Source organism: Streptomyces sp. Edi2, assembly GCF_040253635.1.
Classification (GTDB): Bacteria; Actinomycetota; Actinomycetes; order Streptomycetales; family Streptomycetaceae; genus Streptomyces.
Window position 1 is genome coordinate 8706515 of record NZ_JBEJGX010000003.1, and the last position, 56754, is coordinate 8763268.

The following is a 56754-nucleotide window of genomic DNA, read 5'->3' on the forward strand; positions in this document are numbered from 1 at the left end:
GCCCCACCCGCCTCCAAGGTGCCGCAGGGATCGGCGGACCCGTCCGGCTCCGGCGACGCCTCCGCATCCGCGGCCCCGCCGGCCTCGGACGATCCGCCGGCCGCCGACGGCGATGTGGTCTGCGCCGGCTCGACGGTGACCCTCTCCGGCGAGGGCGGCGCCCCGGCCGCATCCAGCGACCAGTTCCCCGTCGGCACCAAGCTGAAGGTGACCAACCTGGACAACAAGAAGTCGACGACGGTCTCCGTGACCTCGGCCTCGGGCAGCTGTGCCCTGCTCAACAACGCGGCCTTCGAGCAGGTGCGTGAGGAGGGGAAGTTCCTGATCCGCAACGCCCGGATCGAGCGTGTGGGGTAATCCCGGTCCGGGTGGCCGGCAGCGGAGCCGCCTCCTCCGCTGCCGGCCACCCTTGTCTCCGGGGAGGCAATCGAAGGTCCGTACGGGCGACCTCGCGGCGTGGCCGCTTGCCCGCCGGGGCCCGGCGAGGTGGCCTGGGGCCGCCGGGCGCCACGCGTCGCCGTCAGGCTCCCGCAGGCGACACCACCGAGCTTCCCAGGAGACATCGATGCCCGTGAGCCCTCGACGCCGGTCCATCCGGACCACCGTGACCGTGAGCGTGTCCGCGCTCGCCGCCCTGTCCGCCGCCCTGCTCGGCACGCTCTCCGCCGACCCGGCGCACGCCGACGAACCGCCGGCCGCCGACCAGGGCCTGCTGCTGACGGTGTCCGGGGCCGGCAACACGTGGAGCCGGGGCGTCCGGCTCACCTGCCCGGACATCCACGGCAGACACCCGCACGCGGCCGCCGCCTGCGACGCGCTGACCTGGGCGCGCGGGAACCTGGACGCACTGCCCGGCCACCCGCAGGCCTGCACCAGGGAGTACGACCCGATGACCGCCTCCGCGATCGGCACCTGGCACGGCGTCCCGGTGAACTGGCACAAGGCCTTTCCCAACGCCTGCACCATGGACGCCGCGACCGGGCCGCTGTTCCGCTTCTGACGCGCCCGGGAGGCGGTGCGTGATGCGCCTCCCAGGCGGTGCGCCCGCTCTTCCCGCCGCACCGACCGGCTCGGACCGGCCGCGCCGCCGGCACGCCGATCGGGCCGGCCATGCGCCACTACGCGATCAGACCGGCCGCGCCGCGCGGATCAGACCGGCCGCGACGCCACCATGCCGACCGTCACCAGAGCCAGCACCACCCAGGAGAACCAGAGCCAGCCATTGGCGCCCATCGCCACGGTGTAGGCGGTCGCCACCACCAGTCCGCCCACCGTGCACACGGCCATCGTCCTAGCAGATCCGGGCATACCCGCAACCTCCTCTTGCGGCCCGGTACGTCATGCCACGGGCCGCGGCCATGGGACCATCGTCCCCGGCCGCGGCCCGTACCGCCAGAGCGGTGCGCTCGCTATCGGCTCCGTGCGTGGAGCGAGGCGAGGTAGGCGTTGTAGTCGGCCAGATCCTTGTCGCCGTTGCGGTCGGCGGCCCGGTCCGCGCGCTGCGCCTGACGCTCCTCGGACTTGCGCCACTGGAAGACCAGGGCGATCAGCACCACGACGGACGGGATCTCGCTGAAGGCCCAGGCGATACCGCCGGCCGCCGCCTGGTCGGACAGCGCCTCGATCCCCAGCGAGGACGGCGGGTGCAGGAAGGTGTCCACCATCGGCTCGCTGGCCATCATCAGGGCGATACCGAAGAAGGCGTGGAACGGCATGCCCGCGAACAGCTCCAGGATCCGCATCACATGGCCCGGCCGGTGCGGTCCCGGGTCGACGCCCATGATCGGCCAGAAGAACACCAGGCCGACCGCGAGGAAGTGCACCATCATCCCGATGTGCCCGGCCCGGGACTCCATCAGGAAGTCGAACAGCGGTGTGAAGTACAGCGCGTAGAGACTCGCGATGAACAGCGGGATGGTGAACGCGGGGTGCGTGATGATCCGCAGGTAGCGGCTCTGCAGCAGCGCCACCAGCAGCTCGCGCGGCCCCTTGCGGCCGCGTCCGGCGGTCGGCAGCGCGCGCAGTGCCAGCGTCACCGGCGCCCCGAGCAGCAGCAGGATCGGCGAGAGCATGCTGATGACCATGTGCTGGACCATGTGCACGCTGAACATCGCCATGCCGTAGTCGTTGAGCTTGGTGCACATCACCAGGGCCACCGTCACCACGCCCAGCGCCCAGGCGACGGTCCGGCCCACCGGCCAGGCGTCCCCCCGCCGCCGCAGCCGGATCACCGCCCAGCCGTAGAGGCCCAGTCCCAGCAGACAGCCGACGAGGAAGAACGGATCACCGCCGAACTCCAGGCCCCGCGACAGCGTGAACGGCGGCAGATCCATGTTCATGCCGTCCATGCCGTGCCCGCTGTGATCCATCCGCTCGCTCCTGATTCGTACCAATGCTCCGCGACAAGACTAGAACCGCCCCCGGCCGGGCCACGCGGCAGGGCCGCACAGCGGTGCAGTGGCCGGGGACGGTTCGTGTCACACGAAACTATCGCGCCGAGGTCAGCGGGGTCACAGCACGCACTCGGCCTCGTCGTAGCGCTCCGAGGGCACCGTCTTGAGCGTTTCCACGGCCTCGGCCAGCGGCACCAGCGTGATGTCGGTGCCGCGCAGCGCCGTCATCATCCCGAAGTCGCCGCGGTGCGCGGCCTCGACGGCGTGCCAGCCGAAGCGGGTGGCGAGCACCCGGTCGTACGCGGTCGGGGTGCCGCCGCGCTGGACGTGCCCGAGGATCACCGGACGGGCCTCCTTGCCGAGGCGGTCCTCCAGCTCCACGGAGAGCTGCCGGGCGACACCGGCGAACCGCTCATGGCCGTACATGTCCTTGCCGCCGATGTCGAAGGACATGGTGCCCTCACGCGGCTTGGCGCCCTCGGCGACGACCACGATCGCGAACTTCTTGCCGGCCTCGAACCGCTCGGCGACGCGCGCGGTGAGCTCGTCGATGTCGAAGGGCCGCTCCGGCACCACGATCGCGTGGGCACCGGCCGCCATGCCCGAGTGCAGCGCGATCCAGCCGGTGTGCCGCCCCATCACCTCGACGATCATCACCCGCTGGTGCGACTCGGCGGTGGTCTTGAGCCGGTCCAGCGCCTCGGTGGCGACGCCCACCGCGGTGTCGAAGCCGAAGGTGACATCCGTGACGGCGATGTCGTTGTCGATGGTCTTCGGGACGCCGACGATCGGCAGCCCGGCGTCGGACAGCAGCCGCGCCGCCTTCAGCGTGCCCTCGCCGCCGATCGGGATGATCGCGTCCAGGCCCAGCTCGGCCACATGGCCGCGGGCCCGCTCCACACCGTCGCGCAGATGGGCGGGCTGCACCCGCGAGGACCCCAGGATGGTGCCGCCGCGCGCCAGGATGCCGCCGACGGCGTCGAGGTCGAGCTTGCGGTAATCGCCTTCCAGCAGGCCCTTCCAGCCGTCACGGAAACCGATCACCTCATCGCCGTGATCGGCGGTGGCACGGTGGACGACGGAGCGGATGACGGCGTTCAGACCGGGGCAGTCGCCGCCGGAGGTGAGTACACCAATACGCATTGCTCGAAAAACCCTCTGCAACTCAACCGGGGGCCCGGACCCCGTCGTCCGGTTGGATTCCGCTCACCCTACAAGCGCGGGGCCGCCGGGCACACGTACGCCCGCAGTGCGGACTGCGGGCGTACGGAAAGGGGTCGAATTCCGGCGGATGTCACATATCGACGAACGCCCGAACCGGGAGAGACTGAGATCAGGCAGGCTGGGTCGCCGCGGCGATCCGCTCCTGGCGCAACGCCTCGTACCAGCGGTCCTCGACCGGCGGCAGCGCATTGACATCCAGCGCCAGCTTGATCAGCAGATCCGCGATATGCGGATTGCGCGCCATCACCGGCCCGTGCATGTAGGTACCGAAGACGGTGTCGTTCCACGCGCCCTCGTAGCCGTCGCCGACGCCGTTGCCCTTGCCGAACCGCACCTTGGCGAACGGCCGGGCGGTCTTGCCCAGGTGCGTGACGCCCTGGTGGTTCTCGAAGCCGGTCAGCGGCGGCAGCCCCAACTGCGGGTCGATGTCGGCGAGTACGTCACCGACACAGCGCTCGGCCTCGCCGCGGGTGCTGACCACGTCCAGCAGCCCCAGGCCCTCCTGCCGCTCCCCGAGGTCGTTGATGAACTCATGACCCAGGATCTGGTACCCGGCGCAGACCGAGAAGACGATCGCGCCGTTGGAGACCGCGCGGCTCAGCCCGCCGTCGCGGATCAGCCGCTCGGACGCCAGGCGCTGCGGCCGGTCCTCACCGCCGCCGATCAGGTAGATGTCGCCGGAGGTGGGAATCTGCTGGTCGGACCGGACGTCCAGGCGCTGGACGTCCAGGCCGCGCTGGCGCGCCCGCCGCTCCACCACCAGGGCGTTGCCCTGGTCGCCGTACGTGCTCAGCAGGTCCGGGTAGATCCACACCAGGCGCAGGCTGTTGTCACTCATGCTCGCTCGTCCTTGTCCCTCACGTCGGTGCACCGCATTCAGTTGCCCACGCGCCGGCGCAGGTCCTGGAAGGCCGTGTAGTTGGCGATGACCTCGATCCGTCCGGGCGGCGCCATCCCCACCGCCTCGTCAAGGCTCTCGCACACATGGAAGTCCAGCCCCGCGACCTCCAGGCGCACCGCCAGGTCCAGCTTGCGGTCGCCGAGTACGAAGATCGGGTGCCCGGCGAGCCGGGTGTAGTCGACGTCCCACAGCCAGGAGGTGTCCGTGCCATCCGCGCCGCGGGCGTTCACCGACATGATCACCGGGGTCGGCGGCGGGTCGATCAGCGAGAACGTCTCCAGCCAGCCGGCCGGGTTCTTCGCCAGCAGCAGCCGCAGTTCCCGCTCCATGAACGTGACCACGTCATAGCGGCCTGCCACCGCCTGCACCGAGAACATCCGCTCCAGGGCCACCTGCGGCGGCACCCCGAAGGCGGCGGCGACCGCGGCGGACGTGGTGGCGTTCGCCTTGTTGGCACGCCCCGGCAGCTGCAGCTTGATCGGCCAGGCGCTGCCGTGCGGATCGAGCACATGGTCGCCGGACAGCGCCCAGCTGGGCGTGGGCCGGCGGAAGCCGCACTCGGCGCAGAACCAGTCCTCGCCCGGGCGCTGCATCACACCACCGCAGGAGGGGCACGACCAGGCGTCGTCCTTCCACTCCTGCCCGGCCGCGACCCACACCACATTCGCGGACGACGAGGCCGCCCAGACGATCAGCGGGTCGTCCGCGTTGGCGATGATCAGGGCCTTGGAACCGGACAGCCCCTCGCGCCAGTGCTCGGCCAGCATCCGGGTCTCCGCGGCGCGGTCGAGCTGGTCGCGCGAGAGGTTCAGCAGCGCTATGGCCTTCGGCGTCACATCGCGTGCCACGCCGGCGAGGTACTTCTCGTCCACCTCGATGACGCCGTACTTGGCGTCCGATCCACCGGCCAGCGCGGAGGTGATACCCGCCGGCATGTTGGCGCCGAGCGCGTTGGAGACCACCGGCCCACTGGCCCGCAGAGCCTCCGCGATCAGTCGCGTCGTGGTCGTCTTGCCGTTGGTCGCCGACACCAGGATGACGTCCAAGTGCCGTGCCAGCCGCGCCAGCAGGTCGGGGTCGAGCTTCAGCGCCACCCGGCCACCGATCACCGATCCGCTGCCGCGGCCCGCCGCGCGCGACACCGCCGCCGCGGCCTTGCCCGCCGTCACGGCCAGCTTGGCCCGCGGCGACAGCGGCTCCGTGTTGCCTGCCATCGTCCTTGATCCTCCTTGCATCCGGCGCCCGCCTGCCCTGAGGCTGCCGGTGGAACGCTTCCTCCGCAGCCGATGACCGGCCGAGGCTTCGGTCGGGGATCAGCCTATCGAGATCCGGCCCCGGGCCCGAACCCCGCCACCCGTCCGGCGACATCCCGGGCGCGCCGGACCGTACTCTTACCCCCATGCCCGACCGCACCATCCCCGGCTCTTCCGGCCGGGTCCGCCCGCTGCGCCTGCTCGGCGACCCCGCCCTGACCGAGCCCTGCCGGGAGGTCACCGCCTTCGACGGCGAGCTGGCCCGGCTGGTCGAGGACATGTACGCGACGATGTACGCCGCGCACGGTGTGGGCCTCGCCGCCAATCAGATCGGCGTCCCGCTGCGGGTCTTCGTCTACGACTGCCCCGACGACGAGGACCGCCGCCATCTCGGGCATCTCGTCAACCCCCGGCTCGTCGAGACCGACGGCCCGGTCATCCGCGGGCCCGAGGGCTGTCTGTCGCTTCCCGGTATCGAGGCGGGCACTCCGCGCCACGACCACACCGTCGTGACCGGGTTCAGTGTCACCGGTGAGCCCAGGACCGTGACCGGCACCGGCTTCTTCGCCCGCTGCCTGCAGCACGAGTGCGACCATCTCGACGGCGGGCTGTACGTCGACCATCTCACCGGGCTGCGCCGCCGCCGGGCGCTGCGCGCGGCGGCCAGGGCCCCGTGGGCCGCGACGGCGGCGCCCGGCCGCTGAACGGCCGGGCGCCACCGTCGTCTCACCCTCCGGCGCTCAAAAGCCGGGACGGAGGCTGCCAGGGCTCGAAGGCCACGGCTCAGAACCCGGGGCCGCCCTCACGGTCCTTTACCGCGGCCAGCTGGCCCCAGAGCAGATCGGCCAGCTGGGTGACCAACTGCTCGCGTGAACAAGGGCGTTCGCGCAGCCACCAGTCGCCTGCCCCGTGCATCATGCCGACGATGCCGTGGCCCCATACGCGTGCCGTCAGCTCGCCGCCCGGCCCCAGGTCGAGCCGGTCGGTGATCACCTTGGCCAGCTCCTCGCCGAGCCGGCGCAGCAGCGGTGCGGAGTGCCGCCCGACGTCGAAGCCGGACTCCGAGGCGTTGTCCCCGTCCGACGGGTGCATCAGGAAGCGGTACACCTGCGGCCGCGCCTCGATCGCGAGCAGGTAGGCGTCGAGGGTGGCCTCGACCCGGTCCCGGCGCAGGACGGGCGCGTCCAGCGCGGTCGCCAGATTGGCCAGCAAGGCATCGGTGTGCCGTACGGCGAGGGCGCGGTACAGGCCGCCCTTGTCGCCGAAGTGCCGGTAGAGGATCGGCTTGGTGATGCCGGCCTCGGCGGCGATGGCGTTCATCGATGCGTCCGGGCCGTCGCGCAGCACAATGCGCTCGGCGGCCTCCAGCAACTCCCGCCGTCTGCGCTCGGTCGCCGTCTGCTGGCGGCCGCTGTGCTTGGTGCTTTCCATGGTCGTGCTCCCCACCCTTGTGAATCCGTGGCGCTCGCGCAACGTAACACCCGATCTCCACGGCGAATTCGTTCTCAGGGGAGTTGACATCTCCTACTGACGAGTAACACACTGCGGGTTACCGCTAGTAACAACAGTAATGCCAGGCAGCAGTGGAGGGGACATGGCCGAGTTCACCATGGAGCTCAACGACGAGCAGAAGGAAGTCCGTGACTGGGTTCACGGCTTCGCCGCGGACGTCATGCGCCCCGCCGCCGCCGAATGGGACGAGCGCGAGGAGACCCCCTGGCCGGTCATCCAGGAAGCCGCCAAGATCGGTCTGTACTCGCTGGACTTCTACGCCCAGCAATTCTTCGACCCCACCGGCCTCGGTATCCCCATGTCCATGGAGGAGCTGTTCTGGGGGGATGCCGGCATCGGCCTGTCGATCGTGGGCACCGGACTCGCTGCCGTCGGCGTGCTCGCGAACGGCACCGAGGAGCAGATCGGCACCTGGATCCCGCAGATGTACGGCGATGTCGACGATGTGAAGGTCGCGGCCTTCTGCTCGTCGGAACCGGACGCCGGCTCGGACGTCGCCGCGATGCGCACCCGTGCGGTCTACGACGGGGCCAAGGACGAGTGGGTGCTCAACGGCACCAAGACCTGGGCCACGAACGGCGGGATAGCGGGCGTGCACGTCGTCGTCGCGGCCGTCGACCCGGAACTCGGCTCCAAGGGCCATGCGTCCTTCATCGTCCCCCCGAACACCCCCGGTCTCTCCCAGGGGCAGAAGTTCAAGAAGCACGGCATCCGCGCCTCGCACACCGCCGAGGTCGTCCTGGAGGACGTCCGGGTTCCCGGTCACTGCCTGCTCGGCGGCAAGGAGAAGCTGGACGAACGGCTCGCCCGCGCCCGTGAGAAGGCCAAGAGCGGTGGCGAGCGCCTGAAGAACGCCGCCATGGCCACCTTCGAGGCCTCCCGCCCGGCCGTCGGCGCGATGGCGGTCGGCACCGCCCGCGCCGCCTACGAAGAGGCGCTGGAGTACGCCAAGACCCGCTCCCAGTTCGGCCGCCCGATCATCGACAATCAGGGCGTGGCCTTCCAGCTCGCCGATATGCGCACCCAGATCGACGCCGCCCGCTTGCTGGTCTGGCGCGCTTCTTGGATGGCGGTGGCCGGCAAGCCGTTCACCTCCGCCGAGGGCTCCATGTCCAAGCTCTTCGCCAGCGAGGTCGCCAAAAAGGTCACCGCCCAGGCCGTACAGATCCTCGGCGGCAACGGTTTCACCCGCGAATACCCGGTCGAGCGGATGCATCGGGACGCGGCTATCTACACCATTTTCGAGGGCACCAGCGAAATCCAGCGACTGGTGATTGCCCGGACGGTTTCGGGAATGCCGATCCGCTGAGGTGTACGTGCCGCAAGGCGCGTGGAGTTGTGTTTTGCGTGAGCCCCGCCCGGTCGTCGGGCGGGGCTTTTGTGTGCTGTTTCTGGCGGGCTCCGGAATGCTATTCGGGGCGATTCCGGGGGATCGAATCGGGATTCGGGGAGGGGCTGGGGCGGGTCGGGGATGGGTCGGGGTTCCCGGTGCGCCCGGGCGGTGTGCGGTGTGTGCGGCGGGGTCGGGGCCTGCGGAGGGCGTGGCCGAGAAGTACCGAAAAGCACTCATCCAAGGTTCAACCAGTGGTTGCTGTCTGGCTTGTCGTCGCCGGTGCGTCTGCTGACGTGGATGCCGGTGAGGGTGCCGGTGAGGTCGTTGGTGTGACTGCCGACGGGGGTGACTGTCGCGTCTTGAGTTGGTGAAACCTATAGCGTCGCCGCAGCTCTCGGGGTGCGACGGTGCATTGCTACCCGGTGTAACCGTCGCCGCCCTTGCGGAATGACGGCACGCGAGAACTCGAAGAATGGGCTGGTTGCCGTAAGGGGTAATCACTGCCTCCGGTAAGGGAGCCCCGCCGTAAGGGAGTTGCGGTGGGGCTCCGTCTCGTCGCGCCGTGCGGCGGCTGGTCGTATGGCTGCCTGCTGCCTGCTGCCTGCTGTCCGCGTCTCTGTGGTCCGTCACCGCGCGCCCGCCCCCGTGCCTGCCCCCGCCCGCTCCGCATCGCCGTCCTTCCGTGCCGGGTGCCCGGTCTCCCCTTGACGGGTGGGGCGCCGCGCTCTACGTTCCTTCCGTAAAGCAAAACATTCTTTCCGTGATGTGGAAGTTTGCCCCTCCGGCCCTCCGCTGGAGCTTGCCCGTGACAGGTCGACGCAGGAGTAACTCGATGCCTCGAATGACAGCCGCTCGTGCCGCGGTGGAGATCCTCAAGCGGGAGGGTGTGACCCACGCCTTCGGAGTGCCGGGTGCCGCGATCAATCCCTTCTACGCAGCGCTCAAGGGCGTCGGCGGGATCGACCACACGCTGGCCCGCCATGTCGAGGGCGCCTCGCACATGGCCGAGGGGTACACCCGGACCCACCCGGGCAACATCGGCGTCTGCATCGGCACCTCCGGCCCGGCCGGCACGGACATGATCACCGGCCTCTACTCCGCGATCGGTGACTCGATCCCGATCCTGTGCATCACCGGCCAGGCGCCGACCGCCGTGATCCAGAAGGAGGACTTCCAGGCCGTTGACATCGCCGCGATCGCCACGCCGGTCACCAAGGCCGCCACCACGGTCATGGAGGCCGCGCAGGTCCCCGGTGTTCTCCAGCAGGCCTTCCACCTGATGCGCTCGGGGCGGCCAGGTCCGGTCCTGATCGACCTGCCGATCGATGTCCAGCTGACGGAGATCGAGTTCGACCCCGAGACGTACGAGCCGCTGCCGGCCTTCAAGCCGACCGCGACCCGCGCCCAGGTCGAGAAGGCACTCGGGCTCCTCAACGAGTCGGAGCGCCCGCTGATCGTCGCCGGCGGCGGCATCATCAACGCCGACGCCTCCGAGCTGCTGGTCGAGTTCGCCGAGCTGACCGGGATCCCGGTCGTCCCCACCCTGATGGGCTGGGGAATCCTCGCCGACGACCACGAACTCAACGCCGGAATGGTCGGCCTGCAGACCTCGCACCGCTACGGCAACGCGAACTTCCTGGAGTCCGACTTCGTCCTGGGTATCGGCAACCGCTGGGCCAACCGCCACACCGGCAAGCTCGACGTCTACACCCAAGGCCGGAAGTTCGTCCATGTCGACATCGAGCCGACCCAGATCGGCAAGATCTTCGCCCCGGACTACGGCATCGCCTCGGACGCCAAGGCCGCGCTGCAGCTGTTCGTCGAGGTGGCCAGGGAGCACAAGGCCGCCGGGCGGCTCCCCGACCGTACCGACTGGGCCGCGTCCACCCAGGTGCGCAAGGCCCGGCTCCAGCGCCGTACGCACTTCGATGACATCCCGATGAAGCCGCAGCGTGTCTACGAGGAGATGAACAAGGCCTTCGGGCCGGAGACCCGCTATGTGAGCACCATCGGCCTCTCCCAGATCGCCGGCGCCCAGATGCTGCACGTCTACAAGCCGCGCCACTGGATCAACTGCGGCCAGGCCGGCCCGCTCGGCTGGACCATCCCGGCCGCGCTGGGGGTGGCCACCGCCGACCCGGAGACGCCGGTCGTCGCCCTCTCCGGCGACTACGACTTCCAGTTCATGCTCGAAGAGCTGGCCGTCGGCGCCCAGCACAAGATCCCGTATGTGCATGTCCTGGTGAACAACGCATACCTGGGGCTGATCCGTCAGGCGCAGCGCAACCTCGACCTCAACTTCCAGGTCAACCTGGAGTTCGAGAACATCAACGCCCCGGAGCTGGGCGTCTACGGCGTGGACCACGTCAAGGTCGCCGAGGGTCTGGGCTGCAAGGCCCTCCGCGTCACCGATCCGAGCGAGTTGGGCGCCGCCTTCGAGGAGGCCAAGAAGCTGGCTGCCGAGCACCGCGTCCCGGTCGTCGTCGAGGCGATCCTCGAGCGGATCACCAACATCTCGATGAGCGGGAGCGATATCGCCAGTGTCCAGGAGTGGGAGGACATCGCCACCGAGCCGGACCATGCGCCCACCGCGATCAAGCCGCTCAAGGTCTGACGCAGGCCGTTCAAGGTCTGACGTGGGTTGTTCAAGGCCTGACGCAAGCCGCTCAAGGCCGGGCACCGGCCCGGCCGGTCACGGGCCGAGGACCACCGGGAGGCGGGCCGGCCCGTGCATCAGGCGGCTGTGACGCCACTCCAGCGCGTCCCAGCTGTCCGTCGCAGGCCGGATGCCCGGGAAACGCGTCAGCAGTACCTCGAAGGCGATGCGGGCCTCGAGGCGGGCCAGCGGCGCTCCGAGACAGTGGTGCGGGCCGTGCCCGAACGAGAGATGACCGCCCGGCCGGTCGGGGCCCGGGCTTTCCTCCGGCCGGGGGCAGCGGGGGCGGTCCGGAGGGCCGGAAGCGTCCCATGGCTCCGTATGGCAGTGGCGGTCCAGCCGTACCTCGTCCGGCGTGACGAACCGCGCCGGATCGCGGTTGGCGCCTCCGGGAGACACCAGAACCACATCTCCCTCGCCGATCCCGACACCACCGAGTTCGAACGGCTCGGTGGCAAAGCGGAAGGTCGCGAGCGTGATCGGGGAGTCGTAGCGCAGGAATTCCTCGACCGCGGCGGGGAGCAGACCGGGGTCGGCCCGGAGGCGGGAGCGGAGCGCGTCGTCCTGGAGCAGGGCCACCATGCCGTTGCCGATGAGATGGGTGGTGGTCTCGTGACCTGCGACCACCAACAGCACGGCCAGGGAGACGAGTTCGGCTTCGGACAGCCGGTCGGCCTCGTCCCGGGCGGCGATCAGGCCGCTGAGGACGTCGTCCCCGAGGGCTTCGCGCCGGGCCGCGATCAGCCGCGTCATGTAGTCGCTGAGGGCGTGCGACGCACGGTCCACGGTGTCCGGGGCCGCCGCGGCGAACAGGTCATGGGACCAGCTCCGGACCGCCGCACGGTCCGGGGCCGGCACCCCCAGCAGCTCGCTGATCACCGTGATCGGCAGTGGCACGGCGAACTCCTCGACGAGGTCCGCCGACCCGCGCGCGGCCAGTGCGCCGGCCAGTTCCTGTGCGATCGCGCGGATGCGGGGCTCCAGACGTGCCACGGCCGCCGGAGTGAACGCCTTCATCGCCAGCTTCCGCAGCCGGCCGTGGTGCGGAGGGTCGGTGGCGAGCATGGTGCGGCTGACGGCGGGCGCCAGCCGGCGGTTGCCGGGCCGGTCGGCGAAGTAGCGGGCGGTGTCCTTCGACAGCCGGGCATCCGCCAGCGCCGCCCTCGCCTCCGCCCAGCCGGTGACGACCCAGGTCGTACGGCCGTTGTCCGTACGTACCCGATGTACCGGGCCGCGCGCCCGCAGGGCGGCGAGGAGCGGATACGGGTCCCGGGAGAACTCGGCGGAGTCCAAGGGGCTGTTCACGGTCGGCCTCATGATCCCGTTGATCCCGTCGCGGAGGTCGGTCCCGGTGCGCTGTGGAGCGGTCTCCTTGCGGCCCCGGCCACCGGCCAGCCTAAGGGCTGTCCCTTGGTGAATCCTTGCAGGGGCAAGGATTGCCGCTCATGGCGGCCGCCGACGTGCGTGAGCAGAAAGCCCGGCGCACGCTGGATGCATGTCCGAGCATCCGCCTGTCATCGTGCACCCGCCGACCCCCTCCGGTGGCCGACGGGTGACCGTACGTGGGCAGATCGTGGGCCTGGCCCACGGCCGCGGTGATGTCGCCGAATTCCTCCGCCGCGCGGGCGTCGCCGGCCCGGCCGAGGACATCGCGCTGGACGACCCCGGGCTCGTCGAATGGCGGGGCGGCTCGCTGGACGACTGGCCGATGCCGCCGGCCTGAGCCGCTGCCGACTGCGTGCCCCGCCGCTCTCCGCCCCCTGAGCGCGGTACGACGGGCGATCGAGCCGCCGTGGCCGAAGGACGTAGGCTGGCGAACGGCGGCCTCCGGGCTGCCGGTTCGTAAAGGTGCGGCAGCAACGGGAGCAGGGCGTGAGCGACGACGGGGACAGCGGCCACGACGACGGCGGTGCGCACAGCGGAAGCTCCGTGCTGCACGGCCGGTCGGCGCATTCCACGGATCTGAGTGTCCTGCGAAGGGCCATGCGCTGGGAGACATTCGTGATCCTCCTGATCCTGGTGGTCGTGGCCGCGGCGGCGTCCTAGGGGGTTCTCCGCATCTTTGCCCGGCCGGCCCTCGTGGTCCGGTCTCCCGGTCCGGTCTCCCGGTCCGGCCTCGGACCGGTCTGCCCGGCCCCCGAACGCGCCGTCCGATTTCCGCCAGCGCCCTCGCCCGGCCTGCTGCACAGTGGACCCTGTGATGCACGAGGACAGCAGGTACGAGGCGGTGCGCAGCAGGGACGCCAGATTCGACGGCGCCTTCTTCTTCGCGGTCTCCACGACCGGGATCTACTGCCGGCCGAGCTGCCCCGCCACCACCCCCCGGCGCCGGAATGTCGCCTTCTTCCCGACCGCCGCGGCCGCCCAGGGCTCCGGCTTCCGCGCCTGCCGTCGCTGCCGTCCCGATGCGGTGCCCGGCTCGGCCGAGTGGAATGCCCGCGCCGATGTCGTCGGGCGGGCGATGCGGCTGATCGGCGACGGTGTGGTGGACCGGGAGGGGGTCGCCGGGCTGGCGGCGCGGCTCGGCTACAGCGCCCGGCAGGTGCAGCGACAGCTGAACGCCGAGCTCGGCGCCGGCCCCGTGGCACTGGCGCGGGCACAACGCGCCCACACCGCACGGGTCCTGCTGCAGACCACCGGCCTACGGGCCGCCGAGATCGCGTTTGCCGCCGGTTTCGCCAGCGTGCGCCAGTTCAACGACACCATCAAGGAGATCTACGCGCTCACGCCGGGCGAGCTGCGGGCCGGCCGTCCCGGGAAAGCGGCCCGAGGCGCCCCATTGGCCTCGCGCGCCACCCCCGGGGTGCTGCCGCTGCGGCTGGCCTTCCGCGGCCCGTATGCGGCCGGGCAGCTCTTCGATCACCTCCAGCGGCGCGCGATCACCGGTATCGAGGAGGTCGGCGGCGAGCCCGGCGCCCGCACCTACCGGCGCACTCTGCGGCTGCCGCACGGTACCGGTATCGCCGAGGTCGACGAGGCGACCGGGGGCGGCTGGCTGAACTGCCGGCTGCACCTCACCGAACTGCGCGATCTCACCACCGCCGGGCAGCGGGTGCGCCGCCTCTTCGATCTGGACGCGGACCCGTACGCGGTCGCCGAGCGGCTTGGCGAGGATCCCGTCCTGGCACGGCTGGTCGGCCGGCATCCCGGCCTGCGCTCCCCGGGCGCCGCCGCCCCGGACGAGCTCGCGGTCCGTGCCGTGCTCGGCCAGCAGGTGTCGGTCGCGGCCGGCCGTACTCTCGGCGGCGCGCTGGTCGCTGCGTACGGCGAACCGCTGCCGGAGCCGTCCGGTGCGCTCACCCACCTCTTCCCCCGCGCCGACGCCCTCGCGGATGCCTCGCTCGCCGAACTCGGGATGCCCGAATCGCGGCGGACGACCCTACGCACCCTCGGTGCCGCGCTCGCCGACGGCACGGTCACCCTGGACGCCGGAGCCGACCGGGACGAAGCCGAACGCGCGCTGCTCGGCCTGCGTGGCATCGGCCCGTGGACGGCCGGCTACATCCGGATGCGCGCCCTCGGGGATCCTGATGTGCTGCTGACCGGCGATGTGGCCGTCCTGGCGGGCATGCGCCGGGCCGGAGCCCCGACGGCGGACCTGACCGCACGGGCGGACGCCTGGCGCCCCTGGCGCTCGTACGCCATGCACCACTTCTGGAACGTGCCGGTCAGCGAACCGGCACGCCCTCGCCCCTCCACCACGGAAAGCACAGGACCATGACGCTCTACACCACCCTCGACAGCCCCCTGGGCGAACTCCTGCTGGTGGGCGAGGAATCGGCCACCGCACCGGGCGGCACATCGCTCGCCTCGCTGAGCGTGCCCGGCCAGAAGGGCGGCGCGACCGTCCAGGACGGCTGGACGTACGCCCCGGATGCCTTCACCGAGATCGCCCGCCAGCTCCGCGCCTATTTCGACGGGAGGCTGACCCGCTTCGGCATCGCCTACGCGGACACCCGGGGCACGGAATTCCAACGGCGCGTATGGCAGGCCCTGGAGGACGTTCCGTACGGCACCACGACCACCTATGGGGCCATCGCGGCCGGGATCGGTGCCGCGCGGGGTGCGGTGCGCGCCGTCGGCACGGCGATCGGCGCGAACCCGCTGCTCGTCGTCCGGCCCTGCCATCGAGTGATCGCCGCGGACGGATCCCTGTCGGGATACGCGGGCGGGCCCGTACTCAAGCGGCAGTTGCTCGGCATCGAGAGGGACGCGCCGGACGCCCGCTGAGCGCGCCCTGCCGCAGCCGGGCCGGGCCGGGCCGGGCCCGCACCGCCCGGCCCGCGTCAGCCGCCCCGTCCGAAGACTCCATGGAGCACGCCATGACCACCACGACCACTACGAGCACCACGGCCGCCCAGCGCCGGACCCGTCCCACTGTGCTCGCCGAGCGGGTGGCGGCCGCCGACTGGACGGCGCTGGCCGAGGAAATCGACACCCTGGGCTGCGCGTTGACCCCACGGCTGCTCGGCCCGGCCGACTGCCGCGCCCTGATCGCGCTCTACGACGACCCCTCCCGCTTCCGCTCGACCGTCGACATGGCCCGGCACCGCTTCGGCTCGGGACAGTACCGCTACTTCGCCGACCCGCTGCCCGAACCGTTGCGGGCCCTCCGTGAGGCGTTCTACCCGCACCTGCTACGGACGGCCCGTGACTGGGCGGACAAGCTCGGCAGACCGGCGCCCTGGCCGGACACCCTGGGGGAGTGGCTCACTCTGTGCCACAACGCCGGGCAGACCAAGTCCTCACAGATCCTGCTGCGTTACGGGGCGGGCGACTGGAACGCGCTGCACCGGGACATCTTCGGGGAGATGGTCTTCCCCCTCCAGGTCGTCATCGGCCTGGACGAGCAGGGCACCGACTACACCGGCGGCGAGTTCCTGCTCGTCGAGCAGCGGCCGCGGGCACAGTCCCGCGGCACCACCACCGTCCTGCGGCAGGGCCACGCCCTGGTGTTCACCACCCGCGACCGCCCCGTACGATCCGCCCGCGGCTGGTCGGCGGGCCCCGTACGCCATGGCGTGAGCACCGTCCGCTCGGGCCACCGGCACTCCCTGGGCCTGGTCTTCCACGACGCCTGATGGCACCGCGCGGCGCACCCCCGGCCCGGCCCAGGTCCGCACCGACGGGGTCAGAGCATCGAGCCGCCCGTGACGTCGAAGCGCTGGCCGGTGATCCAACGGGATGCGTCCGAGGCCAGGAACGAGGCGACGTCCGCGATGTCGGAGGGGCGGCCGATCCGGTTGAACACCGAATAGGCCGCCAGTGCGGCCCGCCCTTCCGGCGTCGCCCTCCGCGCCGCCGTCACATCGGTCTCGACCCAGCCGGGGGCGATGGTGTTGACCGTGATCCCGCGCGCGCCGACGTCCTTGGCGAGGGTGTGGGTGAGCGTTTCCAGCGCGCCCTTGGACATGCTGTAGGCGATCTGCGACGGGTGCGCCGTACTCGTCACCGCCGACGAGATGTTGATGATGCGTCCGCCGTCACGCATCCGTCGCAGACCGTGTTGGATGAGGAAGAACGGGGCCCTGAGGTTGACCGCGAGGGTGCGGTCGAACTCCTCGTAGGTGACCGCGTCCATGCGCCCGGGGAAGTTCTGCGCTGCGTTGTTGACGAGAATGTCGAGGCCGGGCGCCGCGCCGGAGGCGGCGAGTTCGGCGTCGAAGATGGTGAAGAGGGCTTCGGCGTCACCGGGAACTCCCAGTTCCGCGCCGACCATGAAGGCCCGGCCGCCCGCGCGCGTGATGCTTTCGACCGTTTCCTTGGCCGCGATGTCATTGCTGCCGTAGTGGACGGCGATCAGCGCACCGTCCTCCGCGAGGCGCTGGGCGATGCCCCGGCCGATGCCGCGGCTGGATCCCGTCACCAGTGCGGTCTTCCCCTCGAGGTCACCCATGATCGTTCTTGGCCTTCCGTTCAACTGTGGTGGCGTGCTGCCGCCGGTTACCGAGGTGTGATGGCCCGCCCGTGAGGGGGCGCTCAATGCTGCGCGTCCAGTGCGGTCAGGGTGGAGACGAACACCGGCTTGCCCTCCTGGGAGCCGGTGACCTGGACCGTCGTGGTGGAAGGGAGCGCGGACGGGATGTGCCGGGCCACGAGGGTGCAGGGGATGCCGTGCTCGGCGTAGCGGTGGAATTCGGTGCCGAAGGCGTAGGGCACGAAGATCTGGGGCGCGGTCAGCGCCCGGGCGGCCTGCTGTGTGGCGTCGAGCAGCAGCATTCCCGGAATATGGTCATTCGCCGGATTCACCATCGCGCCATGGCCGGGCGCGATGCGCAGTTCCCAGCGGCCGGACCTGTCGGTGGGGGAGAGCAGGACATCGCTGTCCGTGGCGCTGCCGGTCAGTTGGTGCGGGACGGGTGCGGGCGGTGGGCCCAGGGCGCGGCGTGCGGCCAGCCGTTCGCCACGGATCCGGCGGTAGACGGCAGGGGAGGTGACGGCGACGTCGGAGTACCCCGTTGCGACGATCCGGCCCGCCTTGCGGATGGTCATGCTGAAGTGGCCGCTGGAGAGCGTGCCGCCCCGCAGGCGCATCCGGCTACAGGTGACATCGATCGTCAGCCGGGTGGGCCCGCTGCCAACGGCCAGGTGTTCGGGGTGGGTTGTGTACACCAGGTTGCCGAGGATGAAGTGGTGGCCGACCGGTACGCCGAGTTCGGTGTGGCACAGGAGCAGCCCCGCCTGGCGGATGGTCTCGCCGGTGAGGATGAGATGGTGGCGGCCATGCGCCGGAGTGAAGTACCGGTGGTCGTGCGGCCATTGGGCGGTCAGCGTGAAGCGGGAGTCGTCCAGCCGGCGCCATGAGGTGACCAGAATGTCGTCGGCGACGGGCCGGTGGACGAACTCCTGGGGGACGCGGGGGCCGTGGTGATGCCCGGCGGCAGCATGGTGGTTCCCCTTCGAGCGCGTCTGATGTGGAGCCCTGGGTTGAACCGTGCCGCTGACGTGCATCGTGTTGCTCATGAGTGCCCCCAGGCGTCTCTACGGGAAGAGGTGCATCGCTGTTAAGATACGTACCATCCGGTTTTATTTTCAATGCCGGGCGTCGAATTGCAGCAAGTGGCTGGCCCAGGGGTGAATTGAGCGGTAGCTAACTGATGCGAACATGGAAAACACGAGAGACAGGAGGCGTCCTGTGGCACAACAGGACCGCGCGATCCGGACCCGGCGACTGATTTTGGAGGCGGCCGCCGCGGTCTTTGACGACCTCGGCTACGACCGCGCGACCATCGCCGGAGTCCTCGACCGCGCAGGCGTCACCAAGGGCGCCTTGTACTTCCACTTCGCCTCCAAGGAGCAACTCGCGCTGGCGGTGCTCGATGAGCACGTACTGGACATCGCCGTCGAGCCGCAGAAGATCAAGTTGCAGGAGTTCGTCGACGCCGGCCAGGTGCTGGCGTACCGGCTGCGCAGTGACCCGATCCAGCGCGGGGCGGCGCGGCTGGCGGTCGAACAGGGCTCCAACCACCTCGATCGCAAGCAGTCGATGCTCTCGTGGAGCGTGTTCGTGGAGGAACTGCTGACCGAGGCCAAGGACCGCGGTGAAGTGATGGAGAGCATCGTCGTGCGCGAGACCGCGGAGCTGTTCGTCGGCGCCTTCGCCGGGCTGCAGATGATGTCCCAGGCCTTTACCAACCGGGCCGATCTCAGTCGCCGGCTGACCGTCTTCTTCGAGCACACCCTCCCTTGTATTGCGGTTCCGGCGATCCTCGCCAAACTCAACCTGGATTCTGAGCGCGGTGAACAACTCGACGCCGCCCTGCAAGGAAAGGCGTCGGCGAACGCCGGGATCGGTGCCGCCGCGAGCTGATCCGGCGCCTCGGGCCGGGGGGCGCGGCGGCCGGAAGGCGTGGGGTACCGGCAGGGGGCGGGAGGCAAAAACAAACCGCGCACGCGGTGTTGGTTGCCGAGCTGTGAAAGTGCTGTGTGTGAACGGTGCAGGTCAGAGGCGTCGTGGGGCTCCCGCGGCGCCTCTCGGCGTGGGCGGGTCGGGGGCGCGGGGAGCGGTGGGCGAGCTTCCCGGCGGCTGCCGCCCGGAAGCGTTCGGCGTCTCTGCCGGACGGAATTGTCAGTGGTGTGCTGTTCACTGGGACTCGGCGGGTTCAGCGGAGTCCGCGCGTCGCAGACGAGGCCGGGGGAGGCCCGATGAACGGGGCAAGGGGGAGTCAGGACCGGGGCGGAGTGAGGCAGATCACGGCCGCCGGGGAGAGAAGGCGGCCGGTGCCGCGGAATAGACCGCCGCGATAGAACGTTCGGCATGCACGTATCCATGGCCTGATCGTGCCGGTACCCGGGGAGACGCCCCACACCTCTCACGCCGCTTCCCCTGCTCCGCCGCCCTCACGACGACCACCACCCCCCGCTCCCACCGACGCTCACCTCTGCCGCCCTGGAGGCCGCACGTATGACCCAGATGACGACGGACCAGCGCCCCGGAAGGGCGGCGGGCACCGCTGCCGCGCCCCTCGTACCCGACGAGGCCGTGGGCGGCGGGCACCGCAGAAGCCGCGGCGGCATCGTCCCGGTCCTCGCCTTCTCCGGCATTGTCGTCGCGGTCATGCAGACGCTGCTGGTGCCGGTCATCAAGGACCTGCCGGTGCTGCTCAACACGGCGCCCAGCAACGCCACGTGGGTGATGACGGCCACCCTCCTCGCGGGTGCCGTCTCGACGCCCATCATGGGGCGTCTGGGCGACCTCTACGGCAAGCGGCGGATGCTGCTCACCAGCCTGGCGGTCATGGTCGTCGGCTCGCTGGTCTGCGGCTTCACCAGCGACCTGCTCACCATGATCGTGGGCCGGGCGCTGCAGGGCTTCGCGATGGGAGCCATTCCGCTCGGCATCGGCATCATGCGCGACGAGCTGCCGCGCGAACGGCTCGGTTCGGCCATGGGCCTCATGAGCTCGTCGATCGGGGTGGGCGGCGGACTCGCGCTGCCGGCCGCGGCCCTGGTCGCCCAACACGCCAACTGGCACGCCCTGTTCTTCGGCGCCGCCGGACTCGGCGTGCTGTCGATGCTGCTCACCTTCCTGGTCGTCCCGGAGAGCGCGGTGCGTGCCCGGGGACGCTTCGACGTGGCGGGTGCCCTCGGGCTGTCGGCGGGTCTGGTCGCCCTGCTGCTGCCCATCACGAAGGGCAGCGACTGGGGCTGGGGCTCGCCCACCACCCTCGGTCTCTTCGGCCTCGCGGCGCTGATCCTGGTGCTGTGGGGCGTGATGGAACTGCGCATCGCCGACCCTCTGGTCGATCTGCGGACCACTGCCCGCCGCGAGGTGCTGCTGACCAACCTCGCCTCGATCACGGTCGGTGTGGCCTTCTACGCGATCTCGCTGGTGCTGCCGCAGCTGCTGCAGCTGCCCGAGTCGACCGGCTACGGCCTCGGCCGGTCCATGGTGGTGGCCGGCCTGTGCGTGGCGCCGCTGGGCCTGACGATGATGTTCGTCGCCCCGTTGTACGCGCGGATCGCCGCCCGCCGCGGACCCAAGGTCTCGCTGCTGCTCGGCATGCTGGTCATAGCGATCGGCTACGGCGCGGGCATCGGCCTGATGGACGCCCCCTGGCAGACCGTCATTATCGCGGTGGTCATCGGCGCCGGCATCGGCCTGGCGTACTCCTCGCTGCCCGCGCTGATCATCGGTGCCGTCGACCCGTCCGAGACCGGGGCGGCCAACGGTCTGAACACCCTGATGCGTTCGATCGGCACCTCGGTGTCCAGCGCCGTGATCGGTATGGTGCTGGCCCATATGTCCCAGCGCGTGGGACCGGCGACGGTGCCCACACTGGCCGGATTCCGGGTCTCCTTCCTGATCGCCACGGCCGCCGTCCTCGTCGGTGTCGTCCTGGCGTCCTTCCTGCCCTCGCCGGGTAAGGCATCCCGTCCGACCCTGGTGGGCCAGAGCTCGGACAGCGGTGTCAGCGATGACGGCGTTGACAGCGGCGTCATCAGTGGCAGCGGTGCCGGGGGCGTGGTCGCCGCTGACGCCGAGGCCGCCGCCGCGGCCGTGCCGACCACGCCGGACGTGCCGACCGCGACCGGACCGGCCGAGGTGACCACGACCGGGCCGGCCGGGACCGGGCCCGGCTTCGCAGGCCGGGTCCTGGACACCTCCGGTACCCCGATACCGGGCGCGAGCATCACCCTGATCGACCGCCAGGGGCGCCAGTCCGGCGTCACCACGGCCGACGCCGACGGGTGCTATGCGCTCGCTGCCCCCGTGGCGGACACCTACGTCCTCACGGGCGCCGCGCCCGGCCATACCCCCTATGCCGCCTCGGCCATGTACCAGGGCGAGGACGCTTCCACCCGGATCGATCTGACACTCGCGGGCACCGGCCGGCTGAGCGGTGTGCTGCTCGGGGGCCCTGAAGGCGCCCCGCTGGCCGGTGGGAGCATCGTCCTCACCGACGCCGGTGGTGAAGTGGTGAGCCGTACGGCCTCCGGCACCGACGGGAGCTGGGACCTCGCCACGGTGCCGCCGGGCCCGTACACCCTGGTGCTGAGCGCCCCCGGCCATCAGCCGCAGGCCCGTGCCGTCGAACTGTCCGGCGGCGAGCCGGATCGGCAGGACGTCCGACTGCAGCCGACCGCGACCGTCCGTGGCACGGTGCGGGGCCCGAATGGCCGGCCGCTCGGCGATGCCGCCGTGACCCTCGTCGAGGACGGCACCGTCGCGGGGCACACCGTCACCGGGCAGGACGGCGTCTTTGCCTTCGCCGACCTGAGCGGCACTCACTACACCCTCACGGCAGCCGGTTTCCCGCCGCACGCCGTCCCGATATCCCTCGCCGGCGGCGCCCACGAGATCCTTGACCTGGACCTCGCCCAGCCGTCGGCGGCCACCCGCTGACCGATGCATGCGGTGCGCGCACCTTGCTGCGTGCCGCACCCGGCTCCTTCTCCGTCCCCTCCTCGGTCCCCGTCCCCGCCCCTACTCCGGAGAGATGGCGGGGGAGGGCGGCGGCGTTCGACGACGCCGCGTGCGCACGAACGCCGACCGAGGAGCGCAGAGGCCCCGGTCCGGTTTCTGGGCTGCGCCCGGGCCCCGTGCCCCGCTCAGGCCTGGTATTCCGTGAGATCAATGCTGTGCACCGTCAGCGCATGGCCGTACTCCGGATGCGTCGCCTCCCGCTCGAAGGCCATGCCGAGCTTGCGCAGGACGTTGTCCGAGGCCTCGTGGCCGAGCCGGTTGACGGCGATGACACGGTCCAGGCCGCGGTCCTGAAGGGCGAATTCCAGCACGGCCTGGGCGGCTTCGGAGGCGTAGCCCTGGCCCCAGTACTGCCGTCCGAAGCGCCAGCTGATCGCCACCTCGTGCGCCGCCTCCGGAAGGAATCCCGGTACGGACAGACCGGCGCATCCGGCCAGTTCGCCCGAGGCGAGCAATTCGACGGCGAAGATGCCGAAGCCCTCGTCGTCCCACTCCTCCTCCCACCGTTCGATCTCCTCGGCGGTCTGCTCCAGGCTCAGGGCGGAGCCGTCGCCGATCCAGCGCATGACCGCCGGGTCCGTGTTGATGTCCGCCATGGGGGCGAGGTCGTCGTCGGTCCAGCGGCGGAGGATGAGGCGGGGGGTGCGGATCTCGGTCATGCCGCCCATCCTGTCCAATGCCAGGGCCTCGGTGGTAATCGGCAGGTGCCGTTCGCGGGCCGTGCGGCGCAGGTCAGTGGCCCAGCAGCTGCGCCAGGGTCTCGTCGAGTTCGGTCTGCAGGATGCGGCTCGCCGCCTCGCCGTCCCCCTCGGCGACCGCTTCGACCAGCGCCGCATGGCGGGCACTACTCGTACAGGTGCATCGAACCGCATGACGGCGCCTACGACGGCGCGGGCGTGCAGCAGTGGGCGTGCAACGGCGGCTTCACTCAGCAGTGGCGCACGGTCCCCATCGGTGACGGCATCGTGGTACTCCGGCACCTCATGAGCGGCAAGTGCCTTCAGGACATGGGCCGGCCCGACGGTGAACGCCGCGAGGTCGGCCTCATGCCGTGCACCGGAGCAGACAACCAGGCTTGGCGCGCCGAGGGGCGGGATCGGTAGAGCCGGAGCACTTGCACGCTCTCGCCTGCGGGCCGGGCAGCCGGATCGTGGCAACGCGACCCGGCTGCCCGGCTGCCTGACTGAAAGGGACAGCGGCCGCGGCGCCGCTCCGCGTCTGTCGCACCTACCGGCGCGGGAATGAGCCTCTTCGAGCGCCCGCCGGGCAAACCGGGGCCGCCGGGCAAACCGGGCGCGCCGGGCCTGCCGGGGCCCGTGGGACCGGTGATCCCGGTGATCCCGGTCGACGGAACGGCCGAACCTGGCGGTGGCGTACCCGCAACTCGGGAATTCTCTGCGATTCTGGGCGACACGCCCCGCATACCGGCTGGTCACGTCGATTTCCGGGGTGACCGGCGTGCCGAGCGCTCCGGCTCGTTAGTGGTGTGTTAGTGCCTCGTTAGCGGACCGGCAGTGCCCGAGGCCACGCTGGAAGGAGCATGGGCCGGACCGTACGCACCTACGACGAGAGCTCGCACCTACCAGACGAGGGGGACACTTATGTCGCTCACCTTCAAGACTCTCGGCCGCGGCCGGCGTGTCGCCGCGGGATCGCTGATCGCCGTCGCGGCGCTGGGGCTCACCGCCTGCCAGGGTGGGCCCGACGCCACCTCGCACCCCTCGTCGGCCGCCGCACCCGCCAAGCAGAGCGGTGACGGCTCGCAGTCGGCCGGCGGCAGCAGCAAGTCGACCGGGGCGCAACCGCAGTCCTCCGCACACGGTCAGCAGTCCTCGGACTCCTCGGCGAAGACGGCCTCCCCCGGCAGCAAGCCGACGGGCAAGGCTCCGAGCGCCGCACAGTCCCAGGCCTCCGCCATGGCGGCGTCGGACCGTTGCACCGCTGACCAGATGTCGCTGCGCCTGGGCGCCTCCGACATCGGTGCGGGCAACATCCGCTATCCCCTCGTCTTCACGAACAAGGGCAAGAAGGCCTGCTCACTGCGCGGCTATCCCGGGGTCTCGCTGATCAAGCGGGACGGCTCGGCGGTCGGCAAGCCCGCCACCCGCGGAGGCGGCTCCGGTGGTGCCGTCCGGCTCCAGCCGGGGCAGAGCGCACACGCCGTGCTGCACACCCTCAACGAAGGCGTCTCGGACACCCCGTGCTGGGACCGCTCGCAGCTCGTCTTCGTCTACCCGCCCGGATCCAAGGAGCCGATGACCACGGGCAGCGCCGGTCTGCGGGTGTGCGGCGGACGGTTCGACGTGACCGCGGTGGAGGCCGGGGGACTGGGCTGACACCGTTGTACGGCGACACGGGAGCCGGGCGGCCGCGAGGGTGGTCACCCGGCTCCCGTGCGTTCTCCGGCGGGGCGGCGTCCCGCGGCGGGCCGGGCGCCGGGACGGTTCACCACAACGGCCCCTTGTGACCGCCCCGCCACTCCGGATCGGTGTTACCAAGGTGGATGGAAGCCTTGAATGAGTGCTTTCGTTGCATATCTGCCGAGGAGCCATCCCCATGTCTGCAGCTTCGAGCGTGGCCGCCCAGGCCGCTGCGAACGGAAAGCCGTCCGCCGAGGACGAGTCCCCGATCCACATTCTCTGGATCAACGCCGGCCTGAGTTGCGACGGCGACTCCGTGTCGCTGACCGCAGCGACCCAGCCGAGCATTGAGGAGATCGCGCTCAGTGTGCTGCCGGGGCTGCCCAAGGTTGCCGTCCACTGGCCACTGATCGACTTCGAATGCGGCCCGGTCCAGGGCGCGGACAATTTCATCGAGTGGTTCTTCAAGGGCGAGCGCGGCGAGATCGACCCGTTCGTGCTGGTCATCGAGGGATCCATCCCCAACGAATCCATCAAGCCCGAGGGCTACTGGTGCGGTTTCGGTGACGACCCCGAGACCGGCCAGCCGATCACGACCAGTGAGTGGATCGACCGGCTCGCCCCCAAGGCGCTCGCCGTGGTCGCCATCGGCACCTGCGCCACGTACGGCGGTATCCATGCGATGGCGGGCAACCCGACCGGAGCCATGGGCGTGCCCGACTACCTGGGCTGGGACTGGACCTCCAAGGCCGGGATCCCGATCGTCTGTGTGCCCGGCTGCCCGATCCAGCCGGACAACTTCTCCGAGACGCTGGTCTACCTGCTCTACCAGGCGGTGGGCTCGGCCCCGATGATCCCGCTGGACGACCAGCTGCGCCCCACCTGGCTCTTCGGCGCGACCGTGCACGAGGGCTGCGACCGCGCCGGCTACTACGAACAGGGCCAGTTCGCCACCACCTACGACTCGCCCAAGTGTCTGGTGAAGCTCGGCTGCTGGGGTCCCGTGGTCAAATGCAACGTGCCCAAGCGGGGCTGGATGGACGGCATCGGCGGCTGCCCGAACGTCGGCGGAATCTGTATCGCCTGCACCATGCCCGGCTTCCCCGACAAGTTCATGCCGTTCATGGACGAGCCGCCCGGCGGCAAGCTCTCCAGTACCGCCAGCGCCGCGTACGGCAGTGTCATCCGCCGGCTGCGGGACATCACGGCCAAGACCGTCGATCACGAGCCCAAGTGGCGCCACCGCGGCGACCAACTGACCACCGGCTACCGGAAACCGTGGTGAGCGCACCCCGCCCGTAGCCGTCCGGCTCCTTCCGGACCTCCGTCCGACCTCACTTCCGCGCGCAACAGAAGGGCACGGCACTCACGATGGCACCGAAGACGAAGGCGGCCGGTGACGGCAGCGGTCTGACGGAGATGTCCTGGGATCCGATCACCCGGATCGTGGGCAGCCTCGGCATCCACACGAAGATCGACTTCAAGCAGAAGCGGGTGGCGGAGTGCTACAGCACCTCCTCCGTCTTCCGTGGCTACAGCGTCTTCATGCGGGGCAAGGACCCGCGTGACGCGCACTTCATCACCAGCCGGATCTGCGGTATCTGCGGTGACAACCACGCCACGTGCTCCGTCTACACGCAGAACATGGCCTACGGCGTGAAGCCCCCGCACCTGGGGGAGTGGATCATCAACCTCGGCGAGTCCGCCGAGTACATGTTCGACCACAACATCTTCCAGGAGAACCTGGTCGGGGTCGACTACTGCGAAAAGATGGTGCGCGAGACCAACCCCGGCGTGTGGGAACTCGCCCAGCGCACCGAGGCCCCGCACGCGGCTGAGCACGGCTACCGCACCATCGCCGACATCATGAGCTCCCTCAACCCCCTGGAGGGCGAGTTCTACCGGGAGGCGCTGCAGGTCAGCCGCTACACCCGGGAGATGTTCTGCCTCATGGAGGGCCGCCATGTGCACCCCTCCACGCTCTACCCGGGCGGCGTCGGCACCATCGCCAGCGTCCAGCTCTTCACCGACTACCTCAGCCGGCTGATGCGCTACGTGGAGTTCATGAAGCGCGTCGTCCCGCTCCACGACGACCTGTTCGACTTCTTCTACGAGGCGCTGCCCGGATACGAGGAGGTCGGCCGGCGGCGGGTGCTGCTGGGCTGCTGGGGGGCGCTCAACGACCCCGACCACTGCGACTTCACCTATCGCAACATGACGGACTGGGGACGGAAGATGTTCGTCACCCCCGGCGTCATCGTCGACGGCAAGCTGGTGACCAACGACCTCACCGAGATCAACCTCGGCATCCGGATCCTGCTGGGCAGCTCCTACTACCAGGACTGGGAGGGCCAGGAGCTGTTCGTCACCCACGACCCGCTCGGCAACCCCGTCGACCCGCGGCACCCGTGGAACCAGCACACCATCCCCGCGCCGCAGAAGCGGGACTTCAACGACAAGTACAGCTGGGTGATGTCCCCGCGCTGGTTCGACGGCAACGAGCATCTGGCGCTGGACACCGGCGGCGGCCCGATCGCCCGCCTGTGGTCCACCGCGCTGTCCGGGCTCGTCGACACCCCGTACGTCAAGGCCACCGGCCACAGCGTCACCATCGACCTGCCGCGCAGCATGACCAAGCCCGAGGCCCGCTTCGAATGGAAGATCCCCAAGTGGAGCAACGCGCTGGAGCGTAACCGCGCCCGCACCTACTTCCAGGCGTACACGGCGGCCATGGCACTGCACTTCGCCGAGCAGGGGCTCGAAGAGGTCCGGGCCGGACGCACCCAGACCTGGGAGAAGTTCGAGGTGCCCGACGAGTCCATCGGCTGCGGCTTCACCGAGGCGGTACGCGGTGTGCTCTCGCACCACATGGTCATCCGGGACGGGAAGATCGCCAACTACCACCCGTACCCGCCCACCCCGTGGAACGCCAGCACCCGCGACACCTACGGCACCCCGGGCCCGTACGAGGACGCCGTGCAGAACACCCCGATCTTCGAGGAGAACTCCCCGGAGAACTTCAAGGGCATCGACATCATGCGCACCGTGCGCAGCTTCGACCCGTGTCTGCCCTGCGGCGTCCACATGTACGTCGGAGACGGCAAGTCCGTACAGAAGATGCATGTGCCCACCGGCCTGAGCGGGTTGTCGGGATGAGCGCCCGGACCACCGCGGCGCAGGCCGCCGCACCCGGAGCCGGCGCCCCCCGGGGCGCCGCGTCCCCGGGCACCGTGCCGAACGCCGAGACGACCGGACGACGCGTCGAAGAGGTACTGGACCACCTCGCCGGGCGCGACCGCGAGGCGGGCGCCGCCGCCGAGGAACTGGTCCGGGTCCTGATGGACTTCTACGGCGCGGGACTCGCCCGGATCATGCACCTCGTGGACAGCGCCACGGAGGACGGCGGCCCCCGGCCGGCGCTGCTCCGCGATGAGCTGGTGACCAGCCTGCTCGTGCTGCACGACCTGCACCCCGAGGACACCGCGGCACGCATCGGCCGCGCCCTCGACAGCGTCCGCCGTCAACACCCCGCCGACATCGCGGAGTTCGACGCGGAGAGCGGGGCGCTGCGACTGCGCGCCGGCGACGGCGGAGGCTGCGGCTGCCCGAGCACCAACCAGCAGGCCCAGCAGGCCGTCGAGGCCGCCGTGTCCTGCTTCGCGCCCGAGGTGACCTCGGTGCGGTGGGAGACGGCGGGGGACCGGACCGAACCGGCGCTGCTGCAGATCTCCCGTCGTCCGCCGACCGCCGCCACCGCCCCGTGAGCGGCCGGCAGGCGGCGCCCCCGCGGCTCGGACCGGCGGCCGCCCACCGCGGTCTGCGCCGCTTCCGCGCGCCGGTACCGCCCACCCCCGAACGCTGCGAACTGTGCGGTGTGGTGCTGGCCGAGCACAACCACCGTCACCTGGTGAACCTCGAACGCCGCGCACTGGCCTGCGCCTGCACCCCCTGCGCACTGCTCTTCGACCGGCCCGGTGCCGGCGGCGGGCAGTTCCACACCGTCCCCGACCGCTATCTCGTCGACCCTGGCCACACCCTCGACGACGCGGCCTGGAACCTCCTCCAGATCCCCGTCGGCGTCGTCTTCTTCCTGCGCCAGGCCGACCCCGACCGGCTGGTCGCGCTCTACCCGAGTCCGGCCGGCGCCACCGAGAGCGAACTCGACCCCTCGACCTGGCAGAGCGTGCTGGCCGCCAGCCGGCTGGCCGGCCTCCTGCGGCCCGATGTGGAGGCGCTGCTGCTGCGCCGCTCCGAGGGCCGGATCGACTGCTATCTGGTGCCGGTCGACATCTGCTACGAACTCGTCGGCCGGATGCGCCTGTTGTGGCAGGGCTTCGACGGCGGGGCCGAAGCGCGCACCGCGCTCTGCGACTTCTTCGCCAAGGTCGCACGCAGGGCCCGTGAGCCGAAGGAGGACGACCGGCCGTGACCGATCTGTCCTTCGACTGCACCGGTGTCCGCGCCGACCGCTACGCCGCCGCCCCCACCCTGCTCTTCCGGCTGCGGATCACCGCCGCCGAAGGGGCCAGGGTGCACGCCCTCGCGCTGCGCTGCCAGCTCCGCATCGAACCGGCCCGGCGCGGCTACCGCCCCGACGAGGCCGAGGCGCTCAGCGATCTCTTCGGCGAGCGGTCCCGCTGGGGCAGCACCCTGCAGCCCCTGCAGTTCGCCCAGGTCTCCCTGGTCGTCCCGGGTTTCACCGGAGAAACCGAGGTGGACCTCCCGGTCCCGTGCGGCTACGACCTGGAGGTTGCGGCCGGCCGCTACTTCCATGCGCTGCGCGACGGCGAGGTCCCGCTGCTGCTGCTGTTCTCCGGCACGGTGTTCGCGGGCAGCGGAGGCTTCCACGTCGAGCCGGTGCCCTGGAGCAAGGAAGCGTCCGTACGGATGCCGGTGGCCGTCTGGCAGGAGATGACCGAGACGCACTTCCCCGGCTGCGGCTGGCTGCGGCTGCCCCGCGAAACCCTCGACGCGCTGCTCGCCTACCGCTCGCGGCGCGCCCTGCCCTCCTGGCAGGCGACCGTCGAGTCACTGCTGGCCACCGCGGAGGGCACCGAACCGCCCGCACCGCGCGCCCGGCGCTTCCCCGGCGCCACCGCGCGCTCCGCCGCCGCCGGCCCCGCCGCCGTTCATCCCGTCACCGAAAGGACCGCGCCGTGACGACCAGCGTCTCGCCCGACGAGACGGCGGACCGCTTCGCCACCGCCCGCCACGTGGCGGACGCCGTGCTGTTCGAGGGCTATGTGCTTTACCCGTACCGCGCCTCCGCCGCCAAGAACAAACTCCGCTGGCAGTTCGGCGTCCTCGTCCCGCCGCACTGGGGCGCCCGGAGCGCGGAGCACTCCTTCCAGCGCACCGAATGCCTCATGGAGCCCAGGTCGGGGGCCCGGCTCTCGGCCGAGCTCCGGTTTCTGCACGCACAGCGGCGCACCGTCCAACGCCTCTGCCCGGACGGCGAGTTCGAGACCGTCGCGGAGTTCGAACTGCCCGACCGGGTACTGGTCCCCTGGGACGAGGGCGTCGAGGAGCGTGTCCCGCTCGCGGCCGAGATCTCCCGGCTGACCGGCGAGGGCGTCACTGTCCCCTTCACCCGGCCCGCGGGGGAGGAGACCGAGCCGGTGCACGACGCGGACGGGCGCCTCGTCGGCAGGCTGGTGCGCCGCCGCGCGGAGCTCCGGGGACGCGTGCGGCTGACCGCGAGCGAAATCGACGGCCCCTACGCGGCGCTGCGGCTGACCGCGACCGTCGAGAACACCAGCGGCTGGCAACCCGAGGACACCGCCGCCGACCGTGACGCGGCGCTGCCGCATTCGCTGGTCGGTGCCCATCTCTTCCTCGGCCTGAGCGCGGGCTCGTTCGTGTCCATGACCGACCCGCCGGAGTGGGCCACGGGCGCCGTCGCGGCCTGCCGCAACGAGCACGTCTGGCCCGTGCTGGCCGGAGCCTCGGGCCGCGCCGATGTGGTCCTGTCCTCCCCGATCATCCTGGAGGACCACCCGGCCATCGCGCCCGAGAGCCCCGGCGCGCTCTACGACGCCCTGGAGATCGACGAAATCCTCGCCCTGCGCACCGCGGCCCTCACCGACCAGGAGAAGCGCGAGGCCCGCGGCACCGACGCCCGGGCCGCGGAGGTCATCGAGCTCGCCGACACCATGCCGCCCGAGGTGCTGGAACGCCTGCACGGCGCCGTCCGGGCCCTGCGCGAGGTCACCGGCCCGGGCCCGGCCGCACCCGACGACCTGACCCCCGACGTGCCGGGCCTGCGCCCGGACACCCCCTGGTGGGACCCGGAGAGCGACCGCAGCGTCGACCCCGTACGCGACCGGATCACCGTCGACGGGCACCCGGTCGGCGCCGGCAGCCGGGTGCTGCTGCGGCCCGGACTCCGTCGCACCGACGCCCAGGACCTCTTTCTCCAGGGCCGCACCGCCCACGTCGAGGCCGTGTTGCACGACGTCGACGGCGGGGTGCACCTCGCGGTGACCGTCGAGGGCGACCCGGGCGTCGACATCCGGCGCGAGCAGGGCCGGTTCCTGTACTTCCAACCCGACGAAATCGCCCCCCTGGAGGACGCGTGAACGCCGAAGCGCCGGTCACCGGACCACCGGTCGCCGGACCACCCGCCAAGACCCTGATCGCCGGCGTCGGCAATATCTTCCTCGGCGACGACGGATTCGGTGTCGAGGTCGTACGACGGCTGGGCGAACACCGGCTGCGGGACGGGGTCGAGGTCGTCGACATCGGCGTACGCGGAGTGCATCTGGCCTACCAGATGCTGGACGGCTACCACACGGTGCTGCTGGTGGACGCCTCCGCGCGCGGCGCCGAACCCGGCACCGTCCACCTCCTCGACGCCACCGCTCCGGCCGGCGCCCGCCCCCACGACACCGCGCTCGACGGTCACCACATGACTCCCGACACCGTGCTCGCGCTGCTCGACACCCTCAGCGCGGGGACCGACGGCCGGCGCCCGGAGCGCGTCTTGGTCGTCGGCTGTGAACCCGCCGATGTCGCCGAGGGCATCGGGCTCAGCGAACGGGTCGACGCCGCGGTCGACGAGGCCGTGGGGCTGATCCTGCGGCTGGTCGGCACGGCGGAGCCGGCACCGGCCGCCGCCGCACCGCACACCAGTGATGAGAGGAACACGACACCATGCTGAAGCTCGCCCTGGGCGGAGCGCTCGCCGCCACGCTCGCCGTTGCCCTCAAGGCCGTACTGCCCGACGTCAAGCGCTATTTGCGCATCCGGTCCATGTGACGGGTGGCGCTGCACCGAACGGTGTACGCACCGCGCCACCCCGGCGAGGCACCGCAGCCGCCCTCCGGGCCCGCCGTCTAATGAAGCCGGGCGGCACCCGGTCGTGCCCGCACCAGAGAGGGACCGATGCACGAGATGTCCATCGCGCTTGCGGTCGTGGAGCAGGTCGAGAACGCCGCCCGGCCCACCGGGGCCATCACCGTCAACAGCGTCCGGCTGCAGGTCGGCGAACTGGCCGGGGTGGTCCCTGACGCGCTGGCCTTCTCCTTCGAACTCGCCTGCGCCGGAACGGTGCTGGAGGGTGCCGAGCTGATCACCGACCCCGTCCCGGCCCGCGCCCGCTGCGGCCCCTGTGCGGACACCTGGCCGGTGGGCATGCCACCGCAGCTCAGCTGTCCCGGGTGCGGCGGGGCGACGACCGAGCTGCTGTCCGGCCGGGAACTGCAGATCATCCGTGTGTGCTGGAACGACGCCCCGGCGCACGCCCCGATTCCTGAGGAGCGCTGAACCATGTGCCGTGTCGTCGACCTGCAACAGGCGGTCCTTGCCAAGAACGACGCCTGCGCCCACACCCTGCGCGAGGACCTGGCCGCCCGTGGCACCGCCGTCGTCAACCTGCTCTCCAGCCCCGGCAGCGGCAAGACCGCCCTTCTGGAGCGGGAACTCACCCTCGCCCGCAGCCGGGGCATCCCGGTCGCGGCGCTCACCGCCGACCTCGCCACCGAGAACGACGCCGTACGGCTGGCCCGCTCCGGCGTGCCCGTCAAACAGGTGCTGACCGACGGGCTGTGCCACCTCGAGGCCGAGATGCTGGGCGGGCACCTCCACGGGTGGCTGCCCGCCGACACCCGGCTGCTGTTCATCGAGAACGTCGGCAACCTGGTCTGCCCGGCCTCCTACGACCTGGGGGAGACGCTGCGCATCGTACTGGCGTCGGTGACCGAGGGCGAGGACAAGCCGCTGAAGTACCCCACCGCCTTCGGACTCGCCCACCTGGTCGTGGTCACCAAGACCGATATCGCCGAGGCGGTCTCCTTCGACGAGGCGGAGTTCCGCGCCAACGTCGAACGCATCAACCCCGGTGTCGAGGTCGTCCTCACCTCGGCGCGCCGGGGCGAAGGGGACGGCGTCCTGGTGGACCGGGCGCTGGCCGCGCGCGACGGAGCGCCGGTGCACATCCCGGTCATGACCCGCAAGTCCCATCACGTCCATGACGCGGAGGAAGGCCAGCCGCACGACGAGGGCCACGTCCACGGCGAGGGCCACAGCCACGCGAAGGACCACAGCCACCACGGGGACCACAGCCACGGCACGGACCACAGCCACCGCCGCGAGCACGCCCACGCGCCGCGGGCCCAGGACAGCGGCCGCCCGCACACCACCGACCCCGACCCCGACACCGTGGCGTCGAGCCGCTCATGACGACCGGGCAGGCCGATGCGGGCACCGCTACGCCCCCCGCGACAGCCGCCGGACGCCGCCGGATCACCGTGCGCGGTGTCGTCCAGGGCGTCGGCTTCCGCCCGTTCGTCCACACCCTCGCCACGGAACTGGGCCTGACGGGCCATGTGACCAACACCGGCGAGGGCGTCGTCACCGAGGTCGAGGGGGCCGCCGCCGCGCTCGCCCTGTTCGGCCGGCGGATCAGCAGCGATGCGCCACCGCTGGCCGTGGTCGAGACCGTCCACGCCGAGGACGTCGCGGTGACCGGCGACGCCGGATTCCACATCCTCCCCTCCCGCGCCGACGGCCCCTCCCGCACCCTGGTCTCCCCGGACGCCGCCACCTGCGAGGCCTGCCTCGCCGAGCTGGCCGACCCGGCCGACCGCCGCCACCGCCACCCCTTCCTCACCTGCACCCACTGCGGGCCACGCTTCACCATCGTCACCGGGGTCCCCTACGACCGTGCGCTGACCACCATGGACCGCTTCCCGATGTGCCCCCGCTGCGCACGGGAGTACGCGGACCCCGCCGACCGGCGCTTCCACGCCCAGCCCATCTCCTGCCACGACTGCGGCCCCCGGCTGCGCCTGCTGACCGCGGACCCGGCCGACCGCACCCGCCCGCCGCGCCCTTCGCCCGGTCCCGACCCGGTCGCCGACGCCCGCCGGCTGCTCGCCGGCGGCGCGATCGTGGCGGTCAAGGGCCTGGGCGGCTACCACCTCGTCTGCGACGCCTCCGACGACACCGCCGTCAGCCTGCTGCGCGCCCGGAAGAACCGCGGCGACAAGCCCTTCGCCCTGATGGCCCGGCAACTCGCGGACATCGAGCACCTGGTACGTGTACGCGCCGAGGAACGCGCCCTGCTCACCGGGCCCGTACGCCCCATCGTCCTGCTGCGCCGCCACCAGGACCCCGCCCCGGCCCCGGCCCCGGCCCCGGACGCGCCGGTGCTGTCCGGCGCCGTCGCCCCCGGCAGCCCCGACCTGGGCGTCATGCTGCCGTACACCCCGCTGCACCACCTGCTGCTCGGTCTGCCCGGCGACCCGCCCCCACTCTCGGCTTCGTCCGGGCGGGGAGACTCCCGCGGGCCCCGGCTGCTCGTCATGACCAGCGGCAATGTCGCCGGCGAACCGATCGTCACCGACGACGGCGAAGCCGTACGGCGCCTGGCGCACCTGGCCGACGCCTGGCTCACCCACGACCGGCCGATCCGCATCCCCTGCGACGACTCCGTGGTCCGCCTCAGCGACGGGGAGCCGCTGTTCATCCGCCGCTCGCGCGGGTATGCCCCGTTGCCCGTCCCGCTCCCGGTACCGGTCCGGCCCGCGCTCGCGACCGGCGGCGACCTCAAGAACGTGCTCTGCCTCGCGGAGGGAGACCGCGCCTGGCTGTCCGCGCACATCGGCGACATGGGCGACCTGGCGACCCAGCTCGCGTTCGAGGAGGCCGCGGCGCATCTGGAGACGGTCACCGGGGTGCGCCCGCAGGTGCTCGCCGCCGACCGGCACCCCGGCTACCGCTCCGGGCAGTGGGCCCAGCGCCACACCGACGGGCGGCCGCTGGTCCGCGTCCAGCACCACCACGCCCATGTCGCCGCGGCCATGGCCGAACACGGCCTCCCCGACGGCCACCCCGTGATCGGCGTCGCCTTCGACGGCACCGGCTACGGCGACGACCACGCCATCTGGGGCGGCGAGATCCTGCTCGCCGACTACGACGGATACCGGCGCTTCGGCCAGCTCGCCTACGTCCCGCTGCCCGGCGGCGACACCACCGTACGGCGCCCCTACCGGATGGCCCTGGCCCATCTGCGCGCCGCCGGCCTCGACTGGGCCGAGGACCTGCCGCCGGTGGCCGCCTGCCCTCCGCAGGAACGGCAGTTGCTGGCCCGGCAGCTCGAACGTCACCTCAACTGTGTGCCCACCTCCAGCATGGGCCGTCTCTTCGACGCCGTCTCCTCGCTGGCCGGGATCTGCCACCTCGCCGGTTACGAGGCCCAGGCCGCCGTTGCCCTCGAAGCCGCGGCCCTGACCGCGGGCGAGGACCACGGGCCCGGCTATGTGTTCGCGCTGCGCGCCGCACCGATGGGCACGACGGGCGCCGACACCGTCGCCGACCCGGCGCCGGTGCTCGCCGCCGTCGTCGCGGACCTGCGCGCGGGTACCGCCCCGGCGCTGATCGCGGCCCGCTTCCACACCGCGGTCGCCGACCTCGTCCGCCGGGGTTGCGCGTTGGCCCGGGAGCGCGCGGGCCTGACGACCGTGGCACTGACCGGCGGCGTCTTCGCCAACACCCTGCTGGCCGAGGCCGCCGCCCGCCTCCTGCGGCAGGACGGCTTCACCGTCCTGCGCCACCGCCGCGTCCCGCCCAACGACGGCGGGCTGGCGCTCGGCCAGATCGTCGTGGCGGCGCGCACCGCAGGAGCCGCCGCGCGCTGAGCGGCGCCACGGCGCGGCAGACGCAACGTACCCACGACGAGGAGAGGCTCATGTGCCTGGCGGTACCCGGCAAGGTATTGGACATCGAGGAACGGGACGGCACCCGGATGGCCACCGTCGACTTCGGCGGTGTGGTCAAGGAGGTGTGTCTGGAGTACGTCCCCGACCTGCGGGTCGGCGAGTACGCCATCGTCCACGTCGGCTTCGCGCTGCAGCGGCTGGACGAGGAGTCCGCCCGCAAGACCCTGGCCCTGTTCGAGGAACTGGGCCTGCTGCAGGAGGAGTTCGGCGACCCCTGGGAGGCGGCGGCCACGCCACCTGAATGGGAGGGGACGGGCGCAGGGACCGCCACCGGGGCGGGCGCCGGTGTGGGTGCCGCACCCGCGGCCGCGGTGGGCGACGGAGCGCAGGAGGCGGGCCGGTGAAGTACCTCGACGAGTTCCAGAACCCCGAGCTCGCCCGCCGGCTGCTCGACGACATCCGGTCCACGGTGACCCGGCCCTGGGCCCTGATGGAGGTCTGCGGCGGGCAGACCCACACCATCATCCGCCACGGCATCGACCAACTGCTGCCCGATCAGGTCGAGTTGATCCACGGCCCCGGCTGTCCGGTCTGTGTGACACCGCTGGAGGTCATCGACAAGGCCCTGGAGATCGCCGCCCGCCCCGAGGTGATCTTCTGTTCCTTCGGTGACATGCTCCGCGTCCCCGGCAGCGACCGGGACCTGTTCCAGGTGCGCAGCAGGGGCGGCGACGTACGGGTCGTCTACTCCCCGCTCGACGCGCTGAAGATCGCCCAGCAGCACCCGGACCGCGAGGTGGTGTTCTTCGGCATCGGCTTCGAGACCACCGCACCGCCCAACGCCATGACGGTGTATCAGGCCCGTAAGCTCGGCATCCCCAACTTCAGCCTGCTGGTCTCGCACGTGCGGGTGCCGCCCGCGATCGAGGCCATCATGACCTCGCCCGGCTGCCGGGTCCAGGCGTTCCTCGCCGCCGGTCACGTGTGCAGTGTGATGGGGATGGAGGAGTACCCCGAACTGGCCGCACGCCACCGGGTGCCGATCGTGGTCACCGGCTTCGAGCCCCTGGACATCCTGGAGGGCATCCGCCGCACCGTCCGCCAGCTGGAGCGCGGTGAACACACCGTGGACAATGCCTACCCCCGCGCCGTACGCAGCGAGGGCAACCCGGCGGCCCGGGCCATGCTCGCGGACGTCTTCGAGGTCACCGACCGCTCCTGGCGCGGCATCGGCACCATCCCCGCCAGCGGCTGGCGGCTGTCGGAGCGCTACCGCGACTACGACGCCGAGCACCGCTTCTCCGTCGGCGGCATCACCACCAAGGAACCCGCCGCCTGCCGCAGCGGGGAAGTCCTCCAGGGGTTCATCAAGCCGCACGAGTGCGAGGCCTTCGGGACGCTGTGCACCCCGCGCACCCCGCTCGGCGCCACCATGGTCTCCAGCGAGGGAGCCTGCGCCGCCTACTACCTCTACCGCCGACTCGGCACCACGCCCACCCCCCAGGAGGCGAGCCCCGTTGTCTGACACTCTCCACCCCACCCCCGGCGGTTCCGCCCGCGGCGGCCCCACCCCGGCCGACCGCGGCCTGCCCACCGTCGACATCTCCGGCTGGACCTGTCCCACCCCGCTCCGCGACCAGCCCCGCGTCGTCATGGGGCACGGCGGGGGCGGCGCCCTGTCCGCGGAACTCGTCCAGCAGATCTTCGCCCCCGCCTTCGGCGGCGAAATCCTCGCCCAGCTCGGTGACTCCGCCGCGGTGTCCCTCGGCGGCGTGCGCCTCGCGTTCTCCACCGACTCCTATGTCGTGCGGCCGCTGTTCTTCCCCGGCGGCTGCATCGGTGACCTCGCCGTCAACGGCACCGTCAACGACCTCGCCATGAGCGGCGCTCAGGCCGCCTACCTCTCCTGTGGCTTCATCCTGGAGGAAGGCGTGGAGATGCCGGTGGTGGCCGGGGTCGCCGACGCGATGGGCGCGGCCGCGCGGGCCGCCGGTGTCGAGGTGGCCACCGGCGACACCAAGGTCGTCGAGGCGGGCCACGGCGACGGCGTCTATCTCAACACCGCCGGCATCGGGCTGATCCCGGCGGGCGTCGATCTGCGCCCCCAGCGCGTCACTCCCGGCGATGTGGTGATCGTCAGCGGCGACATCGGCCTGCACGGTGTGGCCATCATGAGCGTCCGGGAGGGCCTGGAGTTCGGCGTCGAGATCGAGAGCGACTGCGCGGCCCTCGGCGGCCTCGTCGAGACCATGCTCGCCGTCACCCCCGACCTGCATGTGCTGCGCGACCCCACCCGCGGCGGGCTGGCCGCCGCGCTGTGCGAGATCGCCACCGCCTCCTGCACCGGCATCGTCATCCAGGAACGCGCCATCCCGGTCCCGCCGGCCGTCGCCAACGCCTGCGCGATCCTCGGCCTGGACCCGATGTACGTCGCCAACGAGGGCAAGCTGGTGGCCTTCGTCCCCCGCGAGCACGCCGACGCCGTACTGGACGCCATGCGCGCGCACCCGCTGGGAGCCGGCGCCGCGATCATCGGCGAGGCCGTCGCCACCCACCCCGGCATGGTGGTGGCCAGCACCCCGCTGGGCGGCACCCGGGTGGTCGATCTGCCGCTGGGGGAGCAGCTGCCGCGGATCTGCTGAGCGGGTCCCGGCGTACGGCCGAGGGCGGCACCGGTTCCGGTGCCGCCCTCGGCGTGGGAGTCCGTTCCGCTCAGGTCTTCCTCAGCAGCCCGGAACCGAACCAGTCGTCGGCGTTCCGTACCCCGGGCAGGATGAAGAAGTAGCCGCCGCCGAGCGGGGTGATGAACTTGGACAGCGGCTCGTGCCGCAGCCGTCGCTGGACGGTCGCGAACTGCCGCTCCGGGTTCTGCTGGTAGCCGCAGAAGACCAGTCCCAGGTCCATCCGCCCGGACTGGTCGAAGCCCTGGTCGTAGTTGTAACTCCGGCGCAGGAAGCGGGACCTGTCGGTCTTCTCGGTGCGCGGGTTGGCCAGCCGGATATGCGAATCGAGCGGGATCTTGCTGCCGTGCGGGTCGTCGCGGTACCTCGGCGGGTCGTTCTCCTGCTTGCCGTCCAGGGGCGCACCGCTCGCCTTGCGCCGGCCGAAGATCTGCTCCTGCCGGGCCACCGGCACCTTGTCCCACTTCTCGATGTGGAAGCGGATCAGACGCAGCACCTGATAGCTGCCGCCCAGCGCCCAGTCCGGCTCCCCGCACGGCGGGGTCACCCACATCAGCCGGTCCATCTCACGGCCCGAGCCGGTGTCCGGATTGACGATCCCGTCCTTGAAGCCGATGAAGGTACGCGGTGAGCCCGAGGGCCGCGACGGATTGAGGAAGGCGTCCGCGCGCCAACGGGGCCGCAGCCGGCCGTGCGTCTCCCGTGCCAGATCGCGCAGCACATGGACGATGGCGTCCGGATGCTGGGCACAGATCTGCAGCGACAGGTCACCGTGGCAGCGCGCCGGCTCCAGCCGGTCGTCGGGGAACGCCGGCATGGCCTTGAGGTGCCGGGGCTTGTGGCCGGAGAGCCCGAAGCGGTCGTCGAACAGGGAGGCGCCGACGCCGAGCGTGATGGTGAGTGAGTCGGGGGTGGGCCGTTCCGAGGCGACCTGCTCGTCCAGCGGCTTCACCCCGTCCGTCAGCACCCGGCAGCGCGTGGTGAGCTTCTGGAACAGCTCGGTCAGGCCCTCGCGTCCCTCGGCCATCACATCGAAGCCGACGAACCCGGCGAAGAGCTGCTGGGGAGTCACGATGCCGGCCTGATGGCGGTCGTGGAAGGGCACCTTGTCGGGCAGCCCCGCGTTGTCGCTAAGCCCGCTCGCGGAACGGTCCGCAGCAGCGGCGGCGGCTGCGTGACCGCCGAGTCCCGTGGCGGCCGCCACACCCGCCATCCCCGCCGCGCACTTGAGGAAGCCCCGGCGTCCGTCGTCCCGCTCAGGGGCACGTTCGTCCCCGGCCTGATCACATCTCATCGTCCCGCCCATCCTGACTACTGAGTCGTCCGGAAGCCGCGTACGTGGCACCAACCTGTGCGCGATGCTCGTCGCCCACGACGCGGCGGCCGGGAGCAACACGGCCTAGGTGCCGGATATCACGCCCTGGCCACGGGCCGGTCGTCCGAATGGCGCAGCCACAGCGCCCCCCGCGCGACAGGGCACCGGAGCGCTTCTAGCGTCGGCCCTGTGACCTGCCCGGACACGGCACAGCGCAACGCCGGGGCCGCCGGTCACCTACCGCGCTCCACCACCGATCCGACGGACCCCACATGAGCACATCCACCGACGCGAGCACAGTCATCGGCGAGGCCAGACCCGCCGGTGACGGCACCTCCACCGAGGCGAGTGACGCCCTCGGCGCAGCCGCCGTCACCGACGAGGGCACGGCCGTCGGCGCGGGCACGGTCACGGGCGAGCCCGCACCCGTCGCTGCGGACACCCCCGCCGAGGAGGACGGGGCCGCCACGGAGGACGGGGCCACCGAGCCGGAGGGGGCCACCGGCGAGAGCGCGGTGGCCGGGGATGCTGCGGACGCGGGCGAGGGCACGGCCGTCGATGACGCCGCGCCGGGCGCCGAGGGGATGCCGCTCGACGGCCTGCCCGCCTCCTGGCTGCGTATCGAGAAGGGCCGTGCCGAGCCCGAGGACATCGCGGCGATCAGCGTCGTGCTGTGCGCACGACTCGCCGGTCTGCGCGCCCTCGCCGAGCCCGGCCACGCCGAGGAGCGGTCGGCCGGCCGACGGCACCGCGCCCGGCACACCGCATGCTGGTCGGGCTGCTGGAGCTGCAGCTGAACCTCGGGCGGGCGCACTTCCGGCTGAGCCTCGGGCGGGCGCACCTCCGGCCGGTGAATCCCGCCCGGCAGCCGACAGGAGGCAGTCGGCTCCGCCCGTCACGTCCGGTTCTCCCGCGCCCCCTTCTCCCGCGCCCCCTTCTCCCGCGCCCCCTTCTCCCGCGCCCCGTTCTCCCGCGTCCGGTGCTCCGCCCGGCCAGTGCCCGGGATGCAGCGTGCGGCGAGGGCCGCCGCGACGAGGAAGCCCGCGGCACCGAGGCCCACCGCGGTGTGCAGGCCCGGCACGAGACCGGTGGCCACCAGCGTGCCGAAGAGCGCGACGCCGAGGGCGCTGCCGATCTGCCGTGCCGCGTTGAACACGGCGGCCGCGGCACCGCTGCGCTCGCCCGGCGCGGCCTCCATCACGGCCGCCGTGGAGGCCGGCATGGTCAGCGCGGTACCGAAGCCGGCGCAGGCCATGGGCGCCACCAGCGCGAGGTACGGGGTGCCAGGGCCGGCCACGAGCCAGCCGGCCAGTCCGGCCGCGCCCACCACCAGGCCCGCCACCATGGGCAGCCGCGGCCCGGTGCGGGCGGTGATCCGTCCGGCCAGCGCGGAGCCGGCCGCCACCACTCCGACCGCGGGCAGCAGCGCGCATCCGGTCCGCAGGGCGCTGTAGTGATGTACCCCCTGGAAGTACAGCGGGGCGAGGAACAGCAGCCCGTAGAAGCCGGTGTTGAGCAGCACGCCGATGACCGCCGAGGCCGAGAAGGCGCGGGCGCGGAAGAGTGAGAGCGGCAGCATCGGGGCGGGCGAGCGCCGCTCCAGCACCAGGAACGCGACGAGTCCGACGAGGCACCCCGCGAAGGCGCCGAGGACGGCCGGATGCGTCCAGTCCAGCGCCCCGGCCTCGATGCATCCGGTGACCAGGCCCGCCAGGCATCCCGCCCCCGCGGTCTGGGCCGGGAGGTCCAGGCCCCGGCGGGTGCGGCCGGCGGGGGAGCGGGGGACGTGACGGGAGGTGAGGAACAGTGCGGTGAGGCCGACGGGGAGATTGAGGAAGAACACCGACCGCCAGCCGAGCCCGGCGACCAGGACGCCGCCCAGGACGGGACCGGCCCCGGCGGCGAGGCCCGCGACGGTGCCCCAGATACCGAACGCGCGGGCCCGCGCCGCCCGGCCGGGGTACGCGGTCCGCAGCAGTGCCAGTGAGGCCGGGACCATCAGCGCCGCGCCCAGCCCCTGCACGAGCCGGGCCAGGACCAGCACCGTGGCGGTGGGCGCCAGCGCGCACCCGGCGGAGGCGAGGGTGAACACCACCAGGCCGCTCAGGAGCACCGCCTTGCCGCCCAGCCGGTCGCCGAGTCCGCCGCAGAAGAGCAGCAGCCCGGCGAACACCAGGGTGTAGCCGTCCACCACCCATTGGAGCCCGGTCACCCCGGCGTGCAGGGCGGTGCCGACCGCCGGGAGAGCGACCGTGACGACGGTGACGTCCAGGATGACCATGAAGTACCCCAGGCACACGGCGACGAGCGGCAGCGGCGTGAGCCGGTCCGCGGTCCGTGGTGCCGTGGTGGGTGCGCAGAGCGTGGGCATACGGCCAGTGTTCTGCCGGATCCTTACGGCAGACGCCGAAATGTTCTCGCGCCAGGGGGAGACGCCCGCCAAGGAGAGACACCCCCTCGGGCCCGGCCGGAGCGGGAGGACGCTTCGCCCGCTGCCGAAGTGTGAGCGGCGTACCGTCGCGGATATGGACACCCCGACCGAGACCGACGTGGCCCACGTCGCGGCGGCGATCGGTGACCCCTCCCGCGCCAAGGTGCTGCTGGCCCTCGCCGGGGGTGGCGCGCTGCCGGCCAGTGCCCTCGCCGCCGAGGCCGGGGTCAGCAACTCCACCATCAGCGGGCATCTGGCCAAGCTCCTCGACGCACGGCTGCTGACCGTCGAGCTCGACGGCCGCCACCGCTACTACCGGCTCGCCACCACGGACGTCGCCCGCGCTCTCGAACAGCTCGCCCTGATCGCCCGGCCCCTGCCGGTGCGGTCCCTGAACGCCGACACCCGCGCCAAGGCCCTGTGGCGCGCCCGCCTCTGCTACGACCACCTGGCGGGGCGGCTCGGCGTCGCCGTGATGAGCGCCCTCCAGGAGCGGGACATCCTCGCCGCCGAGCGGACGGTGCGGAGCGGGGGCGCCACGGCCCCGGACGCTAATGCCGCTGCCACGGATCTCGTCTACGTCCTCACTCCGCACGGCCGCCGGGAGCTGACCGCCTTCGGTGTCGGGACGGACCGCCTCCCCCGCCGCCGGGCGTCCGTCCGCTACTGCGTCGACTGGGCCGAGCAGCGCCACCATCTGGCGGGCGCACTCGGCGCCGCGCTCACCGCCCGGCTGTTCGCCCTGGAATGGCTCCGTCACGGGAAGTACCGCCGCGTCGTCCATCTCACCGAGGCCGGGCGGGAGGGTCTGGCGACCACGTTCGGCGTCCCGGTCGACCGGGACGGATGAGGGAGCCGCGGGGCGTCCGTGACGGAACGGGGCGCACCCTCCGGTGCCCCTTCATTGCGCTGCGTGTTCGTCCGATGCGCTGTGTGCAGGAAGTGTCCGCAGGTGGAACGGAAGATTCCTCTTCGGCGCTCGTCGAGTAGGGTCCGGCGAGCCGGAACAGTGAATCAAGGAGGCCGCTTTCGTGACGGAGCGTCAGGTATCAGGTGGGGGCGACGGGGCCGGCGCCCCACAAGTGCTGGCGCAGGAGCGCCGATTGCGCCGCGACCTGGGCTTCTGGGGGCTGACGGGCATCGGTTTCTCCAATATCGTCGGTTCCGGCTGGCTGTTTGCCGCCATGTATGCGGCACAGACCGCCGGCCCTGCGGCGCTGCTGTCCTGGGTCGGGGCCGGCCTGCTGTGCGGCCTGGTCGCCCTGGTCATGATCGAACTCGGCGCCAGCCGCCCCGAGGGCGGCGGCACGGTCCGCTGGCCGCTGTTCGCCAGCGGCCGGCTTGTCGGCACCCTCATCGGCTGGTCGACAATGCTGTCGGTGGGCGGCACCGCCGCCGAGATCAGCGCGATCATGCAGTACGCCGCGCACTACCTGCCGGGCATCTACAACGGCCAGACCCTCACCCTCGCCGGGCTGGCCCTGGCCACCGGGCTCAGCATGGTGCTGACGGTGCTGAACTGGTTCGCGGTGCGGATGTTCGCCCAACTCAACAACCTGATCTCGGTGTTCAAGATCCTCGTCCCGGTGATCACCGTGGTGGCACTGATTGCCTCCGGCTGGCACTCCGGCCGCCTGACGGACCACGGGGGCTTCGCACCGTACGGCTATGTCGCCTGTCTGACCGCGCTGGCCGGCGGCGGCATCGTCTACTCCGTCAACGGTTTCCAGGCGCCGCTGGACTTCTCCGGCGAGACCCGCAACCCCCGCCGGACCATCCCCGCCGCGGTCCTCACCGGCATCGGCCTCGCCGTCGTCATGTACCTGGCGCTGCAGCTGGCGTTCCTCTTCACCGTCCCCGAGCATCTGCTCGGCCACGGCTGGCAGGGGGTCTCCTTCGACTCGCCGTTCGGCCAGCTCGCGCTGATCCTCAACCTGCACTGGCTCGCCAGCCTGCTCTACGCGGACGCGGTGATCTCGCCCGGTGGTTCGGCCTACGTCGGCGTGGCGATCGACGCGCGGCACACCTACGCGCTCGCCAAGAACGGCACCATCCCCCGGTACTTCATGAAGGTCAACGAGCGGTTCGGTATCCCGCGCCGGGCCCTGGCGATCAACCTCCTCGTCATCGTGATCTTCCTGCTCCCGTTCGGCGGCTGGCAGGACATCGTGAGCGTCATGGGCGATATGTACCTGCTGATCTATGCCGCCTCCGCGGTCGCGGTCGCCGTGTTCCGCGCCGAGCCGGGCGGCCACACCGCCGGCTGGGTCCCCGGGCTGCGCTGGATCGCACCGCTCAGCTTCGTGGTGGCCAGCGAGTTCGTCTACTGGTCGGGCTGGGACGACCTGCGCCTCGCCCTGCCCCTCGTCCTCGGCGGCCTGCTGATCTTCCTGGCCATGCGCCGCCCCGGCGTCCGCGTCGAGGACGACGGCGCCGGCCCGAGCCGTCCGCTCGGTGCCGAACTCCGCACCGGTGCCTGGCTGGTGGTCTACCTCGTCGCCCTGACCGTGGTCTCCGGACTGGGCACGTTCGGGGGCTCAGGGCATCTGCCGGCCCCGTACGACTCGATCACCGTGGCCGTCCTGGCGCTGGCGGTCTTCTTCTGGGCCGTACGGTCCGGCGTCCGGCACCTGGCGGTGGCCCGCCCGGCGGCCGCCTGAGTCCGGCCGCGGGGCGGGGCTGCGGGCCGGACGACCCGGCAGTCCCGATCGTCCGGGCGGCCGCCCGCCCCGTCGCCCCGCCCCGCGGCCGTCAAGCGGAAGTCCTCCCGCAGAAATAAGATGAATCGGGAGAGGCGGGCTCCACCGGAGCCCCGTCAGGCCAGGTCAGGCGGCCACCGCGGACTGCCGTACGGAGCACGCTCCCTGGCGGGCACACCGATGCACCTGGGAGCGGCCCATGCTGCGGCGTCGTCCCCCGCGGTCGGCGAGCGCCGACGACCTGCTGAGCACGCTCGGACGGCTGACCGCCCAGGCGCGGGAGGGCGCCGAGAAGCAGCGGGCGCGCGTGGAGCTGGCCGAGGCGCTGCAGCGCGAGATGCTGCCGGCCGCGCTGCCGGGGGTACCGGGGCTGCGCGCCGCCGCCACCTACGTTCCCGCCCGGCACGGACTGGACATCGGGGGCGACTGGTACGACGGCTTCCGCCTGTCCGACGGGGCGCTCGCCTTCTGCATCGGTGATGTGCAGGGCCACGACGTCGAGGCGGCCGCCTTCATGGGGCAGATCCGCTTCGGGCTGCGGGCCGTCGCCGGCCATGCCGCCGACCCGGGCGAGGTGCTGAGCCGGGCCAACGACCTGCTGGTCTCGGTCGACTGCGGGCTCTTCGCGACCTGCACCTTCGTCCGCTTCGACCCCGTCGCCCGGGATCTGTGCAGCGCCCGGGCCGGTCATGTACCGGCTGTCTGGGCCACCACCGACGGCCGCTCCGGCCTCGCCGACGACCCCGGGGGCCTGCCGCTGGGCATCATGCCGGGCGAGCGGTACCCGGTCACCCGTCACCGGTTCGCCACCCCGGGGGCGTTCGTGCTGCTCACCGACGGCGTGGTCGAGGGACCGTCCTTCCCGATAGAGGCGGGGCTGACACAGGTGACCCGCCTGGTCAGCGCCAACGCCGACGGCGATCCGGCCACGGTGGCCGATGTGGCGATCAGCGTGGCCGAGTTCACCGGGCACACCGATGACTCGGCGGTGCTCGTACTGCGCTTCGACCCGGCCCCGCCCGGAGCCGGGTGAAGCGCGGCCCGGGCGTGCGTGTCGCAGCCGGCGCCCGGCCCCCGGCGTTGTCTGATGGCTCATGTGGTGCGCACCGAGGAACTCCGCCGTCTTGCACCAGTCGCCCTGACGATCCTCGGCCTCGCCGGCGTCTACTACGCGTCCGCCCGGATCGGCCTGCTGGAGCAGGTGGTCATCTCGGGCGCCGTGGTCACGCCGCTGTGGCCGCCGACGGGTATCTCCCTGAGCTGTCTGCTCCTCCTGGGCCTGCGGACCTGGCCGGGCATCGCCCTCGGCACCCTCGCGGTCGTCGCCACCATCAACCCGCTCGACGTCTCGGTCCTCGGGATCATGGCGGGCAACACCCTGGCCCCGGTGTGTGCCTTCTGGATGCTCCGGCGGGTGGGATTCCGCACCGCACTCGACCGGCTGCGCGACGGGGTGGCGCTGGTCGCCCTCGGCGCCTTCGCCGGGATGCTGATCAGCGCGACGCTGGGCACCGGGACGCTCTACCTCAAAGGCGCCCTGCCGGCCGGCGGCTTCTGGCGGACCTGGGCGGCCTGGTGGGTGGGCGATGCGATGGGCATCCTCGTCATCACCCCGCTCCTCCTCGTCTGCCGCACGATCCGCTGGCCCCGCGGCGTCCCCGGCTACCGGTGGGCGGAGGCGGCCGCCCTGCTGGTCGTCACGGTCGCGGTCGCGGTCATCGCGATCCGCAGCGAGCTCTCGCTGCTCTTCCTGGTCTTCCCGGTGATCGTCTGGGCCGCGCTGCGCTTCCAGCTGGCGGGCGCCGCGCCCTGCGTGCTGCTGGTGTCCGTCCTGGTCATCAGGGCGGCGACGGCCCGGACCGGACCCTTCGAGGGCCAGAGCCTGCTGGAGGCGATGGTCAATCTGCAGGCCCTTAACGCGTCCGCGGCGCTCACCGCGCTGCTGCTGTCGGCGATCGTCACCGAGCAGAACACCATCCGCCGCAAGATCGAGCAGGCCTGCGGCGAACTGGCCGACGTGGTGGACCGGCTGGCACCGGGGGAGAGCCGGCGCCGCTGGCCGCCGGACGGTGACCCCACCTGACCCGGCGCCCGGTGACCACCGAAGGGCCGCGCCGCCCGGCCGGCCCGGCAGCAGCTGCGCCCTCAGCCCGCCAGCAGCTGCCCCAGGTCGTACCCCACCGGCTCCTCCAGCTGGGCGTAGGTGCAGCTCTCCGGCGTACGGTCCGGACGCCAGTGACGGAACTGGGCGGTATGGCGGAACCTGCTGCCCTCCATGTGGTCGTAGGCGACCTCGCACACCCGGTCCGGGCGCAGCGGCACCCATGACAGGTCCTTGCCGCCGCTCCAGCGGCTGGGCCCGCCGGGCATCCGCCGGGTGGCATGCGCCGCCTCGTCGGTCCACGCGCCCCATGGATGGCCCGAGACCTCGTCCATCAGCAGCGGCGCCAGCTCCTCGACCAGCGCACGCCGCCTGGCCATGGGGAACGAGGCGCACACCCCGACGTGCTGCAGCTGCCCGTCGCCGTCGTACAGGCCGAGCAGCAGGGATCCGACCACCGGCCCGCTCTTGTGCAGCCGGTAGCCGGCGACCACGCAGTCCGCGGTCCGGGCATGCTTGATCTTGAACATGGCACGGTCGCCGGGCCGGTACGGCAGATCGAGCGGCTTGGCGATCACCCCGTCCAGACCCGCCCCCTCGAACTGGGTGAACCAGCGGCGCGCCAGCTCCTGATCCGTTGTCGCCGGCGCGATATACACCGGCGCACGGGCCGGCCGCAGCGCCTCGACCAGGGCTTCCCGGCGCGCCGACTGCGGCTCGTGCAGCAGCGCGCCGGAGCCGAGCGCCAGCAGGTCGAAGGCGACCAGCGAGGCGGGCGTCCGCTCGGCGAGGGTGCGGACCCGGGAGTCGGCAGGGTGGATGCGCTCCAGCAGCTCCTCGAAGTGCAGCCGGCCGTCATGGGCGATGACGATCTCGCCGTCGACGACGCAGCGCGGCGGCAGCTCGGCCCGTGCCGCGGTGACCACCTCGGGGAAGTAGCGGGTGAGCGATTTCGTCGTACGGCTGGCGATCTCGACCTCCTCGCCGTCCCGGAAGACGACGACGCGGAAGCCGTCCCACTTGGCCTCGTAGAGCATGCCGGCGGGGATGCCGGTCACCGGCTTCGCGAGCATGGGGGAGACCGGGGGCATGACGGGCAGGTCCATGGTCCCGATCCTGAGGGCCTGCGCCGTATCCCGCGCGCCGGGACGGCCGCTCCTGCGGAGGCCGGCCGCCGCCTCGCCCGGCGCGCGGCGGCGGCGCCCGGAATCTAGCGTGGAGTCATGGCCGGAGCCGGAGCTGTCGAACTGGACGTCGCGGGGCGCACCGTGCGCGTGTCCCACCCCGACAAGACGTATTACCCGGAGCGCGGATTCACCAAGCTGGACGTGGCGCAGTACTACCTCGCCGTCGCCGACGGGGTGCTGCGCGGGCTGCGCGACCGGCCCACCACCATGCAGCGCTTCCCCGACGGCGTCGAGGGCGAGTTCTTCTACCAGAAGCGGGCGCCCAAGGGCATGCCGGACTGGCTGCCCACCGCCCGTATCGCCTTCCCCAGCGGCCGTTTCGCCGACGAGATGTGCCCCACCGAGCCCGCGGCGGTCCTCTGGGCGGCCAACCTGGGGTGTCTGACGTTCCATCCATGGCCCGTCCGTCGCGGTGACACCGAGCACCCCGACGAACTGCGCATCGACCTCGACCCGCAGCCCGGCACCGACTTCGCGGACGCCGTCCGGGTGGCCCACCTCCTGCGCGAGCTGCTGACGGAACACGGGCTGCGCGGCTGGCCCAAGACCTCCGGCGGCCGCGGCGTGCACGTCTATGTGCCGATCCGCCCCCACTGGACCTTCACCGAGGTCAGACGGGCCGCGATCACCCTGGCCCGGGCGCTGGAACGCCGGATGCCGGACCTGGTGACCTCGGCATGGTGGAAGGAGGAGCGCGGCGCGAAGGTCTTCGTCGACTACAACCAGATGGCCCGCGACCGGACCATCGCCTCCGCCTACTCGCTGCGCGCCCGGCCCCGGGCGACCGTCTCCACCCCACTGCGCTGGGACGAGCTGTCCGACGCCGCGCCCGAGGACTTCGATCTGCGGACGGTCCCCCCGCGGTTCGCCGAACTCGGCGATGTGCACGCGGACATGACGGACCACGCCTTCGGCCTGGAATCCGTCCTGGACCTCGCGGACCGTCAGGCGGCGGACGAAGGGCTCGGGGATATGCCCTATCCGCCCGACCATCCGAAGATGCCGGGGGAGCCGTCCAGGGTCCAGCCGAGCCGCGCCCGCAAGAACTGAAGCCGGCGCGCTGGAGCCGTGCGCCGTGCGCCGGCACCGGGCCGATCCGCCGGAGGCCGAGCAGCAGCAGCCCGAGCTCCAGGAGCTTCTGGACCCAGGACTCCGCCTCGCGGAGAGGGCGGGCCGCCGCCCGGCCGCACGCCGGCGACGAACGTACCGTCATCGCGGCGTACTTCGAGCACCCGGGCCATGTCTCCCATCAGGGCTTTGACCAGCTTGCTTTGCCGATCCATTGCCTCTATTGGAGCAATTCTTGGGGCCGTTGGAGTGGCTGTCCGCCGTGTCTGCTGGGTTTGCGGCGGGGCGCGGTACTCATCAAATGTCAGATTTCCTGCCAAACAGGAGAAACGCAATGCGCAAGTTCATAGGCCGCTCCGTGGCCACCGCGGCCCTTGCCGCCGCTACCGTCGTCCCGCTCGCCGGCATGGCTTCGGCCACCCCGCAGGCGCCGACCTCATCGTCCAAGGGCGACCACCACGGTCGTCACCACCACGGTCGTCACCACCACAGGCACCACTGCAACCACCATGGCGGCTTCGACCGTTTCGGCTTCGGCGGCCTCGGTGGCCTTGGCGGCTTCGGCGGTCTCGGCGGCTTTGGCGGCTTCGGCAACTACGGCGGCTTCGGCGGCTGTGGCTACGGCAACTACGGCTACGGGTTCGGGGGCTTCCCCTTCGGTCTGCTGGGCATCCTCTGACGGCAGTGGTACCGACAGGCCGCCGCAGCCCCCGGCTGCGGCGGCTCGTCGCTGTCAGCCCAGGGCGCCGGCCTCCTGTTCGGCCCGCCGGCGCAGCTCCTTCTTGTCGGGCTTTCCGGCATCGGTCAGCGGCAGTGCCTCGACGAAGGTGATCCGGGCGGGCTCGTACATCGCACCGCGCTCCGCGCAGACCATCTCGCGCAGCTGCTGCCCGTCGACGCTGCTGCCGGGCGCCCGCACCACCGCCGCGTGCACCCGCTCCATGCGGTCGGCGTCACGGACCCCGAACACGGCGCTCTGCAGTACCTGCGGGTGCGAGTTCAGCAGGTCCTCCAGCTCCGTCGTGTACACATGGCCGCCGACGACGACGATCATGTCCTTGATCCGGTCGACGATGGTCAAGTACCCCTCGTCGTCGAGGAATCCGATGTCCCCGGTGTGCAGCCAGCCGTCCCGCAGGACCTCGGCGGTCAGCCCGGGCTGCTTCCAGTACCCCTTCATGATCATGTCGGAGCGGACGCAGATCTCGCCGTGTTCACCGGCCGGCTGATCGCGGCCCGATTCGTCGCGGACCGCCACCTCGACCTCGGGCAGCACCTTCCCCGCCGATCGCAGCCGCTCGGGGCGCTGCGGGTCGTGGTCCTCCTGGGTGAGCACGCTGATGCCGCCGGCCTCGTTCTGCCCGTATCCCTGCATCAGCACCGGGCCGAACGTCCTGACCGCGTCGGCTATCCGGGCCGGGGAGGCCTGGCAGCCGCCGTAGGTCAGCATCCGCAGGCTGGAGGTGTCGGTGTGCTGGGCATCCGGGTGGTCCATCAGCTGGTAGAGCAGCGGCGGCAGCAGGAAGACATCGGTGATGCGCTCGCGTTCGATGGCGGCGAGCGCCGTGCCCGGGTCGAAGTCGTCGAGCAGTACGACCGTGCCGCCTGCGTGCAGCGTGCTGTCGGCCATCAGACCCGCGGCGTGTGCCAGGGTGGTGCACACCAGCTGCCGGCGCTCGGTCTCCGGCTGCTGGAGCACCCCGTGGAACCAGCGTGCCTGCTCGAAGGTGGTGCAGATGCCCTTCGGGTGGCCGGTGGTGCCGCCGGTGTGGCGGATCGTGCAGACGTCGTCGGGCCGGGCCCGGCTCGCGAACGGCTCGTCGGGCTGGCCGGCCACCAGCTCCAGCAGATCCGTGCCCACCTTGGCGGGGCCGAGGACGAGGACTTCCGGCACCGGCGCCAACTCGGTGACCTCGGCGGCCCGTTCGGCATAGCGCGGATCGACGATCAGGGCGTGGGTCTCGACATCGCGGACGATGGCGGCCTGGGACTCCGCGGACAGCTTGTTGTAGAGGTAGTTGACCCGGGCGCCGACCAGGTTGGCCGCGTAACGGGCTGCGATGATCTCCGGGAGGTTGCCGCTCAGCAGCGTGACGGTCGTTCCGCGGGCGACGCCCCGGGCGCACAGGGCGCGTGCCATGCGGTGGACCAGTGAGCGGAACTCGCCCGCCGTGACGCGGCGGCCTTGGTGTACCAGGACTTCGCGCTCCGGGGCGGCGCTAAGTGCATCGAGGTTCTCCTCTACATAGGTGCGGAATGTCCGGGCGGCGATGGGCATGATGGGAGGCTTCCTCCTGACGCCGGCGGGCGCAGTGGGCTACGCCGGATGCGATGTACATAGATTTGGTTGCTACAGGCAACCAAATCTCAGGATAACGCTGCAGATCAACATCTCCAACTCGGTGTCCACGTCGGTGTGCACGCCCGTTTCCAGGTCGGACAGGGACGTGAGGAGAGCCCTTGGCGGGTTCACCGGGGCGCCCGCCGTGCGCTGCCCGGTCACCGCTCCACAGGCCCGCCTCGCAAGCGCGTCCGAAATCATCGCACTGAATATCGTCAACACGGTCGCCCACCTGGGAACAGCGACGGATAATGCTCGCTCGCGCACGGGTCGGCGATGCCCTGCGGATCTCGCTCTCCCTGCGGGTCCGTCCCGTGTCGAGAGATGATGGAAAGCAACGGAAGCACAGCGAGAACCGGCCGATGTACGGAGAGCGCCACGGCTGTCGGTCCGCGATGACCGGCGGAAGGAGTGCCTGGATGGGTGCGACCGACGCGTTCCCCGAGGGTGCTGCCCCGGTCGGGGCCACACCGGGGCAGCCCGGCGGCCTGCTGGATGTGCTGGGCGTGGCCGCCGTGATGCTGGATGCGGACGGGCGGATCACCCTGTGGAGCCCCCAGGCCGAGCAGCTCTTCGGCTGGAGCGCGAAGGAGGCGCTGGGCCGGCCCGCGGCACAGCTGCTGGTCGGACCGGAGGACTTCGACTTGGTCCTGGGCCTCTTCTCCCAGGTCATGGCGGGCGGCGAAAGCTGGGCAGGGGTCTTCCCCGTCCAGCACAAGGACGGCAGTACCCGGCTCGTCGAGTTCCGCAATATGCGGCTGCTGGACGAGCGCGGTGAGTCCTACGCCCTGGGCATCGCCACCGACCAGGCCGTGCTCCGGCGGGTCGAGCGGGATCTGGCGCTGTCCGTACGCCTCGTCGCCCAGTCACCGATCGGCCTGGCGGTCCTGGACACCGCGCTGCGCTTCGTCATGGTCAATCCGGCCCTGGAACGCATCAACGACCTGCCCGCCGACCAGCACATCGGTCACGACGTCCAAGAAGCCCTGTCCTTTCTGGACACCGGCTCCATCGTGTCCCAGATGCGCGAGGTGCTGGACACCGGGACCCCGCTGCTCGACCAGTTCACCGTCGGCCGCACCGCCGCCGATCCCCACGCCGACCGGGCCTGGTCGGTGTCGTACTACCGGCTGGAGGACGCCCACGGCCGGGTGCTGGGGCTGGCCACGTCCATCGTCGACGTCACCGAGCAGCACCGCGCCGCCACCGAGGCCGCCCGCGCCCGCAGGCGGCTGGCCGTCATCGCCGACGCCTCCGCCACCGTCGGTACCACCCTCGACGTCGACCAGACCGCTCACGAACTGGCCGACGTCATCGTGCCCGAGTTGGCGGACCTGGCCGCGGTCGACGTCCTTGACGCCGTGCTCGACGGCCGGCGCCCGACCTCGCTCTCCCGTGGCGGTCCGGCCCGCTTCCGGGCGCTCGCCGTGGCCACGGCCTACAACACCGAGGCGGTCCGCGCTGCCGACCCCACCGGCCAGATCGCCTCCTATGAAGCCGACCGGCTGATCACCCGCTGTGTGACCGAGGCCCGCCCGGTGCGCCTTCCGCACGTCGGCCCGGACGATCTGCCGCACATCGCCCCGGACCAGCAGGGCGCCGCCCTCCTGGGCAAGGCCGGGCTGCACTCCTACCTCGCCGTACCGCTCATCGCCCGCGGCGAGGTCCTGGGCGCGCTGTCGCTGTACCGCGTCCGCAACCCGGAGCCCTTCGACGAGGACGATGCGGTGCTCGCGGTCGAGCTGGCCGCCCGGGCCGCGGTCTGCATCGACAACGCCCGCTCCTACCAGAGCGAACGCCGCACCGCGCTCACCCTCCAGCGCCATCTGATGAACCACCGGCCGCCGCAGCCCACGGCCATGGAGATCGCCTACCGCTACCAGCCCGCCCAGGCGGCCAGTGAGGTCGGCGGTGACTGGTTCGACGCCATCCCGGTGACCGGCGACAAGACCGCGCTGGTGGTCGGCGACGTCATGGGCAGCGGCATCAACGCCGCCGCCACCATGGGCCAGTTGCGCACCACCACCCGCGCGCTGGCCGACCTCGACCTCGATCCGGCCGAAGTGCTCCGCCACCTCGATCACATCGCCGGCGGTCTGGATCCGGCCTTCGCCACCTGTCTGTACGCCGTCTACGAGCCGGCCCGCGCCCTGTGCCGGATCGCCGTCGCCGGGCATCTGCCCCCCATCGTGGTGCGCCCGGACCGGCCGCCCGAACTGCTGGATCTGCCCACCGGTGCGCCGCTCGGCGTCGGGGGTGTCCCTTTCGAGCAGACCACGGTTCCGCTCCGTGACGGCGACCTGCTGGTGCTCTACACCGATGGGCTGATCGAGACCCGGGACCAGCCCATAGACGAGCGGCTGGACACCCTCCTGGAGCTGCTGGCGGAGCCCGAGCGGGATCTGGAGGGGCTGTGCGACCGCCTCCTCGCCGCACTGCGCGATGAGCACGACCACGACGATGTCGCGCTGCTCATCGCCCGGGTGCATGCGCTCGGGGACTGACCGCGCGGCAGCGGGTTTCGGCGGAACCACAACGGATTCGGCGGTGGGGAGTGCGAGGCCGCACTGCCCATTCCCACGCGAAATCCGCTGGTCTTCCATGGATATCTCGTGGATAAGCGCTCCGATGGCCTTGGTGAGCTTCGGATTTCGTTGCCCGAAGGCCTTAACAAGACCTTGACGTGAGTCGTCGGCAGGGGTTGTATTCGGTCACCAAAGCGACACCTGAGGATGTCCGGGTTCAGATCGCTTTGCGGTGTTCTTCCGTCAAGACGCCACCCCTTCCTGCCGCCAGCACCGATGGGATACGGATACCGATATGCCCTACACGCCTGTTGCCTCCGCAGCTCCTGAGCGGGACACCCGCAGTGCGACGGTGAAAGACACCTCCGGCGCCCCCCAGCTCACCCGGTCGATCGGTGTGGTCGGCGGCACCCTGCTCACGCTGTCCTGTCTGACCCCGGCATCCTCGCTCTTCGTGATCGTGCCGGACTCGTTCGCCACCCTGGGCACGGGCACCGCGCTGACCATCGCCGTCGCGGCACTGCTGTGTATCGGGGTGGCCTTCACCTACTCCGAGCTCGGCACGCTGATACCGAGCTCCGGCGGTGAGTACGCGATGGTGGGCACGCTCATGGGCCGCCTCGCCGGGTGGCTGGTTTTCATACTCTCGCTGATCGTCGTCATGATCGTGCCGCCCATCATCGCCCTGGGCACCGCCGACTACCTGGCACCGATCATCCAACTGGATCCGCAGTACACCGCCGCCGCCGTCATGCTGCTGGCCACCGCCATGGGTCTGCTTGATCTGCGCGCCAATGCCTGGATCACCGGCATCTTCCTGGTGCTGGAGGTCGTCGCCTGTGCGGTGGTCGCCTTCCTCGGCTTCACTCACACCCACCGGTCCGCGTCCGTGCTCGTGCACCCCGTGATCGACGCCGGACACGGCCACAGCACCGCCGTCACCGCAGGTCTCATCGTGGCCGGGCTGGCCACCGCGCTCTTCATCCTGCAGGGCTTCTCCACCGCGGTGTACCTCGCCGAGGAGATGGAGAACCCCCGTCGCAACGTCTCCCGTACGGTGCTGTGGACCCTCGGCATCGGCGCGGCCGTGGTGCTGGTCCCGGTGGTCGCGATCACCCTCGGCGCCCCCGACCTGAAGACTCTCGGGGCCGGTGACGTCGCCGGCATGGTGCAGGACTGGAGCAATTCGGGCGTCGGTACGTTCGTCAGCCTCTGCATCGCCCTGGCGATCATCAACGCGGCGATCGTGATGGTGATCCAGAACTCCCGTGTGGTGTTCTCCTCGGCGCGTGACGCGGCCTGGCCGTCGGCCGTCAACCGCGTCTTCTCGCACGTCGGCCGGCGCTTCGGCTCCCCCTGGGCGGCCACCCTCGCGGTGGGTGTCCCCGGCGCGGCCCTGTGCTTCGTCAACCTCGACACCCTGAGCGAGGTCACCGGCGTGGCCGTGGCCGCGATGTATGTCTTCGTCGCCCTGGGCGCCCTGGTTTCGCGCCGCGGGGAGCACAAGCACCGGCCGGCCTGGCGGATGCCGCTGTGGCCCGCGGTCCCGGCGCTGCTGATCGTGGTGCTGGCCTGGGTGCTCTACCAGCAGAGCACGACGAGCCTGGTCATCACCGGCCTCATCGTGGCCGTCGCCGCGCTGTACTGGGTGTGCTACCTGCGCCCGCGCCAGGACACGCACTGGGTGATCGCGGTCCCCGAGGACGAGGAAGCTGCCGCACAGGCGCCGTCCGCGACCTCGATGCCTGCGTAGGGCCCGGCCTCGCTGCCCGCGTAGGGCCCCGAAGCCTCACCACCGCCCGCCCGGGTCTTTACTCGTGCGGGCCTTCGCTTTCTAGCGGCCGGCGGGCCGGGAGAGCGCGAGCGCGTCCAGCAGGAGGCATACATGGTCGACGGCGTCCCGTCCGGCCGGGGCCTCGGCCGCCGGTCCCTCGTCGAGCAGCCCGGCGGTCTCCGCCAGCAGCTTCAGCAGCCGCTCGTCCGCGTCGGCCGACGTTTCCGCGTGCGCCAGGGCGGACCGGATCTGCTCGCCCGTGAGCGGCTGACCGGTTTCGAGGAAGCGGTACAACGCCACGGCGGCTCGCCGGTCGGCGTCGTTCGGCTTCCACAGTCCGAGCGCGTGGTGGTCGATGAGCGCGGCCGCCTCGGCTCGGATCTCCTCGGGAACATGCATGCCCACGAACGTCTCATACCGCCTCGGCGGGCCGGATGGCGTCGCGGGGGTCCCGCTGCCGCCCGCCGGCCGGCTCCCTTTCCCGGGCGTGCGGGGCTGACCAGGCACGTTGCGTCCGCCTCCGGCTCACCCGACCGGCAGATGCCCGTCGGACAAGCGGCCGGGCCTGTGGGAAGAGTTACATGAACCATGCACGCTCTGGGCGATTTGTTCCCTACGGGGTGGCGCGATGAGGCCGCCGCGTATGTCCCCTTCGTCGGAGAGGTTCGCATATGCGCAGCAGTAAAACCTACCCGAGGGTCTTCCCGCCCTCTGGCGCCCGGCCCCGGATCACGGGACCATCCTCGAAAAGCCCGTGAGGCCGCCCGGCGCAGCGCGGGCCCTGACTGCTGCTGCGCTCCGCATCGTGCGGCTCGCCCACCGTATGCGGGAGGTGTAGAAAGAGGACATGGCCGGACGCTACGGCCGCCCGCGTTCGGTTCTCAGGATGCGAACTGTCGCAGGTCAGGTCTTTC

53 protein-coding genes (2 of these 53 only partly in view) are annotated in these 56754 nt (G+C 71.5%); 38 read left to right on the forward strand and 15 right to left on the reverse strand.

Annotated elements, in window-relative coordinates; genetic code table 11:
* Nucleotides 1-357, forward strand: partial view of an SCO2207 family protein gene (locus ABR737_RS41670; protein ID WP_350256338.1) — the 3' portion only. It extends 330 nt beyond the left edge of the window; only the last 357 of its 687 coding nucleotides appear in the window; the start codon falls outside the window, past its left edge; it ends in the stop codon at nt 355-357.
* Nucleotides 358-565: 208 nt separating this feature from the next.
* Nucleotides 566-1000: an SSI family serine proteinase inhibitor gene (locus tag ABR737_RS41675; RefSeq protein ID WP_350256339.1), complete on the forward strand. Its 435-nt coding sequence runs from the start codon at nt 566-568 to the stop codon at nt 998-1000.
* Nucleotides 1001-1149: 149 nt separating this feature from the next.
* Here ABR737_RS41675 and ABR737_RS41680 read toward each other — a convergent pair whose 3' ends face one another.
* From ABR737_RS41680 to ABR737_RS41700, 5 genes are all read right to left on the reverse strand, one after another.
* Nucleotides 1150-1308, reverse strand: a complete 159-nt coding sequence (locus ABR737_RS41680) for a hypothetical protein (protein WP_350256340.1) — start codon at nt 1306-1308, stop codon at nt 1150-1152.
* A gap of 101 nt (nt 1309-1409) precedes the next feature.
* The gene (locus ABR737_RS41685; protein ID WP_350256341.1) at nt 1410-2369 is read right to left on the reverse strand and encodes a cytochrome c oxidase assembly protein; all 960 of its coding nucleotides are present in this window, start codon (nt 2367-2369) and stop codon (nt 1410-1412) included.
* 141 nt (nt 2370-2510) lie between these two features.
* On the reverse strand, nt 2511-3536 hold the full coding sequence (locus ABR737_RS41690) for a 6-phosphofructokinase (RefSeq protein WP_328381752.1): 1026 nt from the start codon (nt 3534-3536) through the stop codon (nt 2511-2513).
* Nucleotides 3537-3726: 190 nt separating this feature from the next.
* Complete coding sequence (locus ABR737_RS41695; protein WP_086716724.1) at nt 3727-4455, reverse strand: type 1 glutamine amidotransferase; 729 nt, start codon at nt 4453-4455, stop codon at nt 3727-3729.
* A 38-nt stretch (nt 4456-4493) separates the two neighbouring features.
* Nucleotides 4494-5732: a MurT ligase domain-containing protein gene (locus tag ABR737_RS41700; RefSeq protein ID WP_350256342.1), complete on the reverse strand. Its 1239-nt coding sequence runs from the start codon at nt 5730-5732 to the stop codon at nt 4494-4496.
* Nucleotides 5733-5917: 185 nt separating this feature from the next.
* On the opposite strand from ABR737_RS41700, the gene def reads away from it, so the two are divergent.
* On the forward strand, nt 5918-6475 hold the full coding sequence (gene def / locus ABR737_RS41705; RefSeq protein ID WP_350256343.1) for a peptide deformylase: 558 nt from the start codon (nt 5918-5920) through the stop codon (nt 6473-6475).
* A gap of 79 nt (nt 6476-6554) precedes the next feature.
* Here def and ABR737_RS41710 read toward each other — a convergent pair whose 3' ends face one another.
* Nucleotides 6555-7202, reverse strand: coding sequence for a TetR/AcrR family transcriptional regulator (locus ABR737_RS41710; RefSeq protein ID WP_350256344.1), 648 nt, complete (start codon nt 7200-7202; stop codon nt 6555-6557).
* 163 nt (nt 7203-7365) lie between these two features.
* Between ABR737_RS41710 and ABR737_RS41715 the strand changes: the two genes are divergently transcribed.
* Nucleotides 7366-8592: an acyl-CoA dehydrogenase family protein gene (locus ABR737_RS41715; RefSeq protein ID WP_350256345.1), complete on the forward strand. Its 1227-nt coding sequence runs from the start codon at nt 7366-7368 to the stop codon at nt 8590-8592.
* An 856-nt stretch (nt 8593-9448) separates the two neighbouring features.
* On the forward strand, nt 9449-11230 hold the full coding sequence (gene gcl / locus ABR737_RS41720) for a glyoxylate carboligase (protein ID WP_350256346.1): 1782 nt from the start codon (nt 9449-9451) through the stop codon (nt 11228-11230).
* A gap of 78 nt (nt 11231-11308) precedes the next feature.
* Here gcl and ABR737_RS41725 read toward each other — a convergent pair whose 3' ends face one another.
* Complete coding sequence (locus ABR737_RS41725; protein WP_350256347.1) at nt 11309-12577, reverse strand: cytochrome P450 family protein; 1269 nt, start codon at nt 12575-12577, stop codon at nt 11309-11311.
* A 190-nt stretch (nt 12578-12767) separates the two neighbouring features.
* On the opposite strand from ABR737_RS41725, the gene ABR737_RS41730 reads away from it, so the two are divergent.
* The 5 genes from ABR737_RS41730 (at nt 12768) to ABR737_RS41750 (ending at nt 16353) form a co-directional block, all read left to right on the forward strand.
* The gene (locus ABR737_RS41730) at nt 12768-12995 is read left to right on the forward strand and encodes a hypothetical protein (RefSeq protein ID WP_350256348.1); all 228 of its coding nucleotides are present in this window, start codon (nt 12768-12770) and stop codon (nt 12993-12995) included.
* Between the two features lie 149 nt (nt 12996-13144).
* Nucleotides 13145-13318: a hypothetical protein gene (locus tag ABR737_RS41735; protein WP_350256349.1), complete on the forward strand. Its 174-nt coding sequence runs from the start codon at nt 13145-13147 to the stop codon at nt 13316-13318.
* 154 nt (nt 13319-13472) lie between these two features.
* Entirely contained in the window at nt 13473-14993 is a 1521-nt protein-coding gene (locus tag ABR737_RS41740) for an AlkA N-terminal domain-containing protein (protein ID WP_350257125.1), read from the forward strand.
* Complete coding sequence (locus tag ABR737_RS41745; RefSeq protein ID WP_350256350.1) at nt 14990-15502, forward strand: methylated-DNA--[protein]-cysteine S-methyltransferase; 513 nt, start codon at nt 14990-14992, stop codon at nt 15500-15502. Before ABR737_RS41740 ends, ABR737_RS41745 begins: the two co-directional genes overlap by 4 nt.
* Before the next feature lie 92 nt (nt 15503-15594).
* Entirely contained in the window at nt 15595-16353 is a 759-nt protein-coding gene (locus ABR737_RS41750; RefSeq protein WP_350256351.1) for a 2OG-Fe(II) oxygenase, read from the forward strand.
* 50 nt (nt 16354-16403) lie between these two features.
* Here ABR737_RS41750 and ABR737_RS41755 read toward each other — a convergent pair whose 3' ends face one another.
* Together ABR737_RS41755 and ABR737_RS41760 are read right to left on the reverse strand one after the other, a co-directional pair.
* Nucleotides 16404-17168: an SDR family oxidoreductase gene (locus tag ABR737_RS41755; protein ID WP_350256352.1), complete on the reverse strand. Its 765-nt coding sequence runs from the start codon at nt 17166-17168 to the stop codon at nt 16404-16406.
* 83 nt (nt 17169-17251) lie between these two features.
* Nucleotides 17252-18235: a ScbA/BarX family gamma-butyrolactone biosynthesis protein gene (locus ABR737_RS41760; RefSeq protein WP_350256353.1), complete on the reverse strand. Its 984-nt coding sequence runs from the start codon at nt 18233-18235 to the stop codon at nt 17252-17254.
* A gap of 172 nt (nt 18236-18407) precedes the next feature.
* Between ABR737_RS41760 and ABR737_RS41765 the strand changes: the two genes are divergently transcribed.
* The gene (locus ABR737_RS41765; protein WP_350256354.1) at nt 18408-19082 is read left to right on the forward strand and encodes a ScbR family autoregulator-binding transcription factor; all 675 of its coding nucleotides are present in this window, start codon (nt 18408-18410) and stop codon (nt 19080-19082) included.
* A gap of 594 nt (nt 19083-19676) precedes the next feature.
* Nucleotides 19677-22118: an MFS transporter gene (locus ABR737_RS41770; RefSeq protein ID WP_350256355.1), complete on the forward strand. Its 2442-nt coding sequence runs from the start codon at nt 19677-19679 to the stop codon at nt 22116-22118.
* A 206-nt stretch (nt 22119-22324) separates the two neighbouring features.
* Here ABR737_RS41770 and ABR737_RS41775 read toward each other — a convergent pair whose 3' ends face one another.
* Nucleotides 22325-22858 (reverse strand): GNAT family N-acetyltransferase, encoded by a 534-nt coding sequence (locus ABR737_RS41775; protein WP_350256356.1) that lies wholly within the window; start codon nt 22856-22858, stop codon nt 22325-22327.
* A gap of 45 nt (nt 22859-22903) precedes the next feature.
* Here ABR737_RS41775 and ABR737_RS41780 point away from each other — a divergent pair, with 45 nt between their 5' ends.
* The 16 genes from ABR737_RS41780 (at nt 22904) to hypE (ending at nt 38360) form a co-directional block, all read left to right on the forward strand.
* Nucleotides 22904-23302 carry an RICIN domain-containing protein gene (locus ABR737_RS41780; RefSeq protein WP_350256357.1) on the forward strand — a complete coding sequence of 133 codons (399 nt, stop codon included), beginning with the start codon at nt 22904-22906 and terminating at the stop codon, nt 23300-23302.
* Between the two features lie 498 nt (nt 23303-23800).
* Nucleotides 23801-24535: a DUF4232 domain-containing protein gene (locus ABR737_RS41785; RefSeq protein WP_350256358.1), complete on the forward strand. Its 735-nt coding sequence runs from the start codon at nt 23801-23803 to the stop codon at nt 24533-24535.
* A 220-nt stretch (nt 24536-24755) separates the two neighbouring features.
* A complete protein-coding gene (locus tag ABR737_RS41790) occupies nt 24756-25844 on the forward strand; it encodes an NADH-quinone oxidoreductase subunit B family protein (protein ID WP_350256359.1) in 1089 nt (362 codons plus the stop codon).
* An 86-nt stretch (nt 25845-25930) separates the two neighbouring features.
* Nucleotides 25931-27715 (forward strand): nickel-dependent hydrogenase large subunit, encoded by a 1785-nt coding sequence (locus tag ABR737_RS41795; RefSeq protein WP_350256360.1) that lies wholly within the window; start codon nt 25931-25933, stop codon nt 27713-27715.
* Entirely contained in the window at nt 27712-28323 is a 612-nt protein-coding gene (locus tag ABR737_RS41800) for a NifU-related iron-sulfur-binding protein (protein WP_350256361.1), read from the forward strand. The genes ABR737_RS41795 and ABR737_RS41800 overlap by 4 nt, the downstream gene beginning before the upstream one ends.
* Nucleotides 28320-28988: a DUF5947 family protein gene (locus tag ABR737_RS41805; RefSeq protein WP_502964455.1), complete on the forward strand. Its 669-nt coding sequence runs from the start codon at nt 28320-28322 to the stop codon at nt 28986-28988. Before ABR737_RS41800 ends, ABR737_RS41805 begins: the two co-directional genes overlap by 4 nt.
* Complete coding sequence (locus ABR737_RS41810) at nt 28985-29719, forward strand: DUF6084 family protein (RefSeq protein ID WP_350256362.1); 735 nt, start codon at nt 28985-28987, stop codon at nt 29717-29719. Before ABR737_RS41805 ends, ABR737_RS41810 begins: the two co-directional genes overlap by 4 nt.
* Nucleotides 29716-31137: a hypothetical protein gene (locus ABR737_RS41815; protein ID WP_350256363.1), complete on the forward strand. Its 1422-nt coding sequence runs from the start codon at nt 29716-29718 to the stop codon at nt 31135-31137. Before ABR737_RS41810 ends, ABR737_RS41815 begins: the two co-directional genes overlap by 4 nt.
* The gene (locus ABR737_RS41820; protein WP_350256364.1) at nt 31134-31718 is read left to right on the forward strand and encodes a hydrogenase maturation protease; all 585 of its coding nucleotides are present in this window, start codon (nt 31134-31136) and stop codon (nt 31716-31718) included. Before ABR737_RS41815 ends, ABR737_RS41820 begins: the two co-directional genes overlap by 4 nt.
* Nucleotides 31712-31816 carry a DUF6893 family small protein gene (locus ABR737_RS44045; RefSeq protein WP_393311995.1) on the forward strand — a complete coding sequence of 35 codons (105 nt, stop codon included), beginning with the start codon at nt 31712-31714 and terminating at the stop codon, nt 31814-31816. The genes ABR737_RS41820 and ABR737_RS44045 overlap by 7 nt, the downstream gene beginning before the upstream one ends.
* A 126-nt stretch (nt 31817-31942) precedes the next feature.
* A complete protein-coding gene (locus tag ABR737_RS41825) occupies nt 31943-32323 on the forward strand; it encodes a hydrogenase maturation nickel metallochaperone HypA/HybF (RefSeq protein WP_350256365.1) in 381 nt (126 codons plus the stop codon).
* Between the two features lie 3 nt (nt 32324-32326).
* Entirely contained in the window at nt 32327-33238 is a 912-nt protein-coding gene (gene hypB, locus ABR737_RS41830) for a hydrogenase nickel incorporation protein HypB (protein WP_350256366.1), read from the forward strand.
* Nucleotides 33235-35697: a carbamoyltransferase HypF gene (gene hypF / locus ABR737_RS41835; RefSeq protein ID WP_350256367.1), complete on the forward strand. Its 2463-nt coding sequence runs from the start codon at nt 33235-33237 to the stop codon at nt 35695-35697. Before hypB ends, hypF begins: the two co-directional genes overlap by 4 nt.
* A 50-nt stretch (nt 35698-35747) precedes the next feature.
* Nucleotides 35748-36122, forward strand: a complete 375-nt coding sequence (locus ABR737_RS41840) for a HypC/HybG/HupF family hydrogenase formation chaperone (protein WP_350256368.1) — start codon at nt 35748-35750, stop codon at nt 36120-36122.
* On the forward strand, nt 36119-37243 hold the full coding sequence (gene hypD / locus ABR737_RS41845) for a hydrogenase formation protein HypD (RefSeq protein WP_350256369.1): 1125 nt from the start codon (nt 36119-36121) through the stop codon (nt 37241-37243). The genes ABR737_RS41840 and hypD overlap by 4 nt, the downstream gene beginning before the upstream one ends.
* A 61-nt stretch (nt 37244-37304) precedes the next feature.
* Nucleotides 37305-38360 (forward strand): hydrogenase expression/formation protein HypE, encoded by a 1056-nt coding sequence (gene hypE / locus ABR737_RS41850; protein ID WP_350257127.1) that lies wholly within the window; start codon nt 37305-37307, stop codon nt 38358-38360.
* A gap of 70 nt (nt 38361-38430) precedes the next feature.
* Here the strand turns inward: hypE and efeB are convergent, their stop codons facing one another.
* Complete coding sequence (efeB, locus tag ABR737_RS41855; RefSeq protein WP_350256370.1) at nt 38431-39693, reverse strand: iron uptake transporter deferrochelatase/peroxidase subunit; 1263 nt, start codon at nt 39691-39693, stop codon at nt 38431-38433.
* 293 nt (nt 39694-39986) lie between these two features.
* On the opposite strand from efeB, the gene ABR737_RS41860 reads away from it, so the two are divergent.
* A complete protein-coding gene (locus ABR737_RS41860; RefSeq protein WP_350256371.1) occupies nt 39987-40511 on the forward strand; it encodes an acyl-CoA carboxylase epsilon subunit in 525 nt (174 codons plus the stop codon).
* 98 nt (nt 40512-40609) lie between these two features.
* Here ABR737_RS41860 and ABR737_RS41865 read toward each other — a convergent pair whose 3' ends face one another.
* The gene (locus tag ABR737_RS41865) at nt 40610-42085 is read right to left on the reverse strand and encodes an MFS transporter (RefSeq protein ID WP_350256372.1); all 1476 of its coding nucleotides are present in this window, start codon (nt 42083-42085) and stop codon (nt 40610-40612) included.
* Nucleotides 42086-42239: 154 nt separating this feature from the next.
* Between ABR737_RS41865 and ABR737_RS41870 the strand changes: the two genes are divergently transcribed.
* From ABR737_RS41870 to ABR737_RS41885, 4 genes are all read left to right on the forward strand, one after another.
* Nucleotides 42240-42995 (forward strand): ArsR/SmtB family transcription factor, encoded by a 756-nt coding sequence (locus tag ABR737_RS41870; RefSeq protein ID WP_350256373.1) that lies wholly within the window; start codon nt 42240-42242, stop codon nt 42993-42995.
* Nucleotides 42996-43176: 181 nt separating this feature from the next.
* Entirely contained in the window at nt 43177-44805 is a 1629-nt protein-coding gene (locus ABR737_RS41875) for an APC family permease (protein WP_502964456.1), read from the forward strand.
* Nucleotides 44806-45043: 238 nt separating this feature from the next.
* Entirely contained in the window at nt 45044-45877 is an 834-nt protein-coding gene (locus ABR737_RS41880; RefSeq protein WP_350256374.1) for a PP2C family protein-serine/threonine phosphatase, read from the forward strand.
* 63 nt (nt 45878-45940) lie between these two features.
* A complete protein-coding gene (locus ABR737_RS41885) occupies nt 45941-46927 on the forward strand; it encodes an MASE1 domain-containing protein (protein WP_350256375.1) in 987 nt (328 codons plus the stop codon).
* Nucleotides 46928-46989: 62 nt separating this feature from the next.
* Here ABR737_RS41885 and ABR737_RS41890 read toward each other — a convergent pair whose 3' ends face one another.
* Nucleotides 46990-48051, reverse strand: coding sequence for an ATP-dependent DNA ligase (locus ABR737_RS41890; protein ID WP_350256376.1), 1062 nt, complete (start codon nt 48049-48051; stop codon nt 46990-46992).
* Between the two features lie 117 nt (nt 48052-48168).
* Here ABR737_RS41890 and ligD point away from each other — a divergent pair, with 117 nt between their 5' ends.
* Entirely contained in the window at nt 48169-49182 is a 1014-nt protein-coding gene (ligD, locus tag ABR737_RS41895) for a non-homologous end-joining DNA ligase (RefSeq protein ID WP_350256377.1), read from the forward strand.
* Between the two features lie 352 nt (nt 49183-49534).
* Entirely contained in the window at nt 49535-49879 is a 345-nt protein-coding gene (locus ABR737_RS41900) for a hypothetical protein (RefSeq protein WP_350256378.1), read from the forward strand.
* A 54-nt stretch (nt 49880-49933) separates the two neighbouring features.
* Here the strand turns inward: ABR737_RS41900 and ABR737_RS41905 are convergent, their stop codons facing one another.
* Nucleotides 49934-51478 carry an AMP-binding protein gene (locus ABR737_RS41905; protein ID WP_350256379.1) on the reverse strand — a complete coding sequence of 515 codons (1545 nt, stop codon included), beginning with the start codon at nt 51476-51478 and terminating at the stop codon, nt 49934-49936.
* Between the two features lie 482 nt (nt 51479-51960).
* Between ABR737_RS41905 and ABR737_RS41910 the strand changes: the two genes are divergently transcribed.
* Both ABR737_RS41910 and ABR737_RS41915 read left to right on the forward strand, forming a co-directional pair.
* Complete coding sequence (locus ABR737_RS41910) at nt 51961-54045, forward strand: SpoIIE family protein phosphatase (protein ID WP_350256381.1); 2085 nt, start codon at nt 51961-51963, stop codon at nt 54043-54045.
* A gap of 316 nt (nt 54046-54361) precedes the next feature.
* On the forward strand, nt 54362-55819 hold the full coding sequence (locus ABR737_RS41915; protein ID WP_350256382.1) for an APC family permease: 1458 nt from the start codon (nt 54362-54364) through the stop codon (nt 55817-55819).
* 81 nt (nt 55820-55900) lie between these two features.
* Here the strand turns inward: ABR737_RS41915 and ABR737_RS41920 are convergent, their stop codons facing one another.
* Entirely contained in the window at nt 55901-56239 is a 339-nt protein-coding gene (locus tag ABR737_RS41920; protein ID WP_350256383.1) for a hypothetical protein, read from the reverse strand.
* A gap of 448 nt (nt 56240-56687) precedes the next feature.
* On the opposite strand from ABR737_RS41920, the gene ABR737_RS41925 reads away from it, so the two are divergent.
* On the forward strand, nt 56688-56754 hold the 5' portion of the coding sequence (locus ABR737_RS41925) for a SpoIIE family protein phosphatase (protein ID WP_350256384.1). It continues 2663 nt past the right edge of the window; 67 of the gene's 2730 nt are visible here — the first part of the coding sequence; it begins with the start codon at nt 56688-56690; the stop codon falls past the right edge of the window.

What these genes read in the sequence shown, in the direction of transcription:
- ABR737_RS41675 (WP_350256339.1), top strand. Translation starts at nt 566, where the DNA reads ATGCCCGTGAGCCCTCGACGCCGGTCCATCCGGACCACCGTGACCGTG.
- ABR737_RS41680 (WP_350256340.1), bottom strand. Translation starts at nt 1,308, where the DNA reads ATGCCCGGATCTGCTAGGACGATGGCCGTGTGCACGGTGGGCGGACTG.
- ABR737_RS41685 (WP_350256341.1), bottom strand. Translation starts at nt 2,369, where the DNA reads ATGGATCACAGCGGGCACGGCATGGACGGCATGAACATGGATCTGCCG.
- ABR737_RS41690 (WP_328381752.1), bottom strand. Translation starts at nt 3,536, where the DNA reads ATGCGTATTGGTGTACTCACCTCCGGCGGCGACTGCCCCGGTCTGAAC.
- ABR737_RS41695 (WP_086716724.1), bottom strand. Translation starts at nt 4,455, where the DNA reads ATGAGTGACAACAGCCTGCGCCTGGTGTGGATCTACCCGGACCTGCTG.
- ABR737_RS41700 (WP_350256342.1), bottom strand. Translation starts at nt 5,732, where the DNA reads ATGGCAGGCAACACGGAGCCGCTGTCGCCGCGGGCCAAGCTGGCCGTG.
- def (WP_350256343.1), top strand. Translation starts at nt 5,918, where the DNA reads ATGCCCGACCGCACCATCCCCGGCTCTTCCGGCCGGGTCCGCCCGCTG.
- ABR737_RS41710 (WP_350256344.1), bottom strand. Translation starts at nt 7,202, where the DNA reads ATGGAAAGCACCAAGCACAGCGGCCGCCAGCAGACGGCGACCGAGCGC.
- ABR737_RS41715 (WP_350256345.1), top strand. Translation starts at nt 7,366, where the DNA reads ATGGCCGAGTTCACCATGGAGCTCAACGACGAGCAGAAGGAAGTCCGT.
- gcl (WP_350256346.1), top strand. Translation starts at nt 9,449, where the DNA reads ATGCCTCGAATGACAGCCGCTCGTGCCGCGGTGGAGATCCTCAAGCGG.
- ABR737_RS41730 (WP_350256348.1), top strand. Translation starts at nt 12,768, where the DNA reads ATGTCCGAGCATCCGCCTGTCATCGTGCACCCGCCGACCCCCTCCGGT.
- ABR737_RS41740 (WP_350257125.1), top strand. Translation starts at nt 13,473, where the DNA reads ATGCACGAGGACAGCAGGTACGAGGCGGTGCGCAGCAGGGACGCCAGA.
- ABR737_RS41745 (WP_350256350.1), top strand. Translation starts at nt 14,990, where the DNA reads ATGACGCTCTACACCACCCTCGACAGCCCCCTGGGCGAACTCCTGCTG.
- ABR737_RS41750 (WP_350256351.1), top strand. Translation starts at nt 15,595, where the DNA reads ATGACCACCACGACCACTACGAGCACCACGGCCGCCCAGCGCCGGACC.
- ABR737_RS41755 (WP_350256352.1), bottom strand. Translation starts at nt 17,168, where the DNA reads ATGGGTGACCTCGAGGGGAAGACCGCACTGGTGACGGGATCCAGCCGC.
- ABR737_RS41760 (WP_350256353.1), bottom strand. Translation starts at nt 18,235, where the DNA reads ATGAGCAACACGATGCACGTCAGCGGCACGGTTCAACCCAGGGCTCCA.
- ABR737_RS41770 (WP_350256355.1), top strand. Translation starts at nt 19,677, where the DNA reads ATGACCCAGATGACGACGGACCAGCGCCCCGGAAGGGCGGCGGGCACC.
- ABR737_RS41775 (WP_350256356.1), bottom strand. Translation starts at nt 22,858, where the DNA reads ATGACCGAGATCCGCACCCCCCGCCTCATCCTCCGCCGCTGGACCGAC.
- ABR737_RS41785 (WP_350256358.1), top strand. Translation starts at nt 23,801, where the DNA reads ATGTCGCTCACCTTCAAGACTCTCGGCCGCGGCCGGCGTGTCGCCGCG.
- ABR737_RS41790 (WP_350256359.1), top strand. Translation starts at nt 24,756, where the DNA reads ATGTCTGCAGCTTCGAGCGTGGCCGCCCAGGCCGCTGCGAACGGAAAG.
- ABR737_RS41795 (WP_350256360.1), top strand. Translation starts at nt 25,931, where the DNA reads ATGGCACCGAAGACGAAGGCGGCCGGTGACGGCAGCGGTCTGACGGAG.
- ABR737_RS41800 (WP_350256361.1), top strand. Translation starts at nt 27,712, where the DNA reads ATGAGCGCCCGGACCACCGCGGCGCAGGCCGCCGCACCCGGAGCCGGC.
- ABR737_RS44045 (WP_393311995.1), top strand. Translation starts at nt 31,712, where the DNA reads ATGCTGAAGCTCGCCCTGGGCGGAGCGCTCGCCGCCACGCTCGCCGTT.
- ABR737_RS41825 (WP_350256365.1), top strand. Translation starts at nt 31,943, where the DNA reads ATGCACGAGATGTCCATCGCGCTTGCGGTCGTGGAGCAGGTCGAGAAC.
- hypB (WP_350256366.1), top strand. Translation starts at nt 32,327, where the DNA reads ATGTGCCGTGTCGTCGACCTGCAACAGGCGGTCCTTGCCAAGAACGAC.
- hypF (WP_350256367.1), top strand. Translation starts at nt 33,235, where the DNA reads ATGACGACCGGGCAGGCCGATGCGGGCACCGCTACGCCCCCCGCGACA.
- ABR737_RS41840 (WP_350256368.1), top strand. Translation starts at nt 35,748, where the DNA reads ATGTGCCTGGCGGTACCCGGCAAGGTATTGGACATCGAGGAACGGGAC.
- efeB (WP_350256370.1), bottom strand. Translation starts at nt 39,693, where the DNA reads ATGAGATGTGATCAGGCCGGGGACGAACGTGCCCCTGAGCGGGACGAC.
- ABR737_RS41860 (WP_350256371.1), top strand. Translation starts at nt 39,987, where the DNA reads ATGAGCACATCCACCGACGCGAGCACAGTCATCGGCGAGGCCAGACCC.
- ABR737_RS41865 (WP_350256372.1), bottom strand. Translation starts at nt 42,085, where the DNA reads ATGCCCACGCTCTGCGCACCCACCACGGCACCACGGACCGCGGACCGG.
- ABR737_RS41870 (WP_350256373.1), top strand. Translation starts at nt 42,240, where the DNA reads ATGGACACCCCGACCGAGACCGACGTGGCCCACGTCGCGGCGGCGATC.
- ABR737_RS41880 (WP_350256374.1), top strand. Translation starts at nt 45,044, where the DNA reads ATGCTGCGGCGTCGTCCCCCGCGGTCGGCGAGCGCCGACGACCTGCTG.
- ABR737_RS41890 (WP_350256376.1), bottom strand. Translation starts at nt 48,051, where the DNA reads ATGGACCTGCCCGTCATGCCCCCGGTCTCCCCCATGCTCGCGAAGCCG.
- ligD (WP_350256377.1), top strand. Translation starts at nt 48,169, where the DNA reads ATGGCCGGAGCCGGAGCTGTCGAACTGGACGTCGCGGGGCGCACCGTG.
- ABR737_RS41900 (WP_350256378.1), top strand. Translation starts at nt 49,535, where the DNA reads ATGCGCAAGTTCATAGGCCGCTCCGTGGCCACCGCGGCCCTTGCCGCC.
- ABR737_RS41905 (WP_350256379.1), bottom strand. Translation starts at nt 51,478, where the DNA reads ATGCCCATCGCCGCCCGGACATTCCGCACCTATGTAGAGGAGAACCTC.
- ABR737_RS41910 (WP_350256381.1), top strand. Translation starts at nt 51,961, where the DNA reads ATGGGTGCGACCGACGCGTTCCCCGAGGGTGCTGCCCCGGTCGGGGCC.
- ABR737_RS41915 (WP_350256382.1), top strand. Translation starts at nt 54,362, where the DNA reads ATGCCCTACACGCCTGTTGCCTCCGCAGCTCCTGAGCGGGACACCCGC.
- ABR737_RS41920 (WP_350256383.1), bottom strand. Translation starts at nt 56,239, where the DNA reads ATGCATGTTCCCGAGGAGATCCGAGCCGAGGCGGCCGCGCTCATCGAC.